Origin of the sequence: Paenibacillus sonchi (genome assembly GCF_016772475.1) — a bacterium.
Taxonomy (GTDB): domain Bacteria; phylum Bacillota; class Bacilli; order Paenibacillales; family Paenibacillaceae; genus Paenibacillus_AQ; species Paenibacillus_AQ sonchi.
The window spans coordinates 5,356,298-5,413,968 of record NZ_CP068595.1 but is presented as its reverse complement, the minus strand read 5'-3'; the positions used below and the strand labels follow the sequence as shown (position 1 = coordinate 5,413,968).

Sequence of the window (57,671 nt, the reverse complement as noted above, 5' to 3'; positions counted from 1 at the left end):
GGACTTCATAACCTCAATATTATAGGTCAGCCCTTTCGGGTATTGGATAAAGTCTGCTTCACGCAGTTCAAATTCTTTGCTGTTGACCGCAGCCAGTACCAGCTTCTCATCTAAACCTTCCGCAGCTAGGCGGCTTAACGTAGCTCGGACCAGGTCCAGGAAATCATCCTTGGAGGAAGGATTGGAATGGGTCAATGTAATGCCCAGCATCGGCTGGACCATACTGTCGGAATAAAAAGCAAAAACGTCTTTGCCCAGACCGCTTTCGAGCAGTGCCCGTTTTAACGGAGCCGCATTGCTGTCCATCAGCATGTTTTTCAGAATAGCAAAGGCGAGATTCAGTTCCCGGTCCAAGGACGTTCCGATCACATAGTTCATGCTCAGATAGGTCTTGTCAGCAGCGGTTTCGGTTTCCAGAATGGGGTATTCCGCCGTAAGCTCCGTCATTCCGGCCGGCTGCTGAAGAGGAATGGCGGTATCGAAATCATCGCGGTTGTACGATTTTAGATATTCCTGATGGATGAACTCCAGCCGCTCTTCGATATTAACGTCTCCATACAGATAAAAATAGCTGTTGGACGGGTGGTAATATTGGCTGTGCGCAGCAAGGAACTGCCTGTAGGTCAATGCAGGAATATCTTGCGGATCTCCGCCCGAGGAATACCGGTAAACCGTGTCCGGGTACAGGGACTTTTTGATCCGGTCAATCAGTACCGTAACCGGCGAGGAATAGGAGCCTTTCATCTCGTTGTATACCACGCCTTTGTAGATCAGTTCATCCTCCGCACGGTGCAGTTCGTAATGCCAGCCCTCCTGTTCAAAAATCTCCTGCTGCCTGTAGATATTCGGCTTAAACACACTGTCCAGATAGACCTCCATCAGGTTGGAGAAATCCTGGTGGTTCCGGCTTGCCACCGGATACATGGTCTTATCGGCAAACGTAAATGCGTTGAGAAACGTCTTCATCGAGCCTTTAAGCAGCTCTACAAACGGCTCCTTTACCGGATATTTATCCGAACCGCACAGCACCGAATGCTCCAGAATATGAAAGACTCCCGTGCTGTCACCGGGCGGAGTCCGGAAGCTTATGCTGAACACCTTGTTGTCATCTTGATTCTGTACAAAAAGCAGCCTCGCGCCGCTTGGCTGATGCTCCATTGTGAATACGGTGGATTCAATTTCCCGGATATATTCCTCATGTACAACTTGAAATCCAGAATAGATCCGGCCTGTTTTTAAGCTGCTCATAGTTCTCTCTCCTCTATTAGGGCTGACCTGACTCCATGAGCTTATCATATTCCGGGTTGCCTGTACCATCACCGGATTGACCTGTATTAATGCCCCGAATGCGGATTCCCGCCGGAGGCGGGGAAATCTCCAGCATATCATCGATTTCACTTTGCGCACCTTTAGTAAGTGTACCGGTGTCACCGGTCAGCCAGGCGTGGTTGTACGGGCCCTCCGCAGGAGAGTCCTTGAATTTAGGTTGAAGCTCCATCGTGTAATTCATTAATGAATCCGGCAGGCCGTCTTTTCCGGTGAATACCAAGGGAGCATGTTTGCCCAGGTGTGAGAACGGTGCAGCAGCAATAGCCAGCATCGTTGAATCTGGGGTCAGCAGCGACAGGTTATGTCCTGGAGTTGTGATGCCCCAGCCGAAACCGTTGCTCTCATCTTTGAACCTGGCAAAAGCGATAGCGTTGGCATAGGGATCATCACCGGAAATACGGGTTACCGATCCGTATTCCTTAAGTTGTGCTTCAACGTCTGCGGAGACCGCAGACGTGGGACCGAGAATGTAGATGGCTGCACTGCCGTTGCGGGCTTTAAGTGCCTCAGCCGTAGCCGCCGGAATTTCATCCTTACTCACATAGAGCAGGGGTTCCGGCATATGTGCGATCCAATTGACCGCCGGCAGTGTATATTCTGGACTGTCCATGGAGCCGATTATGACACTTTGCGGTAAGTTGCCGGACACTTTTGCATAATAATCATCAATCGACTTCGCTATCTCCGCCGGGCCGCTCCCTTCAATCTTGTCTATCTTCAAGCCAAGTTCCTTCAATTGTTCCTCCACGCCCGCAGCCACCGGTCCGGCCAGAACCGCCTGAATTCCTTTGTTGCTCTCCGCTCCCGACGGCTTCAGCCGTTTCAGCTCCGTCAGGGTAGCATCGGGTATACCATCTTTAGTGAAGAAAAGCACCGGACCATTGCTTGGATGATGAATTAAGTCCGTACTTGCCGCAGCAATCTGCCAGCTGCTGACATCGGTCAGGACTACACTGGCAGGCCGGCTGCTCTTCGTTTCTGCCGTCCACAGCGTTTGTGACACAAGTACCGCTGCTTGGACAGGGTCTGAGGTGTTGATGCGGGTTGTATTTTTGGTAGCGAGCCAAGGTGCGGGGACTGTTGCCGGCGATCCGTTGTCCGGCTGCGCAGAAGTTGAATTATTTCCTGCCGAACAGCCTGCCAGCACCGCTCCCAGCAATACAGTAGTCAAGGCAGTGGCCCATATGTTTTTGTTCATCGTGTATCCCTCCATTTTACTGCTCACGCGATTTTAAATAGAAGTGTACCCGATAAATATGAAGAAAATATGTAGAATTGCAATAATTAAAGAATAACTATTACCTGAAAGTCATTCATGAATCCTGAAGGCTGTGCTGCAAGCCGGTCAAGAAAAGCAGATTTTGAGGTAATTGTGATAAAGATGACAAGTGTAGCCCCGGCAGGCTAGACCCTGCCGGGGCTGTTAATGTCAAAAGTGAACCTGACTCAGCTTGCCAAAGTGCGCGCTCTGTACGGAATACGCTTTTTACCAGGCGACACGGATAATCAGTCCTTTGGGATCGCCTACCTCCAGGTAGGCAGCTTGGCCGTTGACATCATCATACGGGAAGCCGTAGGCCAGGCCGTTAATGCTATGGTCATGCCAGAACTTCGCATAATAGTTGGCCGGAGCGGCTTTGTAATAGTTGGCGACATTATTCCAGTTGCTGGTTGTATAGACATGGCGGTTGATCGCAGCAGCCGTTGCGGCATCGGTCAGCGCTCCGTCGCAGCGGAGAATATCCTGGGTGTTGTAGCTGGAATAACCGGCGAAATAGTTGGCATTGGCTCCGCCAGCAGCAAAAGATCCATGTATCGGTGCCACAATCCGGTAGGGTGCCTGATCCGTAGCTAACGATTTGAAGGCGGACGGCACTTCGTTCTGATATTTTGTAAATAATCCGGCACGGGTTTCCGATTCAAATTCGCCTACCGTCTGGTCAAAAGACCCCGACATGTTCACCAGCCGGTGCTGGATCGGGAAGCCGAAGCCGTCAACGCGGGTAGTATTCCCATGGTAACCGGCGTCATCGACTGTAAATTCCACAAAATCAAAGTAGATATTGCGGTTCGGATCAGTCGGATTATCGACATTCGGTCCGGCGAAGCCGTCGTTATAAGTCTTGATGTACAGTGGTGTGCCTACACTGAGGAACATTCGTCCAGAGGTGATTTTGGGCAGGTTGACCCAGGAAGCTTCGCTGACCTTGTGATAAATGTTCGCATAATTCACGCCATTTTTGGTCAGATGTCCGGAAGCGTCGTTCAGAGCCGTGGAGATTGGTACAAGATTCCCGTTCAGATCCAGATAACTCCATTGTTTGTTGGCCGGATTAATCCCCAGAACCCCCCAGTAGATCTGGCTGTCGGGATATGCCCCGCCTGTCCCGTTCATTACTTTTACGGAGATGGAACCGTTTGGCGCAACAGGAATGGATGAGGCTGGAACAGAATAGATCGAACCGGAGGGATTCGAAGGCGGTGTGGTCGGTGTTGGCCCTGCATTGTAAGTGAACCAGCCCGTGTCATACGCAGGTGTTCCATTATTGTAGGTGAAGAAATAGGTGAGGGCCGTGCCGCTGGCAACACCCGTCACCGCTTGTTCATAACGGGCTTTACTGCTGTTGTACGCCATGCGGAGATTCAACTGTGTACCATTGTTAACCTTGTAATGCACATCCACCCAACTTGTGTTCACGGTGGATTTGAACCAGATTGTTGCCGTGGTACCCGACAAATCGACACCTTGCGTGTAGTCGGCGGCCTCAGCCCTGGAGCCGAACAGCGGGAAGCAGGAGATCAGCAGCAGGAGCGCGAGCACAGACATTAGCCATCTTTTTCTCATCGCAATCTACCTCCAATAAATGGTTTAGGTTCAATCACGCACCATAAATGTATGCGTTTTCAACTATGATTATAGTATTCCTTCTGCCCTTTTAGTAGGATCAGAATTTCGGTTTTTGTCCCCATATTTTGGGTGAAACGATTTGATGAAGAGGATTACCGCCACTTTTGCTGCAAAAAAGAAAAAAGCCTTAATTCTCCAGAGTCCAGGAGTGTTAAGGCTTTTATATCGTAGTTTTACTTTTACCAATGCTCCGCAATAAAGGTGTCGCGTCCGGATTGCTCGCGGTCCTCTTTATAGTGCTTCGGATTCTTTTTGTGATAGTCCTGATGATATTCCTCCGCCCGGTAAAAGCGCGGCGCCGGCAGAATTTCCGTCACCACCGGACCCTCAAATCTCCCGCTGGCCGCAACCTGATCGCGGGAAGCCAAGGCGGCCAGGCGCTGCTCTTCATTATAGTAGAATACCGCTGTACGGTATTGGGCGCCTCTATCCTGAAACTGTCCGCCGTCATCCGTCGGATCGATTTGCGGCCAGAACAGCTCCAGCAGCCTGGAGTATGGGAACAAGGCCGGATCATAAGTGATCTGCACCACCTCATAATGACCTGTCGTTCCGGTTTTGACCTGCTCATAGGTGGGGTTCTCTACCGTACCCCCGGCGTAGCCGGAGACAATCCCTTGAATTCCAGGCAGCTCCTCAAAAGGTGTCACCATGCACCAGAAGCAGCCTCCGGCAAACATTGCCTGTTCCATAACCTGTATCCCTCTCCCTGCCTATCATCTGCCAAACTAGAAACGTATGTTATGAAGATAAGGCTAAATGTGCCTAAAGTCAATTTGAGGGATTCTCTGCAGATGAATAGATGCCGGCAATAACCTCCAGCGCCTTGATCCCCTCGCCCGCGTCAATCCAGAATTTCCGCCCTTCTCTGACGTGCTTGTAAAAGTCCTGGATTAACCGCTGATGGCTGGTTCCCCAGTAGGACTTGCCTTCGACCGCCGTGGATACGGGCTCAGACAGCAGTGTTTCATGGCCGTCTTTCCAGAGATACAGGCAGTCCCGGCGCAGAAGCAGCGTGCCTTGCTCAAAGACAAGCTCCATTTCTACCGGAGAATTCACGGAATAAGCATTCGTACCGTAGAAGAGTCCCCGGACATTATTCTTGAAAATAATGCAGGCATGTGCCGTATCCTCCACTTCGATGACTTCATTCAGCACATCGGTGGTCACACTTCCGGTGACGGAGGCAATCTCGCCCCCGAACCATTGCAGCAGATCAAGGGTATGGATCGTCTGATTAATCAGCACTCCGCCGCCTTCGGTAGCCCATTTGCCCCGCCAGCCGCTCTCCGTATAATAGTCTTCGCTCCGGTACCAGGTTACAATCCCCTTCATGCAGATGAGCCGGCCCAGATTCCCGGAATCAATGGTCTCTTTGATCCGGATGGAAGGGTTATTATAGCGGTTTTGAAAGACAATGCCAAGCTGTCCCTGGCTGGCCGCCGCCGCTTCCTGGATACGCCGGGCAGAGGGAACATCCAGCGCGATGGGCTTCTCTGTTAAAACATGATGGCCTGCCTCAAGAAACTCCGCTGCCATCGGTGCATGCAGATGATGCGGCGTGCATAAATGGACAATGCCGATATCCGTTCTCCCCAGAAGCTGCTTATAGTCTGTTAACGCCTCACAGCCGTAATTCTTGGCTGCTTCAGCTGCCTTTGCAGGATCTGTGTCGGCAACGGCCACCAGCCGGGCGCCTTCCATGGATTGAATCGCCTTGGCGTGCAAGGGAGCAATTGCCCCGCACCCGATGATGGCTGCTCCTATTGTACTCATCCAATTCACCTTCCGCTTTGGTCTGTCTTCTGACCGGCTATCTGAGTATATCCGGGGTGAGGTTCAACGCCTGGGATTGCGCCGTAAGACACAGCTCCGCAGCTTTGAACACATGGGCCTGGGTCATCGCCAGCTCAGTGCGCTCCAAGCAGTCCAGAATCAGCTCTCCGAAGAAAGGAAAACCTACCTTCCCGGCCACCTGCTCATAATGCTCGCCTTGCCCATCCACCCAAAATACATGATCCGGTGTGTTCGACCGGGCAATATCGCTGTATTTGCGCAGCTCCATGTACCCTTCGGTTCCCATGATAATGGTCCGGCCATCTCCCCATGTGCCCAGCCCCGCCGGGGTGAACCAGTCCACGCGGAAATATTGGGTCGTCCCATTGTCGCCTACCAAGGTCGCATCGCCGAAATCCTCCAGCTCCGGGTAGGCCGCGTTATTATAGTTGGCAACCTTGCTGTGCAGCACTTTAGCATCCCGGCAGTTCCCATAGTAGAGAAACTGCTCAATCTGGTGGCTGCCGATATCACAGAGTATGCCGCCGTACTTCTCGCGCTGGAAAAACCATTCAGGACGGCTGGGCGCATTTAGCCGGTGCGGTCCCATCCCGATCAGCTGCAGCACCCGGCCGATAGCTCCCTGACGGATCAACTGCCCGGCGTAGACCGCACTTTCCACATGCAGCCGTTCGCTGAAGTAGCACATATATTTGCGTTTGGTCTTCTCTGACTGCAACCATGCCGCTTCAAGCTGCTCCATCGCGGTAAACGGGGCTTTATCCGTAAAATAATCCTTCCCGTGGGCCATTACACGCAAGCCCAGCGGCCCCCGCTCGGAAGGCACCGCCGCTGCCGCCACCAGGCGGACCTCCGGGTCTTCCAGCACTTCTTCTGCGGATCTTGCCACCTGGACCTCCGGATAAGCGGCGATAAAGGCTTTGACCTTTTCGGGGTCAGGATCATATACCCATTTCAGTTGGGCTCCGGCTTCCACCAGCCCGTTGCACATGCCATAGATGTGACCATGGTCCAGCGCGATTGCTGCGATTACGAATTCACCCGGCCCAACCACCGGTTTGGCCTCATGCTTGGGCGCATAATTCATTCCGTCTTTGCGGCTCATCCTTTTTCCTCCCCAGTGTTCAGTTATAGCAGTGTGTGCAGATAGTCCAGGCTGATCTTCAGGCTCTCGAACGGATCGCGGCGGCAGACATCCTGCTCAACGACAAACCACTCTACTCCGGTCTCACGGCAGGCCTCAATAATCGCCGGGTAATTCATATTTCCTTGGCCGATCTCGGCAAATTCCGCTTTCCTTGCAACTACCGCCATATCCTTCAGATGCACAACCCGCATTCTGTCCTTGACCCTGTGAATCCAATCTACCGGACTTCCCCCGCCGGCCTGAACCCAGTAAAGATCCAGCTCGAAATCGAACGCCGCCGGGTCCGCTTCCTGAAGCAGCACTTCAAGTCCGGTAACACCGTCCAGACGCTCGAACTCAAAATCGTGATTATGATAAACGAACTGCAGCCCGTGCTTCTGCTTCAGAACAAGAGCGATTTCGGAGACCTTCTTGGCAAAAGTGCGGTAGCCCTCCTGACTGGTCTGATACTCGCCCGGCAGCGCTCCAAGTCCGACATATTTACAGTTCCAGAGCTTATGTTCAGCGGCCAGTGCGTCAAGATCATTCACCAGCCTGTCCCAGGGGACATGTGTCGCACAGATAACAAGCCCGGCTTCATCCGCGTATTGCTTCACCAGCTGCGGATCAATCGGGCCAATACCCGAAACCTGCACAGCCTGATAGCCGATGTCCTTCACTTTAAGGAAGCTCTCCCGCAGCCCTTCCGGGGTCTGGGTGAATTCCCGCAGGGTATACATTTGCGCAGCAATCGTTGACGTCTTCATAGGTTATTTCACTCCCTGATCAGCTTCTAAATTCTTAATGTGTTCCGGTTACATTCAGTGTTTTTTGCGCAGTTGTATCCTTCTGGAAGGTGGAATTTTGCACTTTTTCCATCAGCTTCTCATGGAACAGATCACTGTCAATCGGCAGGTCCACCCAGTTGTCTGTCCATGCGGACAGATACATGGCGTTCGAAAGCGTCAGACCATGGATGCCTTCTTCCCCCGGCGCCAGCAGGGGTTCATCGTGCAGAATAGCGTTCGTGAAGTTGCGCAGGATGCCTCTATGCTGCTCGCCATCCCCTTTTGTCACCGGAATCTCGCATTTCCAGCATTCAGGTGCTCCGAAGCCGCCCTTATATTCAGCATTGAAAACCGGCTCCGGTGTGCGCAGCCGCCAGAAGGTCAGGGCGCCGTCCTCAACGACGATTTTTCCGTTATCGCCGGTAATTTCAAAGCGGTTCGTTCCCGGAGCTTCACCGGTCGTCGTAATGAACAAGCCGGTGGCTCCGTTCGGATACTCGGCATAAGCGGTTACATCATCTTCGACCTCAATATTCCGGTATTTGCCAAAGTAGCAAAATGCCCGGATGCGCTTCGGCATCATCCCTGTGGTCCACTGCCAGAGATCCAGCTGATGCGGGTCCTGATTCAGCAGCACCCCGCCGCCTTCTCCGGCCCAGGTAGCACGCCAGCCGCCGGAATCATAATAATTCTGCGATCTGTACCAGTTAGTGATAATCCAATTCGTGCGGCGGATTTCGCCAAGCTCGCCGGCCTGAATCAGCTCCCGCAGCTTTTGGTAAAGCGGATTCGTCCGCTGGTTGTACATAATGCCGAATTTGCGGTCCGACTTTGCAGCAGCCTCGTTCATTTCCTGGACGGCTTTGGTGTACACCCCGGCAGGCTTTTCAATCAGGACATGAAGCCCATAGCCCAGCGCCTCAATCGCCAGCGGCGGGTGGTCATAATGGGGAGTTGAGATTAATACAGCATCAATCGTCCCGGATTGAAACATCTCTGCTGCTGTACTGAAATGCTTTACCTTCTCCGGCAATTGTTCCGATGCCCATTCCAGGCGCTCAGGACTGATATCGCATACCGCAGCCAGCTCGGCCCCCTTCACATCCTCCAGCAGACTCAGGGCATGGGCACGGCCCATATTCCCGATGCCAATAATTCCATAACGTACCTTTGCCATCTCCAGGATCACTTCCTAAATTCAGTTTATGATATGAGGATAACCTTATTTTTTGGGTGTGAACATGACTGGAATTAAGGACTATTTGTATATAATTAAGATGTATTAGTTAAATGAAAGCGGTATAATAGAATGAATCCCTTTTCAAAGGAGTTGTACTATGGATCACTTCAATACGCCGGGGCGGCTGCTGCAGAATTTGAATGTTACCGTAACTTATGCCCAGCTCAGCACGAAGTATCCCGGCTGGAACCGCACGAACGAGACGCCTTCCTTCAACCGGCTTTATTTTATTGACCGCGGAGAAGGGAAAGTGATCATTAATGGGGTGGCCTATTATCCCAGGCCGGGGCAATTAATGATTATGCCTGCCGGCTCCACACAGACAACGGAAACGTCGCCCGATAATCCTTATGCCCGCTACTTTTGCCATTTCGATGCCCATATTGGCGAGTGGCCGCTGTTTCATTCTGCGAACAAGCTGTATATCAGCGATGCGGCCGACCCGGATGCGGTCCGGGCGGTTTTTACCGGGATGATCTCACTGTTTCAGGATGACAGCTTCCTGTCCAAGATCCGTCTACAGGCGGGCCTGCTCACTCTTCTGGCCTTGTGCCTGGAGGCTGGCGGCTACTCTGATTTCATAGATGAACTGCTCCATTCCAGTGATCAGGGCAAGCTTGCCCATGTGCTTGAATATATTGACCAGCGGCTGATGCGGCCGCTTGAGGTCGAGGAGCTGGCGGAGCTGGTGCATCTGCATCCGAACTATTTCATCCCGTATTTCAAAAAATTCATAGGGGTAACCCCTATGCATTATGTACAGCTCAAACGGATGGAGCTCGCCAAAAAACAGCTGTCCTATACCAGCTTCAGCATCTCCGATATTGCCGAGCAGGTGGGCTTGGAACTGGCGCATTTTTCGAAAACTTTCAAAAAAACAACCGGAGTCTCCCCCTCGGCTTACCGGAGCAGCACGCGATAAACTCAAATGGGACACTAAGCAATGCTACAATAAACTACAAGCCATACTGGGAAGCGCTATAGCGCAGGACCCTATAGAAAGGAAGTGCCTTTCATGGCCAAGTTAGCCTTACAGCCTGCACTTGCAGGCAAAGTTGCTGTCATTACCGGAGGAGCAGGTGTCTTAGGCGCCGTTATGGCCCATGAACTGGGCCGCCAGGGAGCGAAGGTCTCCATTCTGAACCGGACCGCGGAAAAAGGAGACTCCCTTGCTGCCGGGATTAACGCAGCCGGAGGCCAGGCCGTTTCTGTGGCCTGCGATGTTACAGAAGACAGCAGTGTGCACCGTGCCGCTGCTGAAGTCCTGAACCACTGGGGACCTTGTGATCTGTTAATCAACGGGGCCGGGGGCAACCAGCCGTCAGCGGTCACAACGAAAGAAATCTTCACGGAAGGCGATCTGGAGAATCCGGAGATCACCTCCTTTTCGATCTTTCTGCCGCCGGCTTCCGGCAGGTCATGGACCTCAACCTGATTGGCACGCTTATTCCAACGCAAATTTTTGCCAGGCAGATGCTCGGACGCCCGGGAGCTTCGGTGATTAATATCTCTTCCATGAGCGCCGCCGCGCCGATGACCAAAGTCCCTGCCTACAGCGCTGCGAAAGCGGGCGTTAACAACTTCACGCAGTGGCTGGCTGTCCATCTGGCCGAAGCCGGCATCCGGGTCAATGCCATTGCGCCGGGCTTTTTTCTCACGAAGCAGAATGAAAAGCTGCTCCTCCGGGAAGACGGGGAGCTAACCGAACGTTCGCACAAGATTATTTCCCAGACCCCGATGCGCCGCTTCGGCAAGCCGGAAGAGCTGCTGGGTACCCTGCTCTGGCTGGCGGACGAAAGCATGTCCGGTTTTGTAACAGGGATTACAGTGCCGGTAGACGGCGGATTTATGGCATATTCGGGGGTATAGCTCCCTGGAGAAGGGCTAGCTGAAAGGTGAAATGTCCGCCGGAGTGTTCACATTCCAGCTCTCCATGGTGAAGATTGGCAATGCTTCGGGCAATGGAGAGTCCAAGCCCGGCACCGGCCGGAATGTGATCAAGGCTCTGTGAATGGCCTGCTTTATAAAAACGCTCAAAAAGTTGTCTCTGCTGTTCTTCTGTAATCGGATCGCCGTCATTTTCAACACAGATCAGTGCGGTATCCTTTTGAAGCCGGAGTGACACTTGAATGACTCCGGGCTTCAGCGAGAACTTGAGTGCATTAATCAGCAGATTATCTATTGCTCTTTTAATCATATCCGGATCAATCTCGGTAAGGAGGGGAGTTGTTGGGAGGTTTGCTTCCAGGTGTACCTGGTTTTCTTTGGCTATGGGTTCCATTTCAACGAGCAGCTGTCTCAGCATCTCCCCCAAATCAACGGTTGTGGTCTGAAGCTGCAGCTCATGTGCGGTCAGTCTTGTATATTCAAATAAATCATCAATCAGCAGCTTGATTTGCAGCGCTTTATTATAGGTATTGCCGATAAAACGGTCATGCTCATCCTGATCCAGGTAGGCTTTGCCTTTCAGTAAATCAAGATAGCCGATGATGCTGGTCAGAGGCGTTCTCAGATCGTGGGAGACTCCGGTTATTAATTCCAGCTTCGCCTGCTCTAACTGCCGTTCACGGTTAATCTGCGTCTCCAGCTTCTCTGCCATACTGTTAATGTTGCTTGCAATGCCGCCCAGTTCATCTTTTCTAAGCTCCATAATCCGATAGTTTAGGTTGCCCTGCGCAATAATCTCCAGCCCGGCGGTCAACTTGAACACATAACGGATGATATTCCGTGTCAGCAGAAAAAAGACGCAAAACGACGGTATGGCAAACGACAGAATTACGATAACTAAATCCAGGAAATAAATGGTGGTTCGCGGAACAATAGCAGACACCCCTATTCCAAAGACGATACTGATATAAATGAATAGGATCAGCCGTATGCGCATATTATGTGTGCCGGACATGCGTACTTGCCTTCTATTTTTCAATTTTATATCCTACTCCCCATATGGTTTTGATGTACCGTGGTTCTCTGGGAGAAATCTCTATTTTCTCACGGATATTGCGGATATGAACCATCACTGTATTTTCCGAGAAATATGCCGTATGATCCTTCCAGACACTCCGGTAGATCATATCTACACTAAATACCTGGCCGCAGTGTGAAGCCAGCAGCTCCAGGATAGAAAACTCAATTGGAGTTAACGAAACCTTCGAACCCCCCACCTCAACGGAATGCCTGCTTTTGTTGATAACCAGCTCGCCAATGCGGATTTCCTCAGTGTTGTCTTCCAGGGAGGACAGCAGCTTTTGCCGCCTGATTTGAGCCTTTACTCTTGCCATCAGCTCCAGCGGATTAAACGGCTTGGTGACGTAGTCATCAGCCCCTACTGACAATCCCGTAATTTTATCTAAAACCTCTTCTTTCGCAGACAGCATGATGATCGGAATATCATATTTCGCCCGGATCTGCAGACAGGCGGCAATCCCGTCCAGGCTGGGCATCATGATATCGAGCAGAATCAGATGGATCTGATTGTGCTGAAGGATGTTCAGCGCCTGCAATCCATCCCCTGCCTCCATGACAACATAACCTTCGTTACGCAGATAGATATGCAGCACATCCCTGATCTCGCTGTCATCGTCGACAACCAGGATATTGATTTTTTTCACTCTGATGGGCTCCTTTTATGAAGGGTAAGAACTTTGCCGTTAAACAGCGTTCTTCCCGCAAAATGAAGAATTTCTGCTAACGCAATCGCCCCGGCGGCATCAAGCAGCACATGTTGTTTTACGAAAAAGGTTGAACAAATAATGAGCCACGAGCTGAAATAGACGGCTGCTTTGAATTTTCGGGAAAAAGCTGCGTGCTCTTGCACACTCTTGATCATCAAATAGCTGGTGAAGACATGAATACTGGGAAAACAATTAAACGGCTGATCATGCCTGTAAACCCATTCGACAAGTTGAATGAGCAATCCGGAGGAACCGATCTGCGGCCTCGGCACTGTGGTCTGAAACTGTAAATAAATCATATAACAAGCAACCAGTCCTGTACATAATGTGACCAGTGTTTGAGCGAATCCCTTTTTATTTTTGAAAAAATGCAGCAGCAGCATCCCCGTAATAAAAACGTACCAAAAGATATAGGGAATAATAAAGATGGGTACAAACGGAATCTGTCTATCGATATCCGTTACCAGGCTGTTCACTTGCCCTCCCCCATGATTCAAGCGGACATAGAAAATATTTAAGGCAGGGATGGCAAGCAGCCAGAGGAGCGGAAGATACGCATGTAATTTACGTCTCATAAGTCTGCTCTTTTCTTCCGGCATACATATACGAAGGCAGGCGGAAGGTTCCGTGGAACAAAGCAGATCCGCTCTATTACAAAATGCTGCTCCAATTGCTTTTTCATTTGTTTGCTGTATTGAAAGGCAATAAATAAGCCGTCTTCTTTCAAAGAGCTTAGAATTTGATCCATAAGCAAATCCCTCAGACTTTGCGGAAAATTGAAAAAAGGAAGGCCGCTCAGGATGCAATCCAGCGGTCCGCTGTTTTCATTATGCAAGGCAAGCTCCAGTTTGCAGCAGTCCGGATAACAAGCATAGCCGGGAAAGGCCCTCTGCAGTCTTTTCCGCAAAAATGGATCTTTTTCAAACAACATCACCTTGGTGCCGGCTGGCGCTGACTTTTGAATATACCTTGAAACAGCTCCAGTCCCTGCGCCAAGTTCGGCTACAGCTTGAATCTGATGCCATGGAACATGCTTCGTCATCACCGCTGCCAATTCTGCGGAGCTTGGTGCAAGACTGCCAATTTGCCTTGGAGACTGCAAAAATTTATATAAAAATACCGCTCTCTCTTCGAGCCACCCGCTCATTTTCATCATTTTGGAATACCCCCTTACTAGATTGTTCCTAGCTTACCTGAACAACCTTTAGAAAAAGTTTGGGGGATTCTGAATTTATTCTGAAGAAATATACAGCAATCGGGAAGAAATGCGGCTGATGCCGGAGGACGCCAAAGCCTAAGCGTGAGGAGTTGAAGGACAAAGTGATCAATCTCAGCGTTAACGCCGCCAGGGTTCACTTCATGATGTCTGATTCGATTTTTGAGCCGGTTCGTTACAGTAACTCTAAGCCAATCCAAAAGCAAGCACCAGCACATAACCCAGCCCAGATAGCAGAACCGAACCCATAAGTCCGGCCAGAAAGGGCTTTTTCCCCATCCGGCCAAAGGTTTTCAAATCCACGCCCAGCCCCATACCCGCCATAGCCATCGCCAGCAAAAGGTAGGCCAGGGCAATAAGCCCGCCTGCAAGCTTCACCGGAACAATGCCTAAGGTGTTCACTCCGCTCATGAATAGAAAACCGAGAATAAACCAGGGAACCGGCAGCCTTTTCCATTCAAAGGGTTGACCTTTCTCTTGGTTTTGTTGTTCCTGTGAAGCTCCCTCCTCGCTCGCCTGCTTGCGTTTTCTGTAAGTTTCCCAGCACCCGATGATGATTGCGACGGGAATAAGCATGGCCACACGGGTCAGCTTCACAATGACTGCCAGATCAGCAGCTTCCTTGCCTGCCGGGGCGGCCGCTGCAATGACATGGGCCACCTCATGAAGTGTACCTCCGGCAAAGATCCCGTAGCCTGACGGGCTCAATCCCAGGAACGGATACAGCAGTGAATACACCAGTGTGAAAATCGTCCCCAGAACAGCCACCGTCGCCGCTCCTACGGCTGTTTCATGCTCAGAGGCCTTGATCTGGGGGGCTATTGCCGCGACTGCCGCCGCCCCGCAAATGGCTGTGCCGCAGGCCGTCAGCAAACCTAATCTTCTGTCAACTCCGAATCGCTTGGCGATTCCATATACAATAAACAAAGTAATTGCGATATTGATTACAGCAATAGCGAATACCTTCGGCCCGGCGGCCAGAATATCGGCAAGATTTAGCCTCATTCCCAGCAGGATGATTCCCGTCCGGAGCAGTTTTTTGCCGGAAAACTGAATGCCGGTCATGACCTTCTGCGGGACACCTGCCACGCCTCTAAGCGCGATCCCCAGCAGGATTGCCAGTACCAGCTGTCCAAGGATGTTCAGAAATGGCAGCAAAGCCAAGTATTTCGCCGCCACTGCGAGCAAAAACGTGATTCCGATTCCCTGGATGAATCCAAGGTGCCTATAAGTAATGCGGTACAGCTTATGTGTATGATTCATCTGCTCCACTCTCCGTCCGCCGCGTATGGCAGCAATGTTCTACAGCTCCACTATAAGAGCCTTGCACATGAAAGTGAAATACAGGTTTGCTATTTTAAACATTAGTTTTTATTATGATTAAGACATATAAACATGATAATATAGCTTATAATACTCTTTTACGGTTATTTATCCATTTTAAAATGAGGGATTCTTATGATTACTGATGCGCTGAAAGTGTATGTTACTGTGGTGGAGCAGAGCCATTTCTCCAAAGCGGGCGAGCTGCTGAACCTGTCGCAGCCTGGCGTGAGTCTCCATATCCGCAACCTGGAGAATGAGCTGGGAACCAGACTGCTGCACCGCTCCCCAAAACAGGTCCGTATGACGGAAGCTGGAACGATATTATACAAATACGCCAAGCAGATTCTCTCGCTGTACGACGACGCGGACCGCGAAATTCGTCTCCTGCGGGATGAAGTAACGGGAAGTCTTCAGATCGGGGCAAGCTTTACGATTGGAGAATATATTTTGCCTGCAAGGCTAGCTGAATTTGCCAGGCAGTATCCGCTTGTCAGCCTCCAGGTGACCATCGGCAACACCGAGGAGATTATTGCCGCTGTACGGGCAAATCAGCTCGATGTCGGCTTTATTGAAGGAGAAACTGCTGATCCCGAGCTTACGATCATCCCGTATATGAAAGACGAGATGATCGTGATCGCCCCGGCAGGCCACCCGCTCGCTGACAGCTTGGCCGTAGAGAAGGATCTGCTGCAGGATCAGACCTGGGTGCTGCGTGAGCATGGCTCCGGCACCCGTGCTTATAGCGATCATTTTTTCGGGGAATCGGGAGTACATGTGAAACGGTCCTATGTATTCAACAGCAGTCAAGGGGTCAAGGAGGCTGTTGCTGCCGGACTGGGGCTGGGGATGCTGTCCCGGTGGATCGTGCGCAAAGAACTGGCGGGCGGTGAAATCAGCGAGCTGCGGCTTAGGCAGAGGCTGCTTGAACGGGAATTTTCGATCATCCGGCATAAAGGCAATCCGGAAGGAATGGCTGTGCAGATGTTTATTGAGAAACTGCTTGCGGCGCCTGCAAAGTAATATTATGGGAGCGGCGGCCTAGGGGTACCAGGGAAGCCGGTCTGCGATGCTTCCGGGGCAAGCCGGCCTGCGGCGATCCAACAACGGTAATTCTGCCGTTGTTTCCGGGCAAGTCCGCCTGCGGCGCTTCAACAACGGCGTTTTTGCCGTTGTTTCCGGGCAAGTCCGCCTGTGGCGCTTCAACAACGGCGTTTTTGCCGTTGTTTCCGGGGCAAGCCGCCTGCGGCGCTTCAACAACGGCGTTTTTGCCGTTGTTTCCGGGCAAGTCCGCCTGCGGCGATCCAACAACGGCATTTCTACCGTTGTTTCCGGGGCAAGCCGCCTGGTTCAGACCAGTAAGTGGAAAAAGGGAACCTATTTCTCCCCAAAATCCGGAATTGTGAGGTTTAGGTGGAAAAAGGGAACTTAATTATGTGATATCACCCTACCTGACTCGAAATGGGCCGAATTAGTTATCCTTTTTCCACTTAACTTGTAGATCGCAGGGTGTTTAAGCAAATTAGTGATACTTTTTCCACTTAACCTGTGGAGCGGGGGTACTCAAGCAAATTAATAATCCTTTTTTCCACTAACTCACTCACAAATAACTCGCTAGCTTACTATCTACTTAGCTTACTATCTACTTAACTTACTATCTACTTAACTTACTATCTACTTAACTTACTATCTACTTAACTTACTATCTACTTAACTTACTATCTACTTAACTTATATCTACTTTACTTACTATCTACTTAACTTACTATCTACTTAACTTACTATCTACTTAACTTATATCTACTTTACTTACTATCTACTTAACTTATATCTACTTTACTTACTATCTACCTACCTTACTATCTACTTAACTTACTATCTACTTTACTCACTAACGCCAACCCGAGAAAGTACCTACGATTCTTACGCCAACTTTTCTTACACCAACTGCTCTTACACCAACTTCTTGATACAGCCTGCAGCGCCTCCAATATCGATAGTTGTTCGTACGTCCCCCTACCTCTACCCTTTAACTGCACCTTTTTGCGGGTGGGCTATTATTCATGCCCACGTCCATGCACAGGCTGCAGCGTAATCACGCCGGCCGGCGGGACCTCAAGCGCATATACTCCGCTGTTCCAGTTCATCTTGTATTCCGACGTCACTGTTCCCTGGCAGTCACGCACTTTGATGTCCAGTGGGCCAGAGTCACGGTCGGGCTCCAACACCAGGCGCGTGAGCAGCGTCCCGTTGACCACTTGCACCCGGTCCGGCAAATCGCCGGTTAATGGGATTACCATATCCTGATAGGCAGCTATCACCCATTGCTGCGCGGTCCGGGCAATGACCAGCGGGTACAGCAGCTCAGGATGCAGCGGTTCAAGGCGGCCATCCAGCAGCACCTCCCGGTGTTCACGCCAGAAGGAGAGCCAAAAAGCCAGCATAGCCGCATGCTCCTGCGGCAGCCGGTCCAGGCGGACCGAAATCTGCGGAACGGAGAACAGCACATTAATAAACTGCAACGCAGCTGCGGCTGGAGTCTCCTGCGGGTTCCACATCAGCATATCGGCATGAGCCGGGGTCGAGCCGCAGATCAGCCGGATATCCATTGTCTTCATCCGGTTCTGCAGCGCATCGTTCGGGCAGTCACCTGCCCGGAACATATTCCCGTATTTGCGCATAAGCGGACCAATGTAATTCTGGCGGAATTCGATCAGAATGTCGGGCTTCAGCCGGCGCAGCCGGGAAATGATGCCACTCAGCAGCATGTCTACCGCTTCATGCACGGATACAGTGTCTTGTCCGTCCTCCTTCCCGGGAGGCGAATCCTTAACCGCATAAAAGCTGTCAACAAAATCCAGCTTAAAGCCGTCAAGGTCCCAGTCCCGGACAGCCTGCTCATAGATGCCGGTCAGATACTCCCGTACTTCCGGGTAGCGGGGGTCTACAACCCCTGCACCCATAGCATCATTTACATACAGAAGTTTATCCCTGAATCTAGCCCAGGCCTCACTGTGCTTGCCGATGAACGGAACCGCGTACCACAGCATGAATTTCATCCCCAGATCATGTATGACGGCAACATGAGCCTTCAGATCGGGAATTTTATCGGCACTCACCCTCCAGTCCCCGCAATAAGCATACCCCCGTGTCTCGTCAGAGGTCTGCCACCCGTCATCCACTATGACCGTCTGGCAGCCCATCGCTGCCGCCAAAGCGCATTCAGCCTCCACCGCTTCAGGCTCCAGCTGCTGGTGGAAGCTGTACCAGGTTGAATACATCGGCTCCCTGGCGGCTTCCGGAACGGGGGACGGCTCACAGCCGGGAAGTCCTGCCCACCATTCACCCACTCCTCGAAGCGCTTCATAATAAGGACAGCTGCGGCTATCCAGCCGAAGGACAACCTCTAGATGATCCACTAGCGGCCTGGGCTCAGCACACAACGTCACGGAGCAATGAAAGCATGAGGTTTCCTCATGAAGACCTGCATGAAGCTCCACCGGATGCAGGACATCGGAGCAGGCAAAGGTCAGCACATTATTCCCCCGGTTCCCGTACAGGCTGATCACCGGTGCGGAGGACGCCGCTCTGGAGGCGAAGCCCTGCCACCAATCGGGAATCAGCGCCCGGCTGCGTTCCACCGACGGATGCCACAGTCCCTGCACATCCACTGCGGCCCGGCTCCATTTCATGGATAAAACCGGCGGAACAGCCGGAGCCGGAGCTTGCAGAACAAGACGAATAACATGTATACCTGTTTCAGCATTATCCTGTACTAAGGATAGCGAAACTTCAAAGCTGCCGCTTTGTCCATCCACTCTGATTTCACAGCCGTCAGGAAGTGTAATTTTCAATAGGTTCTGAGCTCCTTTTTAACCGGTTAGGACTGCCTGTGTACGCCAACGCTACATCCGGCAGGGAATAGTAATCTGTATGCAGGCTCCGATGCCGGAACGGCTGGCAATCGTTACTCCGTAGCCGCTGCCGTGATGCAGCTTGATCCGGGAATCGACGTTGCGGATGCCATAACCGATCCGCGGGCCTTCCGGCGCCAATATCTGGCGGATGGTATCCGCATTCATGCCGACGCCGTTATCTATTACCTTGAACACGATCTCCGCCTCCCGCTTCTCCACGACAAGCCGGATGCCCAGAGTGGTCCCGAACCAGGCATGCTCCAGCGCATTTTCGATCAGCGGCTGCAGAATCAGCTTGACCGTTGCATACTCCAGCACCTCAGGATCAATGTCATAATATACGCTAAGCCGTTCACCGTATTTAATGCACTGGATCGCCACATACGCTTTGGCATGTTCGATTTCCTTGCCTACTGTGGTCAGAATTTCACCGCGGTTCAGGGAAAGCCTGTAGAATTTCGCCAGCTCCTGCACCATAATATGCAGCTTGCCGATATCGCCGAATTGGGCCAGACGGTTAATGGAGGAAAGGGTATTGTAGAGAAAATGGGGGTTGATCTGGGCCTGCAGGGATTCCAGCTCCGCTTCTTTTTTCTGAAGATCGGCCACATAATTTTTATGAATCAGCTCTTCCATATTGCTGCCCATCCGGTTGAAGGCGATGGCAATCTGCGCCAGCTCGTCATTGCCTTTGAAACGGATTCTTTTGTGGAAATCCCCGTCGTGAAAAGCATTCAGCGACCCCACGATCTTCTGAATCCGCCGTGAGAAATAACCGGACACCCAGATGCCCAAAACAGCCAATACCAATGCACTGATCAGGCAAACCAGCAGGGTCATCCGGCGCACCTCGCCCGCGCTCTGGTCGAACAGGCTGTCCGGAATATAGGCTTGCAGCTGCCACCCCAGCCCGTACAGCGGTTCACTAAGCACAAGCCTATCGGGTGCAGTCCGCGGATTCCCCTCTTCTGCGCCTTCCGGCGAAGATTGCAGGACAGTCCTGCCGCTAGCGTCCAGCACGACGAGCGTGCTGTACTCGCCGATCTTGCGGTAATCTACGGAATCGAGCAGATCGCGGATTTGCACGCTCACCCGGACCAGACCGATCTCCTTCCCCCGCTGCACATCATCCAGACGCTGCAGTAATGATATATTACCGTCCTCTTTATCGCGCAGAATCTGCTGCCAGCGGCTCAGTCCCGGCAGGGTTCCCGAAAATTGCAGCAGTCGGTACCAGTCCGTATCCTGTATCCGCGTCAGATGGTAGATCTCGTAACGCTTGGTGGAGAGCAGCGGGTTCTGTTCTTCATCCTTATAGAATATTTCGGGCAGCGTTTCGTTCTGGAGATAGAGCGACAAGCCAATATTGCTGGCTGTATAATTAAGCAGATTTTCAAGCGCCGGCATGAGGGTTTTGGTCATGGTCTCATAGCTGTACCAGCCCTGATCGTAGCGGCGCAGAGCATTTTGAAGACTGTAATTGTAGTAGAGGCTGTTCGTAATCCGTTCAATATCATCCGTGCGGTAACGGATATTGTCGCGCATTTGCCTGAGCGTCCCTTGCAGGTTCTCCCGCGTCTTTTCCCGGAGGGAATTTACGGAATGCGCATAGGCGAACAGGCCAACCGTGAGCACGGCCATCAGCAGGCACAGCACATAAGGCAAAATAAGCTTGTATCCAAAAGGAATGTTCACCTTGCGCCGCATATCACAGATGTCTCCTGTAGTCGCCAGGGCTGACCCCGTAAAATTCCTTGAACTGCTTGCTGAAATGGGAGAGATTCTTATAGCCGACCCGGTTCGCGGCTTCATATACCTTCAGCTTCGGATCGCCAAGCAGCACCTTCACCCGTTCCAGCCGCCTTAGTCCCACATAGTCGGAGAAGTACACTCCGGTCTCCTCATAGAAGATCTGGCCCAGGTGATTCGGGGAAAAGGAAAAATGGTTGGCTGCATCCCGCAGCATGACATTATGCTCCAGATGCTCTTCAATATATGCCTGAATTTCCTCTACGAGCTTGCGTTTTTTTCCTTGGCGCTTCCGCTGGAGCCGTTCGGACAGCTCGAACATCCGGCGGCGGAGCCAGGATTTCATATCATCTATGGTTTCCAGGTCATAAAGAATATTGAGATGCTTCCGTTCCAGCCCCAGCAGCTCATAAAAATCCTCATTGATCGTATGCAGGTAAGCATCCAGCCTGGAGACGATGTGCAGGAACAGCTGGTAGATCTCCAGCTTGGTCTCCATATTGCCCACCCAGACGAACAGCTCCTCATTGCAGTCGTCCACATCGACCAGCCGGTAAGAGGACATCGCCGCAAACAAGGACTGCAGAATACTGTCCAGATCCTTGACGGAGGCGGATATCGGCCCTCTGGCATCGGAATGGAGAATCAGCTTGCCTTTGCCCAGAAACAGCTTTAGTCCGAGCGCATTTCTGGCCTGCCGGAAGGAATTCCGCAGCTCCCGCAAATGGCTCACGGCCGGGCCTACACCAATGGTAACCGTAAGCGGTGTTCCCGCCACTGCCTGCTGTATTAGCCTGCGCAGTCTTGCGCGGTCCACATGTTCCTCCAGAATCAGCGCGTAATGGAACCGTTCTGTTCTGCAGGCTTGAATCTGCTCCTCCGCACAATACCGCTCGATTGCCGTTTCCAGCATGTTCTCGATTTCGGCTTTCGCTCCGTCACTGTAGCCATTCAGCTTCCAGGACATATCATCCGGCTCCAGCAGGGCCGTGTACAATCTGGTATCGCTCCAATAAATCCCGACCCGCTGAAGCAGCGGCAGCATCTTGGCTTCATCCGGGTTTCCGTCCAGCAGCTGCATGAACAGCTCTCTGCGCAACAGCGGCTCTGACTCGGAGAAATAGCGCTCCAGATGCGAGTGCTCCTGTTCCCGGTCCAGCGTCTCCCGGACCTCCTCCAGCGACCTGCGCATATCAGCATCGTCCACGGGCTTCAGAACATAACCCGACGCGCTCATGGAAATGGCCTGTTTGGCATACTGGAAATCCTCATACCCGCTGACGAAAATAATCTTCAGCTTCGGGTTCAGCTCAAGCGCTCTGCGCGCAAGCTCCATCCCTGACATGATCGGCATTCTGATGTCGGTGACCATAATATCCACGGCCTGCGATTCCAGCACCTCCAGGGCTTCAAAACCGCTGCTTGCGGCGGCGCACACCTCCATGCCAAGACCTTCCCAGTTCATAAAACGCTGCAGCCCCTCCAGATCCAACAGCTCATCGTCAACCAGCAGAACCTTGTACATCCCATCCCTCCCCCGCATCCGATCTCATTCCGCCCCCGTTAATTCAGATTAAAGAATTACATAAAATAGTAAAAGGGGTACACTTGGCTTCAGTATACCCCACGGATCATGACGGCTCTAGCATTATTTCATCTTGCTAAGATTATCCTGCCATTTCTCAGTCTGGTATTTCAGCAGCTTCTCATAACCTGCTTTTTTCGCGTCCTCATTCGCTTTGTTCAAGAGACTCAGAACCTCGTCATCACTCTTGGCGTACAGTGTTTTCGCAAAAGCCTCCTGATAAATATCGTTCACTGCCGTGGCAATGGTGCCTTCCTCCGAGTCCGGCAGCGGATCAAGATTCACGAATTCGGTAAAGTTCTTCGAGGTCTTCCAGGTCACTTTCTGCTGGGCCAGCGTAGTCCAGTTCTGCTTATCGGCCGGAAGCTGCGCATCCATCTTCGCTTTGGTCTGATCAATAAAGGTAGTGTTGCCGACCCAGTTGAAGCGGCCGATTCTTTCCTTGTCCTTGTCGCCCTGCGGGGTATTCAGGCCTGCCTCGTTCAGAATGGGCACGCCGTCCGCATCGAACTCATCCCAATAGAGGCCTTGCCGGCCAAAGTTCAGGATACGCTGACCCTCTTCGCCCGTCACCCAGTCGAGGTAGGAGAAGATAGCTTCCGGGTCTTTGGCATTTTTCGTGATGACCAGCACGTTCCAGCCCAGCGAATTGTAGTTGTTCGGTGTAATTTTGGTTGCGTCAAGACCGGCTTTGTGAATCGGCCAAATGATATCGTAACCGGCATCGGGATCAGTAGTACGCAAGGCAGTGTCAGCGCCGCGTCCCGGGTTCACCACGTCGCCGTCCACGTAGACAGCTACGCGGCCTGTTTTGAGCTTCTCGGAGATCTGGTCCCCGGTCTGGGTGAACATATCCTGGGTAATGAGCTTTTCACGGAACAGCTTGCTGGCATACTGCATGTTCTCGATGAACACCTGATCCTCAAAAATAGATTGCAGCGTATTGCCTACCGGATTGGCTTTGGGCAGGTAGGGTTTATTTTCAGCAAAACTGCCGTACATCGTTTCAAGCCCCCGGCCTTTAGCCCCTACTTCAAGCGGCACCACATCAGGATGCTTCTCCTTCACCAGCTTCAGGTAGGCGTACAGATCATCGTAGGTTTCCAGCTTCGGCGAACCGAGTTCCTTGTATATTTTCCGGTTAATAATCCAGCCGCCGTTGCCGTTCGGGCTTGAAGTATACCAGTTAGGGAACTGGTACAGCTTGCCGTCTTCCGAGCGCAGCATGTTCAGCGTGGCTTCACCGGCATTATTTTTGAGATTGGGGTAGCGGTCGAGATAATCATCCAGGGGCACCAGCAGTCCGGGCTGGCGCAGCCGCTCCACATTGGCTCCCCGGTCCATCATAATAACATCCGGCAGGCTTCCCGAAGCAATCATCGTGCTGAACTTGGTCTCAGCCGCGCCGCTGGACTGAACCGGCGTCATCTTCACTTTCAAGGTATCGGCGATCCACTTGGTCGTGGAGTCTCGGCCCCATTCCTCTGTGGTATCCCAGTCATAATTGCTGTAGTACGTAAAGGAAACCGGCTTTACCGTGCTTCCAGCAGCTGTGGATGCTGCTTCAGGACTTGCACTTGCCGCTGCAGTCTCCGTTGCCGTAGGCTCCTTAGTAGGTTCAGCGGACGGAGCCGCCCCATTGTTCCCCCCGCCGCAACCGGCGATCAAAAGCACCGAACACAATACAACACTCAGCAGCGGAAAACTCTTCGTAGACTTCAAATGAGTAACCCCTCTCTAATGTTCACTTGGTATGACCTGATTTGAGCCCCCACCAGCGCTTGCATGATTTCTCTACTCCTTAAGCGACCCGATCAGCACACCTTTTACAAAATACTTCTGCAGGAACGGGTAGACCGTAATGATCGGCAGTGTAGCCACCATCGTGGTTGCCATGATCAGCGATTTGCTGGTTACCGACTGCACGAGCGCGAGCCGGTCCTGAGCTGCCGCACTGCTGCCAATGGCCTTCTGAAGCTGATCCGTCACGATATTGGAATTCAGAATCTGCTTGAGCAGGGTCTGAATCGGAATCAGCCGGGTATCATTGATATAGATGCTGGCCGAGAACCAGTCATTCCAGTGGTATACGGCCGTAAACAACGACAGGGTAGCCACGACAGGACCGGAGATGGGCAAAATAATGCGGGTCAGCACTCCGATATGATTGCAGCCGTCGATCCGCGCCGACTCCACAAGTCCCGCCGGCAGCCCCAAAAAGAACGTCCGGAAAATAATCATGTTGTATACACTGATCATTCCGGGAATGACCAGGACCCAAAAGGTATCCATCATGCCAAACTCGCGCAGCAGCAGGAAGGTGGGAATCAGTCCGCCGCTGAAATACATAGTAATGATGCAGAATACCATATATACTTTGCGTCCCATCAGTTCATGCCTGGAAAGGCCATAGGCCAAAATAGCCGTAAACAGAACTGATAGTGTTGTACCTACGATGGTGCGCAGGATGGAGATCAGAAATGCATGGCCGATGCGGCTGTCCCGGAACACCACCTCGTAGTTATCCAGTGTCGGGCTGCGAGGCCAGAACGTGATGCCTCCAAGCGCTGTATCCGAGCCCACATTGAAGGAAATCACCAGCGAATTCCAAAAGGGGTACAGGGTGATGAAGCCCAGCAGCAGCAGCACTGTATATATCATAACTTGCAGAACTTTATCTCCCGCCGACAGCTTCATCATCACCCGCTCCCCGCTTTCTTGTGCCAAATTTATTTTCAGCAATAGTGTTTACCATAGGCTTGAGCCCATTTTTCTTGCTGCCTTATTAGCCAGTGCCAGCAGCCCGATACTTACAACTGCCTTGAACAGTCCCGCAGCCGCCGCATAGGAGAAGCGGTTGTTCAGAATCCCCATCCGGTAGACATAAGTATCGATGACATCGGATACATCACGCAGGATCGGGTTGGTGGCCAGAATCAGGATATCCTCAAACCCGGCATTCAGAATATTGCCTACCGCCAGGATCAGGAAGATGATAATGACCGGCCGGATGCAGGGCAGCGTGATCAGCTGAATTTGCTTGAACCGCCCTGCCCCGTCAATGGAAGCGGCTTCATAAAGATGCGGGTCAATTCCGGCAATGGCCGCCAGATAGACAATGGCTGCGAACCCCATCTCCTTCCAAATACCCGTTCCGACAAGAATCCCCCAGAAGTATTCCGGCACCGACAGGAAGCTGATCGGCTCTGAAGTCAGATGCAGGTTCATCAGCAGCATGTTAACGCTTCCATTATCAGTCGAAAGCATGGAGCCCACGAACCCGCCGACGATGACCCAGGACAGAAAATGCGGCAGGTAACTGACGGTCTGGATGATCCGCTTGAACAGCATCAGCCGGACCTCATTCAGCATCAGCGCCAGCAGGATGGGTGCCGGAAACCCGATGCACAGCTTCAGCAGGCTGATTACAATCGTGTTGCGCATAACATTCCAGAAGTCAGGGGAGTTAAAGAACGCCTCAAAATGCTTGAACCCGACCCAGGGACTGTGAAAAAAGCCGCCGAACAGCTGATAATCCTGGAACGCCATCAGCACCCCATACATCGGCAGATAGCTGAACACGAAGATAAACAGCATGGCAGGTACAACCATCAGCTGAATATCCCATTGCCTGATCCACCTGGACCACCATGTCACCGGCTTTCCTTTTGGCCTGGTAATGACCTTTCGTTCGATGTCCACGTTTGTCATCCTTCCTGTATCTGCTTGCTCTACACTATAATCTTATTCAGTTCAGGAAGGAGCCTCCAGCACCGTGGCCAACGAAAAGTGTGCTCCAGCAATGAAGAGTTGAGCACTGCGTATCCATCCTTCAGAAGCTGTCCGCAAGGGCTGCAGAGCTACTCTTCCGCCGGGAGCTTCACAGCCTGCACATCGTCAATGTAAAGCGTTCCGCTGCCCTGGACACCACTGCCCTGGGCCACATAGAAGGCGAATTCTTTAATGGAGCCCAAATCGATAACACCGTTGCCGCCGGTAGACCATCCGGGCCTTGCGAAGTCAGTAAAAGGAATGGTCACCTGCCGCGCGGCCGTCCCCTCAAGCTTAATTCCGGCTTCCCAGACCTCGCCATTCGTCTCATGGAACTGGACCGCCAGCTGGCGGTTCGAGCCGTCCGGCTGCAGCCAGAAGGTGATGGCCTGCATGCCCGGCCATTCCTTGCCCATGCTCCGGTAGACTCCGGCATAACCGGGATTACCAATGGTATAATCCAGCTTCAGCCCGTAGGTTCCGCTGTTCAGCCCATACGTATCCAGCGTTACCGTCGCAGCATTGCCGGAGACATTGCGTTGCCATTTGGAGCGCAGGCTTCCATTCGAGCCGCCATACGACTCGAAATCGTCGATCAGATAGCTGTCCACCGGAGGCGGAACATACGGGCCATTGCCGGTTTCCCCGTTGTTCAGCGCACGCGGGTCGCTGTAGAGCGCCTGAATGGCGCTGATTGAATTTTTATCAGTCAAATAATCGGCCCAGGTCATGAAATACACATACTTCGGCTGCTTCTCCCGCAGCATCTGCATATCCGGCAGCTCGCCGTTTTCACCGATGGCAATCGGCCGTCCTCCGCTGAGCTGCACCAGCTTGTTGTAATAGGTGTCACGGTAATCATTGTTATAAATATCCATAGCCAGCACATCCACAACATCATGGCCGGGATAATACGGGGCTGAATCATACGCCCAGGAGCTCTCTGCATTCGGATTCCATACCCAGATAAGATTATTCAGGCCATGCAGATGGGTTAAGCGGTCATACATATTGTGCCACAGCTGCTTGAACAGCTCCGGTCTTGCCCCCACCAGAAAAATTCAGCATTCATCTCATGATAGGGACGCCATAATACCGGGATGCCTTCATCCTGCAGCTGCTCCAGATATCCTGCAACCTCATCCACCTGGGCAGCCCACTGATTGTACAGCTCGGTGCCCGGCGTGACGATGTCTGTCATCTGGGCTTCCGTTACATCCCCTGTAACGCTCTCCCAGCCGGAGGTTGCCGGGTCCATGGGCCGGGTCTGATGATACGTCAGCGTTACCATGGTTCCCGCCTGGCCTTGAAGAATCGCTTCATCAATCATAGATTGGCGCAGCTCGCCCATATCCCCGCCAATATAATAGGCGAAATCCGAGCCCCATAATGCCGGATAATATCCGGTCAGCTCAGCTGCCTTATCGTACCATTTCGCGGGCTCTTCGTAATAATTATGCTGGCCCGTGTAAATAGTGTTTCCTGTTGCTGCATAGAGCCGGTCAAGCAGTGCTGCCGCTTCTACGGAAGCGCCCGGGTTGACCGGCGCCATCTTGCCGGTGGTCACCTGAAGCGCGCTCGCTGCTGAAATGGCTGTCCCTTCACTGACCGCCTTCACCTCAATGTCATACATGCTTTCAGGCGACAAGCCTTCCAGCTTGTAGACATACTGGGATTGGCCGGGGACATACGGTACCGTCAGGCTGGTCCATTCGGTGTCGGCTGCTTTTTTGTACAACAGCTTATATTCCCTCACACCAAAGGGGCCTCTGGAGGCAGCCCATTGCAGCTCAGCGGATACGCCGTCTACGGTCCCTGCCATGAAGCCTGCAGGCGCGCCGGGGTTCAGATCAGCGGGAATTTCGGGCATTACACTTGCAAACACCTGGTCAAGGAACATATCTCCGCCGCTATAATTGCCGGCCCGCAGCTGCAGGAGGGATATTCCATTTCCTGTCTGAATGATCTGCTCCGAACGGGACCATGCGGCCGTAGCGTTAGTATAGAACGGATAGTGGAGAGCAGTTAGACCTTGATATACATCAAGGGTAACGGAAAAGGTTCCAGGCGTGGGGGCATTAAATCTGCTCCAATACGATACGAGATAGGAAGTGCTGCTTATAGACGGTACTTTTGACGTTCTGGCTGTAGAGTTATGGAACAACTGCAACGCATATTGTCCAGAATGCGGATCATAGGTCGTGGTTTTGACCGTCCCTGTTTTTTGCCACGGTACCGTATTTCCAGTCTCCAGGCCGCCGTTGATCACCAGATTGGGTCCGGGGGTAGCTTCGAGGCCCATTACGGCATCAGAGGTATTGCCTGCGGCATCCTTGGCCCGCAGCATTATCGCATACACCGAATAAGGATCGAGGTTTTCCAGCGTATACGTGTACTCCGTGACTGATTCCTGATGAGGTACAGCCACTGTGTTCCAGTCCGCAGCATCTGTTCTTTTGTAAGCAAGCTGGTAGGACTCCACGCCCATATCATCTGTGGAGCCGGCCCAGGTCAGCTTCAGTGCTTCGGGATCATGCTGGGCCTGCCACATACCAGGAGCCGTCGGACTTTCAATATCCACGTTTTCCCGGATAACAGCATCATCGATGTAATAGTCCTTGCTGGTGCCGTTCCAGAATGACAAACGGATATACTGTACACCCGGACCTGGCGTGTACAACAGCTGACGGTATTCCCAATCTGTAGAGCCGGAAAAATGGAGCTGCTCCTTCGTCTGCTGCGCACCGAAAGCGTCCATGTCAATCGTTGCATTTGTGACCCCTGCAGCGGCAAATTTGACCCATAGACCGACCCGGTACGTTTTTCCTTCCTTCACTGCCACGGAAGCCGAAGCTCCCCCGGTGTTCCGTTTCACCTGAAGACTTTTTTCACCTCCATGCTTCTCGGCGGTTGTTACCACCGGACTCCCCCACTTTTCCCAAGCTGCATCTCCGGCCTCGAAACCCGGATTGGCCAGCAGATTTTCGCCAGCCGCCTGCACCGGAGCCGGGTGGACAATAAATACAGCAAATAACATAACTGCGGCCAGGCAACCATGGAACCATTTTTTCACCATATGCGGTACCATTTCAATCAGGCCTCCACTCACATACGCCGGTGGAATTACGACAATAATGTCGTCCGGCACCTTCAATGTAAGCGGTTTCCACAAAATTCAACAAGGTACAGCAGCAACGAAAACTATGCTGCAGCAACGATGTCCGGAATTTGTGCCATTTTATATTTTGTCCGCCAGGCGCATATGAAAGGCTCCGTTCCCGCAGGTCACGCCAAGCACCTGTCTGCCCTCACAATCGAAGGCCATTCCCTTCCAGCGCACTGCGCCAATCCCGGACTGCTCCCAAGCCTGCCAGCTGCAGCCGCCATCCCGGCTGTATACAACCTGTGAGTCCGTACCGTTGACCACCATCGGTTCACTGGCCAGAAGCAAAAGATCTTCTCCTTCATCATCCGCGCCTACGGCCAATGCCGAGACATTGAAAACCTCACCTTCTATGTGCGGATACAGCTTGCTCCAGGTCCGTCCGCCATTGCTGCTGTGCCACAGGCCTTCTGAGATGAATCCTGCATACATCCGATCGGGGTGAATTGTTGAATAGGCTATAGCGTTCAGTACGGAAGCAGGGCCGCTGCGCTGAAACGGCAGTCCTTCACCGATGGACTTCCACGTGTCACCGCCATCGCGTGATTCCCAAATCCCTTCGGTCCATTCGCCTACCAGTATCCGGCCTTGGTGAAACGGGCTTGCAGCCAGCAATTGATTGGCCCCGCAGGCATTTTTGACCTGGTAGACCACGACGGAGAGCAATTCGGCTTCGATCCAGGTCTTGTGATGCGGAATGGTATCCATGTAAGACGGAGGACGAAAAGCGGTTTGCTCCCAGGTCATTCCGTCATCAATGGACCGGTAGATACCAGCTCCTGAAGCTACCGGACCATCCACATAAGCATAAAAGCTCCCGCTCTTCACTCCGTCCTCCCGCAAAGCTTGCACAAACAATCCGGTCCCGAGCGGCAGTACGGTTGAAGCCTTCTCTCCGGCGTCACGATGGACGGCAATGCAGGCGGTCCTCCCGTGACCCACTAATCCGTAGAGATAGCGGCGGGGGTCTGACCGGGAAATTACAGCAGCAGTACTCCCTGAATAACCGGGGATACCCGGAAGATTCCAAAAGCTTCGGCCGCCATCCTCCGTTACCTTTGGCGGATGATCAGCCATCGTCACACAGAATGTGCCCGGCTGCCGCTTCGCTGCGGCGACCGCCTCCATGCATGTTGTTTCCAGCCCGCGAAACTGACCTGCACACCAGGTTCTCCCGCCGTCTGAACTGACGGCAACGCCGTACCAGTTGGTCAGATAGAGCCGGTCTTCGATGAACCGGTCAGCGATAATTGTGGATATCGCCCATCCGGCCGCCGCCGCCCGTGATCCGCTGCCGAAGTGATCCATATAGTCCGGGAACCCGCTCAGATCCTCATCGTTATGCTGCCGGAGGAGCTGCCATACCCCGCACTCGCTGTCGGCTAATCCGGATACATACAGCGGAACCGGGGGAACCGCCTTCATATACGGACGGACATCAGGGGCTGTATACCACCGCTGCGGCTGATGGCTGTCCTGCACAACCGTGCCGTATCTTTGTCCGGCTTCCGGCAGTCCGGCCATATCAGTCTGCCAGGTCCCCCCGCCATCCGGGCTGCTGCAAATGCCGTTCCAGATGCAGGCTGCCATCAGCCGCTGCGGATCGCGGGTATCAAAGGCCAGCTCGGCAAAGCTTGGGCCTTCATGCAGCAGAATCCAGGTGTCCCCCAGATCGCTGCTGGCATACAGCCTGCCTGCGTTCCCCCGGGGCAGGTCCTGAAGCAGCCCCAGCACTCCTCCTTCGCCTGTCTCGGCGTAGTCCATATTCAGATCCTCATCGCTTATGGTTCCGGCATACAGCATTCCCGGTATGCCCGGATGAAAAGCGACACAACCGTACCGTTCCTCCGGCAGCGGAGTCCGCTTCCAGGTCTCCCCTTCATCCCGGCTGATCCATAAGCCGCCGGTGTACCCCCCGGCAGCTACGACCTCCGGGTGGTAGGGGTCTACTGCGATGACTTCCCCGTACATCCGGGTCGGCCCGTTGCCGTAAAAGCCCATCCCCGTACACACCTCTCTCCAGGTGTGCCCGCCGTCGGCTGACTTGTGTACTGAGCCGTAGAAGGTACGGCTCCGCACCTCCCCGGAGCAGCGGTACAACACCTCCGGTCGGTGCGGACTAATGGCAAAGCTCTGCACCTGGTGGTGATAAGCCTTGCCCAGCCCGCCGTTCCGCGCCTCCCAGGTGAAGCCGCCATCGAGGCTGGCGAAGACGCCCGCCACATCACAGCGGGCATACAGGACTCCGCTTTGTACGGGATGCTGAAGCAATCCCGTGATATAACCGCCACCGCCCAGCGAGGCCGGTGACCAGACCTGCCCGGTTTCGGACGGAATCCCAGCCACATTCCCTTCCCCCTTCCTTGATTCTTCTTAAGCTTACCTTGGTGCTGCGTTTACGTGCATCCCCGGGAGCAACGAAATCTGCTGCTGAGCAAGGAAGTTGGAGTGCCTTCCATATATCAGAGGCCTCTATGCAGAAGCAAGTATTTCAATTTATTTCCTAAAAATAAAACATTTCTTCGAATTTTTTGTCCAGTGCAATACATATAATCAAAGCCAATTTTGCTGTAGGGTTAAACTGCCCCGTTTCTATAGAACTTATCGTATTTCTTGAAACGCCAACCATTTCTGCCAATTGTGTCTGCGATAAATTGTGTTCGCTTCTTGCTTTCCGGAGATTATTTTTTAAAACTAAAGGTTCGCTCATACTAATTTCTCACCCCGTTAAAATACAACACTAAAAAGGAAATACTTAAAATACATCCTATAACGGTTTTGAGTAAATCCATTTTTTTATTAGTTAATGTATAAATCCCAAAACTTTCACTGCCCAGATATCCGAAAAACATGGCTATTAATGCAGAAGTTGTTTCATGGCGATCATTATACAAGTTGAAAACAGCTAAAATGCCAAACATGATTACCATGCCGATAACTCCGCTTTTTCTTCCTTTATTGAAAATAAATTCCTTGCCTTCGTCCTTTTTCTCTTCTCTGCTTTTTTGTAATATTTCTTCTTTTTTCATAAAAAACCCTCCTCACAGATTGACAAAATCATGCCAATAAAACTTGGTAAAATCATTATACTACCCCAAGTTTTATTGGCAAATATGAAAAATCAAAAATAAGCATCCATTTATTATTTATTGATGCCGGGAATGGTATATATGTAATCTAGACAAAAAAACAGATCCCCCTCTATCAAGGCAGAATCTGTTATTTATAAAAGTCTCCCCGCGAGCGGTCTGAGACTCAGCTAATTCACCCGTTACTGCTTAACCAGCACACCCTCCTGCAGATGGTACACCCGGTCGCACCAGTCCAGCATCCGCTCGTCGTGGGTCACCATGACCGCAGCTTTGCCTTCGCTTGTCACCTCGTCCGCGATCATCCGCACCACCTCGCGGCCGCGGTTGAAATCCAGGCTGGCCGTCGGCTCGTCGGCGAAGAGGATCGCCGGCTTGTTCATCCACGCTCTCGCAATCGCCACGCGCTGCTTCTGCCCGCCGGAGAGCTTTTCGGGATAATGGTTCCGCCGCTCCCAAATCTCCAGCCGCTTTAACAGATAGGAGGACCGCTCCTTCGCTTCCTTGGTACTTAGCTTCGCCAGCTTAGCCACGTACAACAGCTGTTCCTCCACTTTCAGGTAAGGCAGCAGCTGTGCACTCTGGAACATAAAGCCGATCTTGCGCAGCCGCAGCTCGGTCAGTGCGCTCTTGTCCTTATGGCTCAGCGGCTCTCCATCGATGAAGATTTCCCCGCTGGTCGGAGTCAGCAGCGCACCGGCTGCGGAGAGGAAGGTGCTTTTGCCGGAGCCCGATGGTCCCAGTACAGCAACAAACTCCCCTTCATTCACCGTAAAGTCTAGCTGATTCAGTACGGTCATGGCTCCGTCGCCGTCGCCGTAGGTTTGTGTCACTTGCTTCATCATTAACTTTGCAGTACTCATGCTCCAGCCCTCCCTATTGCTTCCAAAGCGTCAACTCTCGCCACTCTGGCTACAGAAATCAGCGAGCCCAGCAGTGACATTCCGACGAACAGCACACAAGTCAGCAGGATGGTTTGGCCTTCCAGCTGGAAGGGCATCGAATCCGGCAGGCCCATATTCATCCCAAAGGTCAGCAGCAGACTGACCGCAAGACTGGCTACCGAGAGGATCAACACCTGACCGACTACGCTCCAGGCCAGGTACGACATCTTGGTGCCCATCGCCTTCAGGATGCCGAACTGGCTGGTCTTCTGGATCGTGATGACATAGAAGAATACGGCAAGCACAAATGCAGCAATAACGAACAGGAACACAATCATCATCAGCAGAGAATTCTGCTCGGCGGAGTAGCCGGGGATGCTGGCAATCGCCTGCTTTTGCGTAATGACCTCCACATTCCCCAGCTTTTCCGTGATATCGGAGGCTTGGGCTGAGTCAATCTTCAGCGCAATCACATTATAAGGAACAGTCTCTGCATCCTTGCCGCTCTGTCCGAAGCCTTGTCTCATAGCTTTCCAATCCAGTGTGTTGATATAGACAACAGGAGTATGGCTGTAAGAATTGTCGTCCACAAAGCCCGCAACCTTGAAGGTCAACCCGGAAGCCTGATCCTTGATCGTACTGCCGATGGTCACCCCTGACTCTTTGAGCTTTGAATCTGCCACAACACTGCCCTGAGTCTCGTTAGTGATTTCCGTTCCTTGAGTCACTTTGGGTGCCAGCATTCCGTTCATATCTACAGCAAAAAAGGTGACATCCGCCTTTACATCCACCTTATCTGCCGTTATCGTACTCATCTGCACCGCCAAGGGGGCGGCACTCTGCTCCCCTGCAATCGAACGGGCGGCAGAAAGCTCGGTTTCATTCAACTGGGAACGTCTGAATGCATGATCTGCATCTTTTTGTACAGCGTAATAATTTGCGGGCATATTTTCCACTGCAGAGATATTGGCATACGCCAGGCCTCTGGCCAATCCGGTCACGAACAGGACCAGGAACGAAACCAGGAGCATTATGACTATAATGAGGCTGTACCGTGCTTTGGAGTGCCTCATCTCCCTTAATGCCAAAAACATATAACCACTCCTTCTAATCTGTATATCCACAGTTTAGAAGGTGAAAATGAACGGAGTATGAATAATAAATTACAGAAGCGGCAGCGTCACCGTAAAGGTTGTTCCTTCCCCTACTGTGCTCGTTGCCTCAACGGTGCCGCCGTGAACCTCGATAATTTTGCGCACAATGGATAATCCCAGGCCGCTGCTGTTGCTGTCGCGTGTGCGTGCCCGGTCCACTTTGTAGAACCGGTCGAAGATCATCGGCAGCTGATCCGCCGGAATGCCTTCGCCATTATCCGTAACGGTAACAATGCAGTGCTGATTCTCAGCTTTCGCCGAGATTGCAATTGTCCCGCCGGTTTGGGTATATTTTATTGCATTGGACAAAAGATTCATCCATACCTGATAGAGCAAATTGGCATCCCCCTGGAGGGTAATATCCGCCACATGCAGCCGCACCGCCAGCTCCTTCTCTGTCAGCCGCCACTCCATAATCTGCAGCACCTGGCGGAGCTGCGCCCGGAGTTCAATGCTTTTGCGGTCCAGCGCATTCTCGTCATAATCGAGCGAAGACAAGGTCAGCAGCTGCTTGCTCAGCACCGACAGCCTCCGGCTCTCCTGATCAATGATGGACAGGTACTCCATCCGCTGCTGCTCCGGAAGTGTGCCGTCCTTCAGCGCGTGGGCGAACCCTTGAATGGAGGTCAGCGGCGATTCGATCTCATGCGAGACGTTGGCGACAAACTCCTGCCGCGCCCGGTTCGTCCGCTCCAGCTCCCGGCTCATGCTCATGAAGTGGGAAGCAAGCTGGCCGATTTCATCACGCCGGGCCGTGTAAAGCTTGATATCGTACCTGCCCTTGGAGATTTTTTTGGTGGCTTCTGTTAACCGGGTGATCGGCCTCACCACATGAAAAACCGTGATCAGGACAAACCACAGGCTGAACAGAATTGTACCGGCAATCAGCACCGCAAAAAACAGCCGCAGCTCGCCAAACTGCACTTGAGCATCCGGACGCATGAACAGCGCGTAGGGCTGGCCATGAATATGTATAGGGACACCAATCGTATTGCTGAGCTGATTGTCAAAAAAGCCGGTAATAAACATCCTGCCCGGAAAATCCGCTACTCCATGGTAGATGCTGCCTGCCAGCACCTTTTGCAGCTCGCCTTCCTTCAGGTCATTTTTGCGGAAAGGCAGTCCATAGAACCGTTCATCGCCTTGGTCATTGGAGAGATACATCTTGTAGCCCAGGGATGCCGTACTGAGCAGATATTCCTCAACCGCATCCGGGTGATCTTCAATAAAGGACTGCAGGCCAATGGCCATTTTGGTGAGCTTGGCATCGTTCTTTGGTTTGATTGCGGCCTGATAGTAGGCGTTCGAGATGAGAAATCCCAGCACGCTGCTGATTACAATCACGGAACAGAACAGCAGGCTCATTCTTACATACAGCGACTTCATGGACTCACCGTTTCGACTTTATAGCCGATGCCCCGGACTGTGCGGATGGTAAAATCATTTTTGTATCCGCTGAACCGGTCGCGCAGGCGTTTGATGTGCACATCGACCGTCCGCTCATCCCCCTCATAATCCGCACCCCATATCAGCTCAATCAGCTCGCTGCGCGAGAACAGCCGTCCCGGGTACTCCGCAAGCTGGGCCAGCAGCTCAAATTCCTTTACGGGCAGCAGAAGCACATCGTTGCCGTCGCTGATCTCATAATTTTTCCGGTCAATCACCAAAGAATTCAGGCGGATCTTGTCACTCGCGGCTACAGAATAACGGCGGAACAAGGCTTTGATGCGAAAGAGCAATTCGTCCGGTTCAAAAGGCTTGGTGACATAATCATCCGTCCCGCGTAAATACCCCTGCTCCTTGTCGCTGAGCTGCTGCCGTGCGGTAAGCAGAATGACCGGAATATCATACGTCTCCCGGATATGCTGGCACAGCTCCAACCCGTCTATATACGGCATCATCACATCTACAACCGCCAAATCCACAGTACTGCCTTTCATCAGTCCCATGGCCTCACGCCCGTCGGCGGCCTCCAGCACAGCATACCCTTCCCTGGTCAGCACATGCCGCAGCAGCGTGCGGATATTCACATCATCGTCGGCCACTAATATTTTCTTCATTCCTTCTCACTCCCCGGGTATCCCCTTTTATGCTGACATCATAGTAGCAATATTGAGGGAATTAGACAACTTGGGGACCGCAGGACGATACCGCCACCCGGGAAATATTCACACATTCTCCAGATTCAAAAAAGGTGCGATGCTCTCCTTAAGCGATGTTACGGGCTGTCCCATCAATTGCTCCAGATCGTTTGAGGTGGACTTAGTATCAATACTGCTCAGAAAATGATAGATCCAGTGCTGCACAGACGCATCTGCAGTATGGATTACCGGCTTGCCGGCAAGCTCAGTAAGCACTTCTGCAAGGCCGGCAAACGTCCATGTCTGCGCCGCAGCCAGCTCATAAATCCGATGCTCATGCCCGTTTCCGGCCAGCACCTTTGCGGTTGCCTGCGCCAGGTCACGGCGTGTTACGGCATTGAACTGCCAATCACCAGGCTGCGTCGCCAGCACACCACTGCATATTGCCTCATTCAGGCCAAGTACGCCCACGAAATCAATGTACAGGCCGTTGCGTAAAATCGTATAGTCCATTCCCGAATCGAGTATCGCCTGTTCGGTAAGGCCATGAACGCTGCTTGTTCCCTTATTGCCTGCTTGCGGAAAAGCAAAGCTGGTATACAAAATATGCGCAACTCCGGCTGCCTTGGCTGCATCGATCACCCGCTTATGTTGAACCAGCCGGACATCATCATCCGTATGTGAGCTGGAAATCAGCAGCAGCTTGTTCACTCCGGCAAAAGCGTCCTGCAGCGTTTCCGGCCTATCGTAATCGGCGCAGCGGACTACAACTCCTTTGTCTTTGAAGTGTGTAGCCGTATCCAAATTACGGACTCCCGCGATGATTGTGCTGTCCGAGAGTTCGGCTAGCAAATTCTCAATAATCAGACTGCCTAATTGTCCTGTAGCTCCGGTGATCATAATAGTCATATCAATACATCCTCCTATAAATTCTTATTCTGTCCCTTATTAATAGTTAAGCACTTAACTACATGGGTAGTAAAACTGGATATTGAATTATCCAGTTTAGCCTGATCCCGTTTTTTAACAAACCCAATTTATCTCGTAATCTTCTGAATCATCAGCTTCACCTGTCAAACAAGTAAAGCATACATCCAATGATATCGGTACCATTATTGTGTCTCTCCTCCAGTAAACGCCGCCAAGTAGACATCCAGATCAAAATTCTTCATGGTGCTTGCGCAGCAGAATTTGAACTTTTTCCCGCTTCCGCAAGGACAAGGATCATAGATATTATCCGGAGTCAGTTTCTCCTTGATCGCCTTCTCCAAATCCGAAAGATCCTCAGTAAACTCCATACCCATCATATAGTTCCAGCCAAAATGATCACATACAAGCTGCACCTGCTTCATCCTCGCTTCTGTCTTGGCCCGGATTATAATCGGCCGCTGCTTAGATCCCCAACCCTTGAGGGGAAACCTGTTGGCATCCACCGGATTAGCCGTCCCCCCGATTGCCGGTGCCTGCTCCTTAAGCTTACGCTCATGCGCTGGAAGATCCCCGGCACGGCTCCCCATATACATCTCTGCAACAGGATAGAAGGACTTCAGATCTCCTTGGATCACATTCAAATTTCTCAGATCCATGGTCGGGATTGCAGCTGCTGCTGTTTCTTCGAATCCCTCCATCATAGCAATCTCCTCTTCCGCAGGAAATAATGAAGGCGCTAGCCTCTGGAAACCATCATAAAGCTCGAATAAAGAGTATAATATAACAGCCAGCATCTCCCGAAGCTCCAAGGCACCGAGTCTAGTATAAGTGCCGGCATACAGCACCGCTTGACGCAAGTACTTGGCGGCCAGCTCCATCTCTCCAATTTCCAGCAATATTTTCCCAAGCGAATAGTGAGATTCCATCTGGGAAGCATCGATGCTGACCGAATGCTCAAAGACAGCAGCGGCCAGCTCGGGTCTGCCACCTGAAAAATATAAATTCCCCAGCTTGTTCCATAGGTAGCCGTCCTCAGGCTGCACTTTCAACTGCTCCAGAAAATGCTCCTCTCCCTCACTCATCCACCGTGGTCTGCTGCCGTCATGAAGAGTCAGCCCCCCGTACATGACACCGTCAGTGCTGTCATCATATGAACTATTCATTTTTCTCATCATACCCGCCATCAGTTCAAATAATAAATTTGAAGATGCAAGCTCCCACGCTCCGGCACTATTGCAATTACTGCAACGAAAATAGCCGGTAAATTGCAAATAATCCATTATCGATGTTTGCAAATCAAACGAAGTGTCCTTTTTACCTTCAAATCCCTCACGGTCTTTGTCAGATTTCCATTTATCAATATCAAAGGCAATTAACCCCAGATCATATCCTGCTGTATGACCACATTCAGTACATCGTAACCGCTGTTTTTTGGGGGGATGCGGGGGATTTATCTTCGTTATTCGCTTAAATACCATTCGTCCTGTTATTCCTGGAAGCATGGTTAACCTTGGCACTTCGCTTTCTTGTAGTTCCACACCTGTCATAATAGTGACTAATAATGGATTGATCCCCATCTCCTTGCGTTTCATACACTCTTCTCTCCTTATCCGGTTATCTATCTCACATCTTGTCCCATATTACGGCTTGTTCAGCTTATGCAGCAACCCCATCAGCTGGCGCAGCTCATCCGTGTCCAGCCGGTTCATCACCCCGGCAACCGTTTCGCGGTTTCCGGGAAGCTGTTGGGACAGCAGTGCCCGTCCGGCTTCTGTAAGTGAAATGACCGATTTGCGCCCATCGCGGACATGCTCTGTCCTGCTGATATATCCATCCTTCTCCAGCGGAGTCAGCAGCAAGCTGATATTCGCTTTGGTCACCCCGATCCGACTGGCCAGCACCGAGGGGAGAATGGCGCCTCCTTGCTTCGCGATCTCCACCAGCACACGGATTCTTGCGCCATTCAGCCCCTGTGCCTGCCAGTACTTCTCCGAAACCGCGACAAGACCTGCTGTCGTCTCCACCAGAGCAAAAAAGGCCTCGTTAGCCAGCGGAAAGTCCAGAACAAACTGCTGCAAACCGTCTATATTCGCTTCTCTTTTGGGCATATTGTCTTCCTGCAGTGAATCCATAGCATTGTTCAGCTCCAATTAGTTAATCCCTTAACTATATCATGATTAAAGTAACTTATCCGGCGGTGAATGTCAAAGATTTATTACCTCCAGCTTGATCAGCTCGGAGCGGCTGGCCAGGCGGATCGGCGGTCCCCAGGTGCAGATCAGAAGCAATTTTGGGGAATAAATGGGCTGTGTTCCTTGCGCTAAACCCGTAACCGGAGTGTCTGTTTCCGTAAAAAGACAAAAAAAGAAAATGCCCTGCGGCATCTTCATCTTCCCTCTATAAGTTACACGGTGGAAATTATACGGCTTGATTGCCCTTGCTGGCAATGCATTGCCCAATCAGCTTATCGCATTTGTTGATATGATTGAGCAGCCAGTCTGTTAATGTGCGGTTCAGCTTGATGGTAGACAGGACGGATACGCCCTTGCTCTTGATGCTTTCCTCCAGATCCAGCACGGTCTTTACAAATTCAGCATGGGTCTTGCGGTGCTCGGCCAATTCCGGAAAATCGATGTCCTGCATCAAGTGTTCCTCATCGCTGAAATGTTCAAGCGTATACTCCTTGAGGAACTTCAGAGTCTCTTCAATCTTTTCTTTCCCCTGCTGGTTCGTGCAAGCTTCAAAAAATTCATTCAGCTTCACAAGCAGCTGTCTGTGCTGGCAGTCAATCTTTTCGACCCCGATGTCATATGAATCCTTCCAGTTAATCACTTGAGTCTTGCAAAATCAACCTGAAAGATCCTGAAATGGACAGAGTTGTAGTGTGTTAGGGTACTAGACGCTTTAGGCAGACAACCGAAATAACTGGAGAATGTCGAAAAGAGGCTTCTTTTCCAGGGCTTGTTGATACACATAGACGATCATTTGCCCGAAATGCTCTTCTCGAATGCGGCGCACTACATCACCCAGCGTGAGCTTGGAGGTTGGTGTCATCCACTCTTGCCGCTGACACTCCAAGAAATTCTGCGTCAAGAACTGGATCGCCCAAAAGCGCTCAATGCCATGAAGCGAAAGCAATTGATATTGGTCAAAGCCAAGCAGTTCCTTGAAGTATCGATATCCCGTCTCGATATTCCACCGCACGTGATAATACCTTTGGATCGTAACGAGATCCAGAGACAGATCCGTGCACAGGAGACAAACCTGTGGTTTGCTCGAAGCGGTGTATTCGTCCTTCCAGGACAGCAACAATTTGACGTTTTCGATGTCGCTCACCGGTCCCTCGTACGGGTAGACCCAGTACTTTCCCTGATCCTCTACCGTAACGGAGTGGAGGTCAGACTTGCGAATGTACTGCTGGGCGAAATCATCTAAAGGCATGCTAATCCCCGCCGGACGAATCCGGCGATTGGTTTTGACGGCGGCAATGACATGAAATCCTTTGCGGTTACACGCGTTAATCACTTTTTCGCTGGTGTACCAGCTATCTATGAGGACGTAGACCCGTTCGTCTTGGGGATTGGGAAACGCCTCGACCATCTCTAACGCTAAATCATTTTTGCTCTTAAAAGGCAGACGCTGAGCCTGGCAGTACTTCTTGGGATAGTAGGGGCGATAATCCCAGGCATAGGAGCCCTCTGCAGCAACCACATGCGTAGTGACCAAGCAATGGCACCATACCGTTTTCCCGGCTTCATGAGCATACTGAAAGCTGAGCCCCTCCATTTTCTTCGTCGACTTGTCTTTCTTGCAACACGTGTCGTCCACGATGAGGAATACGGGAGCTCGCTTATCGCCAGCTTTGGCAGAAATAAGTTTCATGACCCTTTCCATGCGCCGACGCTGCATGCGGTTCACACACCACGGCGAATGATTCAGGAAATTCGTCGCGCTGCTTAAATGACGATTGCCTTTGGCCGCATGCTGAATTTGAGTGATATTCTTCCGTCCGGCACAGAGAATGATGCCTTGAACGAGCGTAAACAGATGGCCGAGCTGTGGCTTAGACATTTGCAAATGGAGGGCCAAAATAAACTTGACGATGGGCAGGTAGAGGGATAACATAATAGTGGGACATCTCCTTTATCTGGAAATTGTGGTCTGGTAAACGACAATTTCTCCAACAAGGCTGGATGTCCTTCTTCTGTCTGCCTGTTCGACAAAGGTTCTAACGATTTGACTTTGATTCCATTTGTCCGACAGCACGTTTTTTACAAGACTCAAGTTAATCATTGACCCACCCGGCCTTCTTCCATATTTTACATAATGACAAGCTTATTTAATTTTCCACTTTTCAACATAAAAGTTCTGTTAACAACATCACACGACACAATGTAACAAGGTTTTGGAGTGAAACGAACAATCCTCCCCGCTTTTATGCACTGAAGACTGTCCGAAAAGCGCCCAGCGTGCTCTGCTGCGGAGAATGATCCAGCACAGCAAAAACAATCTGCTCAAACAGACTCTGGTATCCTTCATCCAGCAGCACCTGCCTGAACCACCCGGCCACCTCTGCCGGATTGTTGCGGAAAACTCCGCAGCCAAACGCTCCGAGCACGATAGTCTTGTGTCCATTCCTGGCAGCAACCGCCAGAATATAACGGATTCGCTCCAGCATAACAGTCTTGATAAGTCCGGCCTCCTGAGGCTCCCGCTCGCGGACAACCCCTGCATTTACCGCTGGTGCGGTTATGAACGACACACAATAAGGCTCGGCCAGCAGCTGGTCCTGATTGTCACGGATCACGGGAACTTGCGGAGAATGAATCATGTAGTGAGAGTACAGACAGGTTTTGCGGCTGCGGTTGTATTTGTACATTTCATCTTTTTGTGAGATTGCCGGATACAGCGCAGAGGCACGGGCCAAGCTTTCCTCCTGAGCCTGGCTGCCGCCGAGGAAGCCGCCTCCCGGGTTCTTGGCGGAAGCAAAGTTCAGACATACCGTCTGCACCCTGCCTTCCTTGACCACCAGCCGGTATGCCGCTTCCAGAGTTGATTCTCCGGTGACTGCCAGTTCCGCGCGCCGTCCGGAAGCTTCCCCCATCCGTGACCGTGCAGCTGTAATCAGCTGAGGCAGCTCATCCGGGGCATACAGCCGAGTCCCCGAGATGCATGCGTTGACGTCCTCGGCAATGTCAACCATCCGGCCCGCAGGACCTGTATAGTTTCCTTTTTCCAATATATCCAGTGTTTCACGCGCAATAGACGCTCTTTTATTTCTGGGATTGAGACTTTGATTCATTGATATCCACTCCTTGCTCCGGTGTTATCCCGGGTTTGTTTATTCCTGCAACAGATCGTCACGCAGCTTCGTCAGCACTTCCCCCAGCCAATTGCTGCCCCTCCAGCTGCTTCTGCTGCGGATTCGGGGTCGTCTTCTGTGAGGCCCACACCCCAGATCCGGTCCGTCGGACTAGCCTCCACCAAGGTAGTTCCCTTAGTATCGAGCAGCTGCTGCAGCAGTTCTTCATTTTGCAGAAATTTTTCCCGGTTCCCCTGATATACAATATCGCGGCAGTGATTTTTCCACTCCGTGTCATTGAAGCCGCTGACTTTGCGTCCCAGCTCCTTTTGCGTTCGGGGTGTTCTGGCCCGCAGGATCTGCATGGCGGTTTCTTCATCCCTGAATAGCAGCGCCTTGGCATACATCATGTATTGTTCTGCACAGTTGAAGGTATGCTCATCGACTGTAAAATAGCAAGGGTACCACTGGGAAAACGGCGAACCGCTGCGGTAAAAGTAAGTAAATTTCTCCATAGGAAACTCTCCGTTCTGTGTTCATTCGAAAATTTACCGGGAACCCTTGTCCGCTCTGTACCGGTACAGCTTCGAAGGGCGGTGGCCCGCATCTTTGGTGAATTCTTCAGTTTCAGTTACACTATCGGCAATTTTGCGGCGGAATGCCGGAGCCAGCAGCTCTCTGCCAAGGATAATTTCGTAGACCCGCTGAAGCTCGGACAGGGTAAACAGCGGCGGCATCAGATTGAAAATAATATCGGTATATTCCACCTTGCCCCGCAGGCGTTCTATCGCATATTGGATCATCTTCAGGTGATCAAAGGCGAAGCCGTGATTCTCGGCAATCTCCCGCCGGACGCGCCGGACATGCCCTTGGACGGTTTCAGTAATAGCGACTACACCAGTAAGCTCAACATCCTCCTTCTGCAAGGTGATGCGAATCTTTTGCTCCTCCACATAACCTTCCGCCAGCTCCTTGCGGCCGGATTCCAGCACATCATACGTGACCTCGAACCAGCCCGCATCTGCAGCATCATCGCCAGCCTGCACGTCAAGCGTCTTGCGGTCAACCAGCGCGATATATGAGCTGCTGATTACGCGCATACGCGGATCACGGCCCACATCTCCCCAGGTATACAGCTGCTCCATATAGACATTATCGATATTCGTCTCGCTGTACAGCTCCCGGAGGGCGGCGTCCTCCAGACTCTCATCTACACCGACGAATCCCCCAGGGAGCGCCCATTGGCCAAGATACGGGTGCTCCCCGCGCTGGATCATCAGGAGCTGCAACGATTTCTCCGACAGCTTGCGGTAATTGTCCTGCTCCTGCTCCATCACCGTGAAGATCAGCATATCGACAGTAACGGACGGGCGTTCATACCTCCCGGCATCATAGCTCTGCAGAAATTGTTCCTCAGTTAAGCCATTGCGGTCAGTGACCGGTTTTTTGGGCATGTGAAATCTCCTTAGGGTTATATTCTTGTGAATCATTATCACCTTGATCGTTATTACTCACTGAGTTTTTACCAGGTATGTTTTTAACGCTGTGATATTACACATATGTTATTATCATAGTGTTATTATAATACAATTGCCCCATTACAAGTCAAGTTCTATTTAGTATTCAAGTGTCTGAAATTTCCTGTTTCCCTTTCCGTAAAGAGGGGGCTAAAACCAATTTTTCCAGAGAATTCTAATGTACATAGTGCAATAGAATGAGTTTTTCTGCCAATTTAACAGTCTGCGGCTGCAGACAGTGCAACAGATTGCTAGTTCTTAACTAGCTTAAAAGATTCGCATTGGCGTCAGCCTCCAGATTGGTGTGCATTACTCCGTTCCTACTTTTTTAGTACTAATTATATATCCTATATATTTACTTCATTTTTTTCCATTTAAGGTATTGACTTGTTCTAATTAACAGTGTTATTTTTGGTAAGGAAACCGGTTTTCTGTATTTCATGTAATAGATTCCACCAAAATTTCAACGCAGCAGGCATGGACAACCCGTAGTTAGCTGCTATCCGTCTTTGGAATATTTTTCATCTCTGTATAAGGCAGTCCTTAACGGGCAGATCTTGCATAAGCAAGTTGAAAGCGTTTTAAAATCTGAATCTGCGAAGTTGCTCCGGCGGTTGCGCACCCGCTTGCCAGCAAGCTGAGCAGGCTCAAAATTCAAACATCTGCGTGACATTTGAAGGGAGAGTTGAATGATGAAATCGCATTACAAGGCTGCGGCTGTCCTATCGCTTTCGCTTAGTATGGTTCTTGGTGCCGCTGTGCCGGCACTGGCTGATCCGGCTACAAGTGTAAATAACAAGGTTAATTACAGTACTGATGTCATGTACCAGATCGTGACCGACCGGTTTTCGGACGGTAATCCGTCCAATAACCCGACAGGAGCCGCCTTCAGCAGCGATCATTCCAATATGAAACTGTATTTCGGCGGCGACTGGAAGGGAATCATCAATAAAATCAATGACGGTTACCTGACCGGTATGGGGGTTACTGCGATCTGGATTTCCCAGCCGGTGGAGAACATCACCTCTGTCATTAATTATTCCGGTGTGAACAATACGTCCTACCACGGCTATTGGCCGAGGGATTTCAAAAAAACCAATGCCGCCTTCGGAAGTTTTACCGATTTTCAAAACCTGATCTCCACAGCACATGCGAATAACATCAAAGTCATTATCGACTTTGCTCCCAACCACACCAGCCCGGCTTCGTCGTCGCAACCAAGTTTTGCTGAGAACGGCGCGCTGTATAACAATGGCACGCTGCTCGGCAACTACACTAATGACTCCAACGGTTTGTTCCATCACAAAGGAGGTACGGATTTTTCCACCATTGAAGACGGTATTTACCGGAATCTGTATGATCTGGCGGATATCAATCAAAACAACAACACGATTGACAAATATTTCAAAGAAGCCATTGATCTTTGGCTAGGCCTGGGTGTAGACGGCATCCGGTTCGATGCGGTGAAACATATGCCGTTCGGCTGGCAAAAAAGCCTGGCCTCTTCCATGTACAGCAGCAGTCATCCGGTTTTCACCTTCGGTGAATGGTTCCTTGGTCCAGACGAAACCAGTCCGGACAATGTCAAATTTGCCAACAGCAGTGGCATGAACCTGCTTGACTTCGCATACGCTCAGGAAGTCCGCGAAGTATTCAAGGACAAATCGGAAACGATGACTGATCTCAACACTATGCTGGAATCTACTGCCTCCAGCTATAATTATATTCATAATATGGTTACCTTCATCGACAATCACGATATGGACCGCTTCCAGGCGGCCGGCTCCAGCACACGGCCGACGGAGCAGGCGCTGGCGCTCACCCTTACTTCCCGGGGTGTGCCGGCCATTTATTATGGTACCGAGCAGTACATGACCGGCGTCGGCGATCCGTATAACCGGGCAATGATGACAGGATTTAATACCAACACAACCGCTTACAAGCTGATCAAAGCTCTGGCTCCGCTGCGCAAGTCCAATCCTGCACTTGCTTACGGCACGACCACACAGCGTTGGGTCAACAACGATGTGTATATTTATGAACGTAAATTCGGCAACAGCGTCGCTCTTGTAGCCATCAACCGCAATACGACCACACCGTATCCGATTTCGAATCTGTTATCTTCGCTGCCTGCAGGCAACTACACAGATGTGTTGGGCGGATTATTAAATGGCAACTCAATTTCCGTCGGCAGCGGCGGCTCCGTCACCAACTTCACGCTTGCGGCTGGAGGAACGGCGGTTTGGCAGTCTACAGCCCCTGCATCAACACCTTCCGTTGCAAATGTCGGACCGACGATGGGCAAACCGGGCAACACAGTAACGATTGACGGACAGGGCTTTGGCAGCAGTGCGGGAACAGTGTATTTCGGAACTACCGCTGTCACCGGTTCGAACATTGTGAGCTGGGAAGATTCCGAGATCAAAGTAAAAATTCCAAATGTTGCTGCTGGCAAGACAACAGTAAAAGTAACCACAGCTTCCAGTGCAACAAGCAATGCATTCAGCAATTTCAATGTATTGACTGCTGATCAGGTCACCGTACGCTTTAAAGTCAACAACGCGACCACAAGCCTTGGATCAAACGTGTATCTGGTCGGCAATGTAGCCGAGCTGGGTGCCTGGAGCGCTTCTGATGCGATCGGCCCTATGTACAACGTAGTTGAAGAAACCTACCCGACATGGTACTACGATGTCAGTGTACCGGCTGGTACGCCTCTGCAGTTCAAGCTAATTAAATCGAACGGCACTACCGTTACCTGGGAAGGCGGCAGCAACCATACGTATACCTCCCCAACCAGCGGCGTAGGCACAGTGACGGTTGACTGGCAGAACTAAATTGTTGTAAATGAAACAGCGGCAGACTGGGACTTGATAAACAAGTTGCAGACTGCCGCTGTTTTTATTGTGCTAACTAGTTTGATGTTTTAAAAGTGGATGAACGCCAGCATGCAAGGATAATTTCGGCAATGACTGGCCCAGCGATCTATGGCGCGGGCATGACTGGTACTTTAACAGCACAGTCCTATTTATCCAGAAAGCACGGAATCTTTGCTGCCCATCCGGGCTAATCAAAGATTCTGTGCTAATAATGTCCGGCTGTGCCTTGGTAATTCTCTTTTACATGAGCCACTCCTCCAAATGCGCTGCCACGAAATCATTATCAACGAGATGAGGGTAATCCCTGCTCACTCTGCTGATCTCTTCCAGCTGTCCGGGCGAAAGCTGCTCCTCCGGATTCAGGCACCACAAGCCTTCAAGCAGTCCCTGCCGGCGGAGCGCCTCATGAATGCCTGGTATGCAGCCGTGAAAATTATGGGCCGGATCAAACAGCGCCGCGTTGCTGTCCGTCACTTCGGCGCCGAGGGTCAGCCAGCTTGCCGCCAGAGAGGCATCGTTGCGGATTTTTTTGATCTCGCTTAGAAGCTGAACCGCTTTGCTGGTCCAGACTGCCCAGTGGCCGAGGAGCCCGCCGACGATTTTTTTCTCCACCGGCTCGCCATTTACTATAAAGCGGTAAGTGGTGAGCAAATCTGTAACGATATTATCATCATTGCCGGTGTAGAGCGCGATTTCCCCGCAGCGGCTGGATTCCATCACGGCCCTGACCACATCCAGGCTCTGATAACGGTTGAACGGTGCCATTTTGATCGCAATAACCCCTTCAATCTCCGCAAATTTCCGCCAAAAGTCAAAGCTTAAGATCCGGCCGCCAACGGATGGCTGCAGATAAAAACCGAATACGGGAATCACCTCCGCGACTCTGCGTGTGCGTTCCAGCAGTTCCTCTTCGCTCCAGTGCTGCAGCCCGCCCATACTCAGCAGTCCTGCTTCGTAGCCCAGACTTGCCGCGAGCTGCGCTTCCAGAACAGCCTGCTCCATACCGCCGCATATGCCGGCGACCTTCAGAAAAGGCCGGTCCAGACCCGCACGCTCCACTTCTTCCGCCGCCAGCCTGAGCACCGGCTCCAGCAGCCCGATCTCCGGATTGCGGATTTCGAATTGCGTGGAATGCACCGCCACGGCAATTCCGCCCGCCCCGGAGGCCAAATAGTAACGGGTCAACGCCCGCTGACGGCGTTCATCCAGCTTGCGCCCGGCTGTCAGGGCCAGGGGATGTGCCGGAATTGCCAGACCCTCATGCAGCGCTTCATACAGCTCCGGTGTTAAGGGGGTTCTTGTCGCTCCCATTAATATTTGCCCTCCCGTTCCTGAAAATGCGTCGGTTTGTTCCAGGTCGCGCCGTCCAGACGAACCCATTCGGCGACCCAATCGATCATCTGGGCGAGTGTTACCTGCGGATAGCCGAAGGAAGCTGCCGCTTTGGATGCATTGCTCAACAGGGCATTGGGCGCTTCTTCACCCGTGAAGTCCGGTTCTATACCCAGCCTGCGGCCGATTTCCGTTGCAGCCCAGCGCAGCGATATCGTCTCCGGTCCGGTAATGTTCATGACATTCGGCGGCGAGCTGCAGCGGAGCAGCGCACGCAGGGCCAGCTCGTTGGCATCCCCCTGCCAAATCACATTGGCGTGCCCCATGGTGATATCGATCGGCCGCTGCTCCTTCACGGACCTCGCGAGCTCAAGCAAAACGCCATAACGCAGGTCTATGGCATAATTCAGCCGGTAGATGAACATCGGGGTACCATTCTTATGGGAGAAATGCTCGAAGATCCGTTCACGGCCCAGACAGGACTGCCCATACTCCCCGTTCGCATTCGGGGAGGTCCGCTCCGTTGCACCGCCTTGGCCTACCGGGGTGAGCGGGTAGACATTGCCTGTAGAGAACACTACAATCCGTGAATTGCGGAAACGTTCCGCGACGCGCCCCGGCAGGTAGGCATTCATCATCCATGTGAAATGCTCATTCCCCGTAGTGCCGAATTTATTGCCGGCCATGTAGAGGATATTTTTCGTTTCAGGGAGTGCCTGCAGCGCGCTGTCGTCAGACAAATCCGCAGAGATAATCTCCACTCCGGCTTCAAGCAGCTCCTGCTTCAAGGCATCGTTCGAGAAGCGGGAAACGCCGATTACCTTCTTGTCCAGGCCAGCCTCCCGGATTGCATTTACCGCCAGCCCGGCCAGGCTCGGCCCCATTTTGCCGCCTACTCCGAGCAGCATAATATCTCCATCGACCCGGGCGAGCTCCTCCAGCAGTGCGGCAGACGGACGGGCCAGCCGGTCTTCCAGCTCCTGAACTGATCGGATCGCAGCTTGTATTGCGGTTGGCATAAAGATTTCCCCTTTCGGTTGTTACTTCAGTTGTAATGTGGTCCAACCATTCCTTCCTTCGCTTTATGGCGCTTCAGCTCCGTCCACCAGTTCCCGGCGAAGCTCTGCCGGCAGCAAAAAGTCAAAATCGCAGCCCAGGTTCGCCTGCAGCACCCGCTCATGAAACAGCAGACCGTAGCCTCTGTCGTAATGAGGCTCCGGTGCTTTCCATAAAGCGCGCCGCCGGGCCAACTCCCCGTCCGACACCTTCAGGACCAGCTTTCTTGCGGCAATATCCAGCTCGATTTCATCGCCGTCCCGTACAAGCGCCAGTGTTCCGCCAACGGCTGCCTCCGGCACCGCATGCACGATCAGTGCGCCGTAGGAGGTGCCGCTGATCCGCGCGTCGGAGATGCGGACCATATCCCTTATCCCGCGCACCAGCAGCTTCTGCGGAATCGGGATCTGCCCGATCTCCGGCATCGCGGGCGCGCCTTTGGGCCCGGCATTCTTGAGCACCAGCACGCTGTGCTCATCGACCTCCAGCTCCGGGTCGTCGATCCGCAGCAGGAGGTCCGCCGGGCTTTCGAACACCACCGCGCGTCCGGTGTGCTGCTTCAAATGCGCGGATACCGCCGTCTGCTTAATCAGCGCGCCGTCCGGGGCGAGATTGCCGCGCAGCACGGCAATTCCGCCCTGGCTCTCCAGCGGCTCCGCCATGCTGCGGATCACCTCCCGGTCCAGGGTAGAAGCCTGGACCAGATTCTCCGTAACCGTCTTCCCGGTTACGGTCAGGCAGCCGCCGTGCAGCAGCGGCTCCAGCTCTTTCATCAGCGCAGGCACGCCGCCTGCCTCAAAATACTCCTCCATCTGATATTTGCCCGAAGGACGCAAATTCAAAATGAACGGCGTCCGGCGGCTGATCGCATCGAACGTCTCCAGCGGCAGCTTCCGGCCCAGCCGCTGGGAGATTGCCACAAGATGGATGATGGCATTCGTCGAACCGCCGCTGGCCATCGTGACCGTGATGGCGTTCTCCACCGCCTCGGCGGTCATGATGTCGTGCGGGCGGATATCCCGCCGCACCAGCTCCACAATCTGCTTGCCGGTCCGCTCTGAGAGATGCCTGCGGCGGCTGTCCGGCGCGGGGATCGCCGCGCAGCCTGGAAGCGCCATCCCAAGGGCTTCGGCAATCGAAGCCATGGTGCTGGCCGTGCCCATCACCATGCAGTGCCCGTCGCTGCGGCAGATGGCGTCCTCCGCCACCGCCAGCTCCTCATCCGTAAGATTTCCCGCTTTATGCTCCAGCGTAAATCCGTAGCAGTCGGTGCAGGCGCCCAGGCTGCGCCCGCCCAGACGGCCGTTCAGCATCGGCCCGCCCGTCAGCACAATGGCCGGAAGGTTCACACTGGCCGCAGCCATGAGCTGGGCGGGCACCGTTTTGTCGCAGCCGCCGAGCAGCACCACCCCGTCTATGGGATGGCCCTTCATCATTTCCTCTGTGTCCATGGCCATCAGGTTCCGCAGAAGCATTGTCGTCGGTTTGACGTAAGGCTCGCCGATTGAAATCGTCGGGAATTCCATCGGCACCCCGCCGGCCTGCCAGACTCCGCGCTTCACATAATCCGCCAGCTCATTAAAATGCGAGTGGCACTTGTTCAGCTCACTGAAGGTATTGCAAATGCCGATAACCGGCTTCCGCAAATCCTCTCCGGTATACCCCATCGACTTCGTAAAAGAACGGTGAATGAAGCCCCATAAATCTTTTTCCTGGAAATATGATTCACTCTTCAGCCTGTGTCCGGCAGCTCTGCTCTCTGCATTGCCCTCCCCGCTGATTCCCGTACGTTCCTCCATGCCCCCATCTCCTTTTTGCTTACAGCCAGATGCTGAACAACTTAGACCAATCCGAGGATTTCCGGTGTCGGCCGGTGAATAATCGCTTCTATGAAGTCCTCCGCCACATGCGGCAGCTTGGTCCCCTCAACCAGATCATTTATGCTGTAAAGGGCATCCAGCATCTGCTGCGTACCAAAAAACGGATAGTCCGAACCAAACAGCAGCTTGTCCTGAACCCCGTATTCCGCAGCGGAAACCAGTGCATTATAGAATTGCCACGGCCGGCTGCCGAGCGCAGACACATCCATGTACAGGTTAGGATGCTTTCGCACCAGCGAGATGCACTCGTCCACCCAGGGATGGCCCATATGGGCTACGATCATTTTCAGCTTTGGAAAAGCCCTGGCTATCGGATCGAGCATCGCCGGGCGCGAAGCATCCAGATACCCCTCCGGCACAAACGAAGTTCCCTGATGCCACAGGATGGGGACGTTCAACTGCTCTGCTTTGGCATAGAGGGCCATATGCTTGGGGTCATCCGGATAAAAGTTCTGGTAAATCGGCGCCAGCTTCAATCCCTTCAGCCCCAATTCCCGGATAGCCGACTCGAACTTGCCTACACAGTCCGGATCATTCGGATCAACGCTGGCAAAACCGAACAGCCGGCCGGGATCAGTCCGGCAATATTCTGCCACATATTCATTCGGCACCACCAGCCCTGTGGCATGCGCTGCCATTGCCAGCACTATTGCCCCCGAGAAGCCTTCCAGATTGCTCCCGTGCTGCTCGGGTGTTGCTTCAATATTCATATCCGGGCCCCAGGCGCGCTTGATCGCGGCATCCGTCGGCCCCGCTACCATTCCCGGTCCAAACAAATGCGTATGAGAATCAAAAATCATATCTGCTCCTCCTTCAGGCTACAACTCACTCCCGTTTGCCAGATGTCCGCCATCCACACAGACCGTTTCACCCGTTACATATGACGCTTCATCAGAGGCCAAAAAGAGAAATACATTGGCAACCTCCTGCGGGGCTGCCGCACGTTTCATCGGTGTATGCTCCGAATGGGGCGGCAGCCCGGCTTCCTCCCGCAGCCTGCGGTCGAGCGGCGTATCCACGAAGCCCGGCGCTACGGCGTTGACCCGGATTCCATACCGGGCCAGCTCCACCGCCATCGATTCCGTCAGCAGAATAACGGCAGCCTTGGAAGCATTGTAATGCGCAAGCTCCGCGCTGGCGGCTATTCCATTTTTGGAGCTCATATTGATGATCGCACCGCCGCCGCCCTGGCCTATCATCTGTCTTGCCGCAAGCTGGCCTATTCTGAATACCGCACGGACATTGATCTCATGAACCGCATTCCAGTGCTCAGGAGAAATATCAAGAAAGGGCTCTCTGTAGGCAATGCCCGCATTGTTCACAACAATGTCAATCCCGCCAAAGTGCGCGAATGCCTTGGCGGCAGACTGCTCAAGCTGCGCCAGATCCCGCAGATCGCAGACCTCCACTGCCAAATTTCCGGTGTAGCCTGCCAGTTCATCCGCGGCAGCGTGCAGCTCTGTTTCACTGCGGTCCAGCAGAACCACCCGCGCCCCTTCTTCCAGGAAACGGCGGGCAATGGCCAGTCCTATGCCTCGCGCCGCTCCGGTTACCAATACTCTTTTTCCAGCGAGTCTCATGCAAGCCCTCCATTCCGCAGTCTAGAGCACTCCGTATTTATCGTAGACTTGCCGCAGCGTGAACCCTGCCAGAAGCTCGTCGCGTGTATGATTCTCCCGGGTCGCCTTATCCGTTGCCAGCGCGAACACCTCACCGGTGATTGCCCCCGGTATCACCACCACACCGTCACGGTCGCCAAAGATAACGTCACCGGGATGTACCAGCACGCCTCCGCAGAGCACCGGAATATCGTAGTCAATAACGATTCCGCGCCCCTGCGAATCGACCGGTTTGGTGCCGGTGGCAAAGACGGGAAAGCCCAGCTCCAGAATTTTCGCAGTATCCCGGATTAAGCCGTCCACGATTGCGCCGCGCCCGCCCCGCATTTTGGAGGCCGTCGACAGCAATTCCCCCAGAGTCCGTTCTGCCTTGATTCGTTCGTGCAGCCGACAACAATCTCTCCCGGCTTAACGCTGTCCACCGCTTCAATCTCCTTGGCGTAAGGGTCTTCGGGCAGATGGTGAATATCCACCGACAGAACGGTTTTGGCCCGTCCGGCAACCACCCAGGAGGGGTCGACCGGATTGATATTTTCACGCATCACCTGATTGCGGTAGCCCAGCTGATCCAGCGTATCGGAAATGACCGCAGTGTAGAGCGTTTTGCACATGGTATCGAATAGTTCCTGGTCGTTCATTTTTCATCCCGCCCGTCTTTTAATATGGAACTTCAGTTTGTCAAATTGGGGTCTGGCGTGTCGTTTCTCCAGCTTCGAATTTCCCCGTCCTCACTCACTGAGTGCTGGTCCTTTCCCGCTCCTGTCCGGTTTATTCCGTGTGTTCAAGCTGCTGCTATAAAAAAACCGTCTGTCCTGTTTCCCTGCTCTCATTAGCCGCTTCAAGAAACCGGATCAGCTCCAGTGTAACCGTCGGGCTTACAGGTGGAGGCGCTCCTCTTGCCATCAGCAGGAACTGCTTAAGCAGAGTGTGATGGCCTGCTTCGTATTGGCTGCCCAATGCATTTACAGCGGTACTGCCCCGTTCCCTGTGCAGAACGGCATAGAAATCCGCACCCCTGTCCGGTTGCCGCGCATCGTTCCAATCCGCCCGCCCTTCCATAGCCCGACAGCCCATTCCTGGATTTCATTGCTTACAGCTCTCACTGAAATGCAGCCTTCGCCCAGCGCAGCGTACAGCATTTCAGCCGTGTGGATGCCATACCAGAATAATCCCGGCTGGGTTGGCTGAAGTTCAAGCGGGCCGCTGCAGTCTGCTCCCACAATGGCGCCTTCAGTCTCATCCTGCAGCGCTGCATTCAACGGACTGCCGAACCTGACCACGGAGCTGGAAAACAGGGGAGTCCCGCAGCTTGCCGCGAGTTCCACGATTGCAAGTGCATCCGCGCTCGTGACCGCAAACGGCTTATCGATAAATACCGGCTTGCCATAGGGTGCCAGGATAGCGAACTGTTCGCGGTGTACTCTGCCGTCAACAGAGGTCAGAAGCACCGCATCCGATTTCTCGGCCACTTCAGCTATCGAATCCAGCAGCTCCACACCGCAGTTCTTCTGAAGCTCCCTGCTGATCGCTCCCACCCTTGATGCGCTTAGCGCAAAATCAGCTGAACCTCCGGCATATCCGCATATCAGCCTGCCGCCAGGAACATGCAGCGGATGTGACACATGGTTCAGCATTGCAGCGAAAATTCTGCAGTGAGAAGTGTCCATGCCTACCATGCCAATCTTTAGTTCTTTCAACCCTGCACCTCCGTGCGCAGACTTGGTGAACCAATTGCTTTATAATGGCGGTCCATTTAATCTGCAGCAATATGATTTCAAATGATGTTTGCACGTTCCTCCACAAACCGTTCAAGCAATGCCATATACGCTTTTCCTACCTCTTCAATGCTGTACGTATTCCGCGCCTTCTGCTCGCCCAATGTCTTCAAGCGCGCACGCAAGCCCTCCTGCCCCAAAAGCAAGGCCACCCGCTCAGCACACTCCTCTTCCCTGCCGGAAGCATAGAGCGATACACTCAGCTCATCATCGAGCAGCTCAGGCAAAGCCCCCACATCGGGCACAACAACCGGACACCGGCAGGCCATTGCCTCCAGAACGGTCATCCCAAACGATTCATTCCTGGTAGTGCTGACGTACACCCCGCCGCTCTCGGCTACTGCTGAATAATAATGGTTCATTTCTTCGTAATCCACTTTAGGCAGCCATTCAAAATACCGGATTTCCAGCGCTTTCACTCTGGCTTGGAGCTTGCTTGCAATCTCTTCGGAAGCGGTGTAACCGCCGACAAGCAAGAAGTGCAGGTCCGGGAATTGCGCATTCAGTCTGCCCACTATATTCATGAAAGACTCCCAGTTTTTATGCTGGTCGAGTTTGCCCACCCACAGAATCGTAGGCGGCCGCTTGCCGGGAAGCGCTTCGTATTTGAATAGTTCCGTGTCCAGGCAGTTATTAACATGGTAAGCATCCGGTATCCCGATCCGCTCCAGCATTTCCTTCATATAAGCAGAAGGTGTGATGACGTAATGAAAGGGCAGGCTATCCTTGGATTCAGCCAGTTTGCGCAAGGGCTCCTCATAAGTGGTATGCACCTCATGAATGATCACTTTCTTTTGCCCGGCTGGCCCCAGCGCTTCATACAGTTCATAGGTATCGATCGTGATAATCACATCAAAATCATGAGCTTCAATGTAATTCCTGAGTTCGTCGGGCTTGCCGAGAATACACACTTGCGCATAGCCTTCAAAAGCGCTGGCTCCGCCGTAATCCTCCAGAAAGGCAAAATGCACCTCCGCCCGCCCGCGCAGAAACTTAAGCCTGTTCGCCAATTGTGTAGTGACTCCGCCCAGCAAGCAAAATTTGTAGAAATACAAGATCTTCATAGCGCCTCCTGTCCTGGCTCCAAGGTCTGAATCCGGTACAGTGCCGTTGTCCGGGCAAAATACAATCCGCCTTCGCCATCCACCGCCAGCAGCCGGGCATTTTCGTCCAGCACCTCCAGTTGGTTCAGGCGCACATCATATTTGAATAGATGGTTCCCCGCCGTCCCGTACAATACGCCTTCCCTGTACAGCAGCTCGCAGCCTCCCCGCCAGAAGTGAGTCATCGCTTCCCAGTCCACCGGAAGCACCGGAATGGTCTGTTCAGTCTTCAGGGTTACCGGGTTAAAAAGAAAAAGCATCCCTGCGGTGAGCCCCCACACCTTGCCCTCATCATCGAGCGCAAGCGCGGAGATTGCTTGTTCACCCGGTACCGGAACGCCCTCCCACACCTTGCGGCGGCTGTTCACCTCCCAGATCATGAGAGACGCTTCCTTCCGCTCAGGAGCAATCCCGAGTCCTCCCCAGACGGAGCCTCCGGCAAACAGCAGTTCCTCTCCGGCAGCTAAAGATACAATGCTCTGCTGTGGCAAAAGCCCCCGGAACACTTCACGCGTTCCGCTTACGGGATGAAACAGCGTCAATGCGCCTCCATTCCGGCCATAGGACGGCACCGTACCGATAGCCAGCTCGTCTCCCGCCAGGGTCCAGGCAAAAGCGCGGTCCTGCTCTTCCTCCTGCAGCGAAAAAGCCAGCTTAGGATTGCTGCCCGGGTTCCACTCCAGGTTCGGATCATAGGCAAAGATATTGGCCTTGGGATAAACGCCGAGATACATGATGCCGTGAGCCGCCATCATCCCCTCAATCTGTCCGATGCCCCGGTGCGAGATCATTTCTGAGGACGCCGGATCATAGCTGGCCAGTCCGCCGGCAAAATAGCCGCCGATGTACAATTTTCCTTCCGGCCCCCAGGCCAGTGACTGCAGATGGACGGGCTGTCCTTGCAGCATAAAATCCATAACCGTGTGCCGGTCATTCTCCGGATCATAGATCCAGCAGGTCCCGTCCCTGTGCACTCCTGCCAGGCAGGTTCCGTGCGGGTTCAACGGATGGCTTTCCAGCCAGCCGTAATCTCCTGCCGGTTCCGGCATCGCAAGTGAAGTGGGTGAGAGAATGCCTGCTGCGAGTGCATAGCGCTGCAGAATATCCTCTTTGATGAAATACACATTCCCCTGAGGGTCTGGCGCAGATACACTAAGTCCACTCACATGATCAATGCATTTCTCCCACCGCCCCAGCTCCAGATCATAGATATATAACCGGGAACACGGTGTTATCCGGACTAACATTTTTCCATGGACAATATTCAGATCATAGACCAGCTGCTCTGTAGAACATTCCTCCGGCAGGCTGATCTCTGCACGGACACCTGTCACTGTATCCAGCTCCACAATATGCGGACACCGGGTCCCCACCCCAACATACAGCTTGCCCTTCCAGGCTTCCATCGAGCGGGCGTATTGCTCCCCCTCCACCATGACGCCGTAATCTCTGAACTGTCCCGTGGACGGGTTATATTGAAAGAC

46 protein-coding genes and 4 pseudogenes (2 of these 50 running past the window's edge) are annotated in these 57,671 nt (G+C 52.6%); 5 read left to right on the top strand and 45 right to left on the bottom strand.

Annotated elements, in window-relative coordinates; all coding sequences use genetic code 11:
* From JI735_RS24165 to JI735_RS24130, 8 genes are all read right to left on the bottom strand, one after another.
* Positions 1–1,248 carry the start of an insulinase family protein gene (locus JI735_RS24165; RefSeq protein WP_039835654.1) on the bottom strand. Its footprint begins 1,683 nt before the window's first position, so only the first 1,248 of its 2,931 coding nucleotides appear in the window; the start codon lies at positions 1,246–1,248; the stop codon falls past the left edge of the window.
* 16 nt (positions 1,249–1,264) lie between these two features.
* Positions 1,265–2,527 carry a cell wall-binding repeat-containing protein gene (locus JI735_RS24160; protein WP_202676515.1) on the bottom strand — a complete coding sequence of 421 codons (1,263 nt, stop codon included), beginning with the start codon at positions 2,525–2,527 and terminating at the stop codon, positions 1,265–1,267.
* 288 nt (positions 2,528–2,815) lie between these two features.
* Positions 2,816–4,156: a glycoside hydrolase family 64 protein gene (locus tag JI735_RS24155; protein WP_411830137.1), complete on the bottom strand. Its 1,341-nt coding sequence runs from the start codon at positions 4,154–4,156 to the stop codon at positions 2,816–2,818.
* A 260-nt stretch (positions 4,157–4,416) separates the two neighbouring features.
* Entirely contained in the window at positions 4,417–4,929 is a 513-nt protein-coding gene (msrA, locus tag JI735_RS24150) for a peptide-methionine (S)-S-oxide reductase MsrA (protein ID WP_039835662.1), read from the bottom strand.
* A gap of 79 nt (positions 4,930–5,008) precedes the next feature.
* A complete protein-coding gene (locus JI735_RS24145; RefSeq protein ID WP_039835663.1) occupies positions 5,009–6,013 on the bottom strand; it encodes a Gfo/Idh/MocA family protein in 1,005 nt (334 codons plus the stop codon).
* Between the two features lie 37 nt (positions 6,014–6,050).
* Entirely contained in the window at positions 6,051–7,139 is a 1,089-nt protein-coding gene (locus JI735_RS24140; protein ID WP_039835664.1) for a Gfo/Idh/MocA family protein, read from the bottom strand.
* A gap of 23 nt (positions 7,140–7,162) precedes the next feature.
* Positions 7,163–7,927: a sugar phosphate isomerase/epimerase family protein gene (locus JI735_RS24135; protein ID WP_039835665.1), complete on the bottom strand. Its 765-nt coding sequence runs from the start codon at positions 7,925–7,927 to the stop codon at positions 7,163–7,165.
* 34 nt (positions 7,928–7,961) lie between these two features.
* Complete coding sequence (locus JI735_RS24130; RefSeq protein WP_039835666.1) at positions 7,962–9,125, bottom strand: Gfo/Idh/MocA family protein; 1,164 nt, start codon at positions 9,123–9,125, stop codon at positions 7,962–7,964.
* A 160-nt stretch (positions 9,126–9,285) separates the two neighbouring features.
* On the opposite strand from JI735_RS24130, the gene JI735_RS24125 reads away from it, so the two are divergent.
* Both JI735_RS24125 and JI735_RS24120 read left to right on the top strand, forming a co-directional pair.
* A complete protein-coding gene (locus JI735_RS24125) occupies positions 9,286–10,110 on the top strand; it encodes a helix-turn-helix domain-containing protein (protein WP_039835667.1) in 825 nt (274 codons plus the stop codon).
* 93 nt (positions 10,111–10,203) lie between these two features.
* Positions 10,204–11,057 (top strand): annotated as a pseudogene (locus tag JI735_RS24120) (SDR family oxidoreductase).
* On the opposite strand, the gene JI735_RS24115 reads toward JI735_RS24120, so the two are convergent.
* The 5 genes from JI735_RS24115 to JI735_RS24095 all read right to left on the bottom strand — a co-directional run bounded on the left by JI735_RS24115 (position 11,035) and on the right by JI735_RS24095 (position 15,341).
* Positions 11,035–12,090: a sensor histidine kinase gene (locus JI735_RS24115; protein ID WP_233476037.1), complete on the bottom strand. Its 1,056-nt coding sequence runs from the start codon at positions 12,088–12,090 to the stop codon at positions 11,035–11,037. The pseudogene JI735_RS24120 and the gene JI735_RS24115 sit on opposite strands and share 23 nt — an antisense overlap.
* A 13-nt stretch (positions 12,091–12,103) precedes the next feature.
* Positions 12,104–12,799 (bottom strand): response regulator transcription factor, encoded by a 696-nt coding sequence (locus JI735_RS24110; RefSeq protein ID WP_039835670.1) that lies wholly within the window; start codon positions 12,797–12,799, stop codon positions 12,104–12,106.
* Positions 12,796–13,437 carry a phosphatase PAP2 family protein gene (locus JI735_RS24105; protein WP_039835671.1) on the bottom strand — a complete coding sequence of 214 codons (642 nt, stop codon included), beginning with the start codon at positions 13,435–13,437 and terminating at the stop codon, positions 12,796–12,798. The genes JI735_RS24110 and JI735_RS24105 overlap by 4 nt, the downstream gene beginning before the upstream one ends.
* Entirely contained in the window at positions 13,434–14,018 is a 585-nt protein-coding gene (locus JI735_RS24100) for a class I SAM-dependent methyltransferase (protein ID WP_083886714.1), read from the bottom strand. Before JI735_RS24100 ends, JI735_RS24105 begins: the two co-directional genes overlap by 4 nt.
* A 246-nt stretch (positions 14,019–14,264) precedes the next feature.
* Positions 14,265–15,341 carry a YeiH family protein gene (locus JI735_RS24095; protein WP_202676513.1) on the bottom strand — a complete coding sequence of 359 codons (1,077 nt, stop codon included), beginning with the start codon at positions 15,339–15,341 and terminating at the stop codon, positions 14,265–14,267.
* Between the two features lie 195 nt (positions 15,342–15,536).
* On the opposite strand from JI735_RS24095, the gene JI735_RS24090 reads away from it, so the two are divergent.
* Together JI735_RS24090 and JI735_RS24085 are read left to right on the top strand one after the other, a co-directional pair.
* The gene (locus JI735_RS24090; protein WP_039835673.1) at positions 15,537–16,424 is read left to right on the top strand and encodes a LysR family transcriptional regulator; all 888 of its coding nucleotides are present in this window, start codon (positions 15,537–15,539) and stop codon (positions 16,422–16,424) included.
* Positions 16,425–16,470: 46 nt separating this feature from the next.
* Complete coding sequence (locus JI735_RS24085) at positions 16,471–16,833, top strand: hypothetical protein (RefSeq protein WP_202676512.1); 363 nt, start codon at positions 16,471–16,473, stop codon at positions 16,831–16,833.
* A gap of 625 nt (positions 16,834–17,458) precedes the next feature.
* Here the strand turns inward: JI735_RS24085 and JI735_RS24080 are convergent.
* From JI735_RS24080 to JI735_RS23970, 22 genes and pseudogenes are all read right to left on the bottom strand, one after another.
* Positions 17,459–19,255 (bottom strand): glycoside hydrolase family 36 protein, encoded by a 1,797-nt coding sequence (locus tag JI735_RS24080; RefSeq protein ID WP_202676511.1) that lies wholly within the window; start codon positions 19,253–19,255, stop codon positions 17,459–17,461.
* Between the two features lie 51 nt (positions 19,256–19,306).
* The gene (locus tag JI735_RS24075; protein WP_202676510.1) at positions 19,307–21,025 is read right to left on the bottom strand and encodes a cache domain-containing sensor histidine kinase; all 1,719 of its coding nucleotides are present in this window, start codon (positions 21,023–21,025) and stop codon (positions 19,307–19,309) included.
* A 1-nt stretch (position 21,026) separates the two neighbouring features.
* On the bottom strand, positions 21,027–22,592 hold the full coding sequence (locus JI735_RS24070; protein WP_039835680.1) for a response regulator: 1,566 nt from the start codon (positions 22,590–22,592) through the stop codon (positions 21,027–21,029).
* A 123-nt stretch (positions 22,593–22,715) separates the two neighbouring features.
* Positions 22,716–24,374 (bottom strand): extracellular solute-binding protein, encoded by a 1,659-nt coding sequence (locus JI735_RS24065; RefSeq protein ID WP_039835681.1) that lies wholly within the window; start codon positions 24,372–24,374, stop codon positions 22,716–22,718.
* A 72-nt stretch (positions 24,375–24,446) separates the two neighbouring features.
* Positions 24,447–25,352 (bottom strand): carbohydrate ABC transporter permease, encoded by a 906-nt coding sequence (locus JI735_RS24060; RefSeq protein WP_039835682.1) that lies wholly within the window; start codon positions 25,350–25,352, stop codon positions 24,447–24,449.
* A 48-nt stretch (positions 25,353–25,400) separates the two neighbouring features.
* The gene (locus tag JI735_RS24055) at positions 25,401–26,264 is read right to left on the bottom strand and encodes an ABC transporter permease (RefSeq protein ID WP_099091734.1); all 864 of its coding nucleotides are present in this window, start codon (positions 26,262–26,264) and stop codon (positions 25,401–25,403) included.
* A 248-nt stretch (positions 26,265–26,512) separates the two neighbouring features.
* Positions 26,513–29,488: pseudogene (locus JI735_RS24045) on the bottom strand (glycosyl hydrolase).
* Positions 29,489–29,661: 173 nt separating this feature from the next.
* The gene (locus tag JI735_RS24040; protein WP_202676507.1) at positions 29,662–31,932 is read right to left on the bottom strand and encodes a WD40/YVTN/BNR-like repeat-containing protein; all 2,271 of its coding nucleotides are present in this window, start codon (positions 31,930–31,932) and stop codon (positions 29,662–29,664) included.
* Between the two features lie 157 nt (positions 31,933–32,089).
* A complete protein-coding gene (locus JI735_RS24035; RefSeq protein WP_039835688.1) occupies positions 32,090–32,296 on the bottom strand; it encodes a helix-turn-helix transcriptional regulator in 207 nt (68 codons plus the stop codon).
* Between the two features lies 1 nt (position 32,297).
* On the bottom strand, positions 32,298–32,615 hold the full coding sequence (locus JI735_RS24030; protein ID WP_039835689.1) for a DUF6442 family protein: 318 nt from the start codon (positions 32,613–32,615) through the stop codon (positions 32,298–32,300).
* Between the two features lie 242 nt (positions 32,616–32,857).
* Positions 32,858–33,538: an ABC transporter ATP-binding protein gene (locus tag JI735_RS24025; RefSeq protein WP_039835690.1), complete on the bottom strand. Its 681-nt coding sequence runs from the start codon at positions 33,536–33,538 to the stop codon at positions 32,858–32,860.
* A complete protein-coding gene (locus tag JI735_RS24020; RefSeq protein ID WP_039835691.1) occupies positions 33,535–34,653 on the bottom strand; it encodes an ABC transporter permease in 1,119 nt (372 codons plus the stop codon). The genes JI735_RS24025 and JI735_RS24020 overlap by 4 nt, the downstream gene beginning before the upstream one ends.
* 69 nt (positions 34,654–34,722) lie before the next feature.
* On the bottom strand, positions 34,723–36,099 hold the full coding sequence (locus JI735_RS24015) for a sensor histidine kinase (protein WP_039835692.1): 1,377 nt from the start codon (positions 36,097–36,099) through the stop codon (positions 34,723–34,725).
* Complete coding sequence (locus tag JI735_RS24010; RefSeq protein WP_039835693.1) at positions 36,096–36,773, bottom strand: response regulator transcription factor; 678 nt, start codon at positions 36,771–36,773, stop codon at positions 36,096–36,098. Before JI735_RS24010 ends, JI735_RS24015 begins: the two co-directional genes overlap by 4 nt.
* 108 nt (positions 36,774–36,881) lie before the next feature.
* Positions 36,882–37,703: an SDR family oxidoreductase gene (locus JI735_RS24005; RefSeq protein WP_039835694.1), complete on the bottom strand. Its 822-nt coding sequence runs from the start codon at positions 37,701–37,703 to the stop codon at positions 36,882–36,884.
* 203 nt (positions 37,704–37,906) lie between these two features.
* Positions 37,907–38,887: an SEC-C metal-binding domain-containing protein gene (locus JI735_RS24000; RefSeq protein WP_167330812.1), complete on the bottom strand. Its 981-nt coding sequence runs from the start codon at positions 38,885–38,887 to the stop codon at positions 37,907–37,909.
* Positions 38,888–39,364: 477 nt separating this feature from the next.
* Positions 39,365–39,856 (bottom strand): MarR family winged helix-turn-helix transcriptional regulator, encoded by a 492-nt coding sequence (locus JI735_RS23995; RefSeq protein WP_083886722.1) that lies wholly within the window; start codon positions 39,854–39,856, stop codon positions 39,365–39,367.
* Positions 39,857–40,142: 286 nt separating this feature from the next.
* On the bottom strand, positions 40,143–40,556 hold the full coding sequence (locus tag JI735_RS23990) for a bacteriohemerythrin (RefSeq protein ID WP_020433868.1): 414 nt from the start codon (positions 40,554–40,556) through the stop codon (positions 40,143–40,145).
* Positions 40,557–40,628: 72 nt separating this feature from the next.
* Entirely contained in the window at positions 40,629–41,849 is a 1,221-nt protein-coding gene (locus JI735_RS23985; RefSeq protein ID WP_039834932.1) for an IS701 family transposase, read from the bottom strand.
* A gap of 310 nt (positions 41,850–42,159) precedes the next feature.
* Complete coding sequence (locus JI735_RS23980) at positions 42,160–43,026, bottom strand: TIGR02452 family protein (RefSeq protein ID WP_039837928.1); 867 nt, start codon at positions 43,024–43,026, stop codon at positions 42,160–42,162.
* A 39-nt stretch (positions 43,027–43,065) separates the two neighbouring features.
* A pseudogene (locus JI735_RS23975) lies at positions 43,066–43,541 on the bottom strand (NADAR family protein).
* A gap of 33 nt (positions 43,542–43,574) precedes the next feature.
* Positions 43,575–44,480 carry an NUDIX hydrolase gene (locus JI735_RS23970; RefSeq protein ID WP_039837927.1) on the bottom strand — a complete coding sequence of 302 codons (906 nt, stop codon included), beginning with the start codon at positions 44,478–44,480 and terminating at the stop codon, positions 43,575–43,577.
* A 755-nt stretch (positions 44,481–45,235) separates the two neighbouring features.
* On the opposite strand from JI735_RS23970, the gene JI735_RS23965 reads away from it, so the two are divergent.
* Positions 45,236–47,380, top strand: coding sequence for an alpha-amylase family glycosyl hydrolase (locus tag JI735_RS23965; RefSeq protein ID WP_039837926.1), 2,145 nt, complete (start codon positions 45,236–45,238; stop codon positions 47,378–47,380).
* Positions 47,381–47,662: 282 nt separating this feature from the next.
* Here JI735_RS23965 and JI735_RS23960 read toward each other — a convergent pair whose 3' ends face one another.
* From JI735_RS23960 to JI735_RS23915, 10 genes and pseudogenes are all read right to left on the bottom strand, one after another.
* A complete protein-coding gene (locus JI735_RS23960) occupies positions 47,663–48,733 on the bottom strand; it encodes a dihydrodipicolinate synthase family protein (RefSeq protein WP_039837925.1) in 1,071 nt (356 codons plus the stop codon).
* Positions 48,733–49,773, bottom strand: coding sequence for an NAD-dependent epimerase/dehydratase family protein (locus JI735_RS23955; RefSeq protein WP_411829944.1), 1,041 nt, complete (start codon positions 49,771–49,773; stop codon positions 48,733–48,735). The genes JI735_RS23960 and JI735_RS23955 overlap by 1 nt, the downstream gene beginning before the upstream one ends.
* 63 nt (positions 49,774–49,836) lie before the next feature.
* Positions 49,837–51,609 (bottom strand): IlvD/Edd family dehydratase, encoded by a 1,773-nt coding sequence (locus JI735_RS23950; RefSeq protein WP_202676506.1) that lies wholly within the window; start codon positions 51,607–51,609, stop codon positions 49,837–49,839.
* Positions 51,610–51,650: 41 nt separating this feature from the next.
* Positions 51,651–52,490 carry an amidohydrolase family protein gene (locus JI735_RS23945; RefSeq protein ID WP_051052125.1) on the bottom strand — a complete coding sequence of 280 codons (840 nt, stop codon included), beginning with the start codon at positions 52,488–52,490 and terminating at the stop codon, positions 51,651–51,653.
* 18 nt (positions 52,491–52,508) lie between these two features.
* Positions 52,509–53,270 (bottom strand): SDR family NAD(P)-dependent oxidoreductase, encoded by a 762-nt coding sequence (locus tag JI735_RS23940; protein WP_202676505.1) that lies wholly within the window; start codon positions 53,268–53,270, stop codon positions 52,509–52,511.
* Between the two features lie 21 nt (positions 53,271–53,291).
* Positions 53,292–53,851: pseudogene (locus JI735_RS23935) on the bottom strand (RraA family protein).
* 250 nt (positions 53,852–54,101) lie between these two features.
* Positions 54,102–54,266, bottom strand: coding sequence for a hypothetical protein (locus JI735_RS36265; RefSeq protein WP_233476036.1), 165 nt, complete (start codon positions 54,264–54,266; stop codon positions 54,102–54,104).
* Positions 54,267–54,271: 5 nt separating this feature from the next.
* On the bottom strand, positions 54,272–55,006 hold the full coding sequence (locus JI735_RS23925) for a Gfo/Idh/MocA family oxidoreductase (RefSeq protein WP_233476035.1): 735 nt from the start codon (positions 55,004–55,006) through the stop codon (positions 54,272–54,274).
* A gap of 77 nt (positions 55,007–55,083) precedes the next feature.
* Positions 55,084–56,148 carry a glycosyltransferase family 4 protein gene (locus JI735_RS23920; protein ID WP_039837916.1) on the bottom strand — a complete coding sequence of 355 codons (1,065 nt, stop codon included), beginning with the start codon at positions 56,146–56,148 and terminating at the stop codon, positions 55,084–55,086.
* Positions 56,145–57,671: the 3' portion of a WD40 repeat domain-containing protein gene (locus JI735_RS23915; RefSeq protein ID WP_039837915.1), read on the bottom strand. The gene runs 366 nt beyond the window's last position; only the last 1,527 of its 1,893 coding nucleotides appear in the window; its start codon lies off the right edge, out of view; it ends in the stop codon at positions 56,145–56,147. Before JI735_RS23915 ends, JI735_RS23920 begins: the two co-directional genes overlap by 4 nt.

What these genes read in the sequence shown, in the direction of transcription:
- JI735_RS24160 (WP_202676515.1), bottom strand. Translation starts at nt 2,527, where the DNA reads ATGAACAAAAACATATGGGCCACTGCCTTGACTACTGTATTGCTGGGA.
- JI735_RS24155 (WP_411830137.1), bottom strand. Translation starts at nt 4,156, where the DNA reads ATGTCTGTGCTCGCGCTCCTGCTGCTGATCTCCTGCTTCCCGCTGTTC.
- msrA (WP_039835662.1), bottom strand. Translation starts at nt 4,929, where the DNA reads ATGGAACAGGCAATGTTTGCCGGAGGCTGCTTCTGGTGCATGGTGACA.
- JI735_RS24145 (WP_039835663.1), bottom strand. Translation starts at nt 6,013, where the DNA reads ATGAGTACAATAGGAGCAGCCATCATCGGGTGCGGGGCAATTGCTCCC.
- JI735_RS24140 (WP_039835664.1), bottom strand. Translation starts at nt 7,139, where the DNA reads ATGAGCCGCAAAGACGGAATGAATTATGCGCCCAAGCATGAGGCCAAA.
- JI735_RS24135 (WP_039835665.1), bottom strand. Translation starts at nt 7,927, where the DNA reads ATGAAGACGTCAACGATTGCTGCGCAAATGTATACCCTGCGGGAATTC.
- JI735_RS24130 (WP_039835666.1), bottom strand. Translation starts at nt 9,125, where the DNA reads ATGGCAAAGGTACGTTATGGAATTATTGGCATCGGGAATATGGGCCGT.
- JI735_RS24125 (WP_039835667.1), top strand. Translation starts at nt 9,286, where the DNA reads ATGGATCACTTCAATACGCCGGGGCGGCTGCTGCAGAATTTGAATGTT.
- JI735_RS24115 (WP_233476037.1), bottom strand. Translation starts at nt 12,090, where the DNA reads ATGTCCGGCACACATAATATGCGCATACGGCTGATCCTATTCATTTAT.
- JI735_RS24105 (WP_039835671.1), bottom strand. Translation starts at nt 13,437, where the DNA reads ATGAGACGTAAATTACATGCGTATCTTCCGCTCCTCTGGCTGCTTGCC.
- JI735_RS24100 (WP_083886714.1), bottom strand. Translation starts at nt 14,018, where the DNA reads ATGATGAAAATGAGCGGGTGGCTCGAAGAGAGAGCGGTATTTTTATAT.
- JI735_RS24095 (WP_202676513.1), bottom strand. Translation starts at nt 15,341, where the DNA reads ATGAATCATACACATAAGCTGTACCGCATTACTTATAGGCACCTTGGA.
- JI735_RS24090 (WP_039835673.1), top strand. Translation starts at nt 15,537, where the DNA reads ATGATTACTGATGCGCTGAAAGTGTATGTTACTGTGGTGGAGCAGAGC.
- JI735_RS24085 (WP_202676512.1), top strand. Translation starts at nt 16,471, where the DNA reads ATGCTTCCGGGGCAAGCCGGCCTGCGGCGATCCAACAACGGTAATTCT.
- JI735_RS24075 (WP_202676510.1), bottom strand. Translation starts at nt 21,025, where the DNA reads ATGCGGCGCAAGGTGAACATTCCTTTTGGATACAAGCTTATTTTGCCT.
- JI735_RS24070 (WP_039835680.1), bottom strand. Translation starts at nt 22,592, where the DNA reads ATGTACAAGGTTCTGCTGGTTGACGATGAGCTGTTGGATCTGGAGGGG.
- JI735_RS24060 (WP_039835682.1), bottom strand. Translation starts at nt 25,352, where the DNA reads ATGATGAAGCTGTCGGCGGGAGATAAAGTTCTGCAAGTTATGATATAT.
- JI735_RS24055 (WP_099091734.1), bottom strand. Translation starts at nt 26,264, where the DNA reads ATGGTTGTACCTGCCATGCTGTTTATCTTCGTGTTCAGCTATCTGCCG.
- JI735_RS24035 (WP_039835688.1), bottom strand. Translation starts at nt 32,296, where the DNA reads ATGAGCGAACCTTTAGTTTTAAAAAATAATCTCCGGAAAGCAAGAAGC.
- JI735_RS24030 (WP_039835689.1), bottom strand. Translation starts at nt 32,615, where the DNA reads ATGAAAAAAGAAGAAATATTACAAAAAAGCAGAGAAGAGAAAAAGGAC.
- JI735_RS24025 (WP_039835690.1), bottom strand. Translation starts at nt 33,538, where the DNA reads ATGAGTACTGCAAAGTTAATGATGAAGCAAGTGACACAAACCTACGGC.
- JI735_RS24020 (WP_039835691.1), bottom strand. Translation starts at nt 34,653, where the DNA reads ATGTTTTTGGCATTAAGGGAGATGAGGCACTCCAAAGCACGGTACAGC.
- JI735_RS24015 (WP_039835692.1), bottom strand. Translation starts at nt 36,099, where the DNA reads ATGAAGTCGCTGTATGTAAGAATGAGCCTGCTGTTCTGTTCCGTGATT.
- JI735_RS24010 (WP_039835693.1), bottom strand. Translation starts at nt 36,773, where the DNA reads ATGAAGAAAATATTAGTGGCCGACGATGATGTGAATATCCGCACGCTG.
- JI735_RS24005 (WP_039835694.1), bottom strand. Translation starts at nt 37,703, where the DNA reads ATGACTATTATGATCACCGGAGCTACAGGACAATTAGGCAGTCTGATT.
- JI735_RS24000 (WP_167330812.1), bottom strand. Translation starts at nt 38,887, where the DNA reads ATGAATAGTTCATATGATGACAGCACTGACGGTGTCATGTACGGGGGG.
- JI735_RS23995 (WP_083886722.1), bottom strand. Translation starts at nt 39,856, where the DNA reads ATGGATTCACTGCAGGAAGACAATATGCCCAAAAGAGAAGCGAATATA.
- JI735_RS23985 (WP_039834932.1), bottom strand. Translation starts at nt 41,849, where the DNA reads ATGTTATCCCTCTACCTGCCCATCGTCAAGTTTATTTTGGCCCTCCAT.
- JI735_RS23980 (WP_039837928.1), bottom strand. Translation starts at nt 43,026, where the DNA reads ATGAATCAAAGTCTCAATCCCAGAAATAAAAGAGCGTCTATTGCGCGT.
- JI735_RS23970 (WP_039837927.1), bottom strand. Translation starts at nt 44,480, where the DNA reads ATGCCCAAAAAACCGGTCACTGACCGCAATGGCTTAACTGAGGAACAA.
- JI735_RS23965 (WP_039837926.1), top strand. Translation starts at nt 45,236, where the DNA reads ATGAAATCGCATTACAAGGCTGCGGCTGTCCTATCGCTTTCGCTTAGT.
- JI735_RS23960 (WP_039837925.1), bottom strand. Translation starts at nt 48,733, where the DNA reads ATGGGAGCGACAAGAACCCCCTTAACACCGGAGCTGTATGAAGCGCTG.
- JI735_RS23955 (WP_411829944.1), bottom strand. Translation starts at nt 49,773, where the DNA reads ATGCCAACCGCAATACAAGCTGCGATCCGATCAGTTCAGGAGCTGGAA.
- JI735_RS23950 (WP_202676506.1), bottom strand. Translation starts at nt 51,609, where the DNA reads ATGGAGGAACGTACGGGAATCAGCGGGGAGGGCAATGCAGAGAGCAGA.
- JI735_RS23945 (WP_051052125.1), bottom strand. Translation starts at nt 52,490, where the DNA reads ATGATTTTTGATTCTCATACGCATTTGTTTGGACCGGGAATGGTAGCG.
- JI735_RS23940 (WP_202676505.1), bottom strand. Translation starts at nt 53,270, where the DNA reads ATGAGACTCGCTGGAAAAAGAGTATTGGTAACCGGAGCGGCGCGAGGC.
- JI735_RS23920 (WP_039837916.1), bottom strand. Translation starts at nt 56,148, where the DNA reads ATGAAGATCTTGTATTTCTACAAATTTTGCTTGCTGGGCGGAGTCACT.